This window comes from Corynebacterium sp. HMSC074A01 (assembly GCF_001831515.1).
Lineage (GTDB): Bacteria > Actinomycetota > Actinomycetes > Mycobacteriales > Mycobacteriaceae > Corynebacterium.
Window position 1 is genome coordinate 135,610 of the sequence record NZ_KV825598.1, and the last position, 53,985, is coordinate 189,594.

Annotated in this window: 54 protein-coding genes and 1 pseudogene (1 of these 55 only partly in view); 25 read left to right on the forward strand and 30 right to left on the reverse strand. The window is 65.9% G+C overall.

What is annotated here, in order from left to right:
• Positions 1–97 precede the first annotated feature (97 nt).
• Positions 98–1,156 (forward strand): HNH endonuclease signature motif containing protein, encoded by a 1,059-nt coding sequence (locus tag HMPREF2550_RS00835; protein ID WP_070789107.1) that lies wholly within the window; start codon positions 98–100, stop codon positions 1,154–1,156.
• Here HMPREF2550_RS00835 and HMPREF2550_RS00840 read toward each other — a convergent pair.
• Together HMPREF2550_RS00840 and HMPREF2550_RS00845 are read right to left on the reverse strand one after the other, a co-directional pair.
• Complete coding sequence (locus tag HMPREF2550_RS00840; protein ID WP_070789108.1) at positions 1,101–2,270, reverse strand: multicopper oxidase domain-containing protein; 1,170 nt, start codon at positions 2,268–2,270, stop codon at positions 1,101–1,103. The two genes, HMPREF2550_RS00835 and HMPREF2550_RS00840, sit on opposite strands and share 56 nt — an antisense overlap.
• On the reverse strand, positions 2,267–3,328 hold the full coding sequence (locus tag HMPREF2550_RS00845; protein WP_141760478.1) for a beta-carotene 15,15'-monooxygenase: 1,062 nt from the start codon (positions 3,326–3,328) through the stop codon (positions 2,267–2,269). The genes HMPREF2550_RS00840 and HMPREF2550_RS00845 overlap by 4 nt, the downstream gene beginning before the upstream one ends.
• 117 nt (positions 3,329–3,445) lie before the next feature.
• Here HMPREF2550_RS00845 and HMPREF2550_RS00850 point away from each other — a divergent pair, with 117 nt between their 5' ends.
• On the forward strand, positions 3,446–4,123 hold the full coding sequence (locus HMPREF2550_RS00850) for a helix-turn-helix transcriptional regulator (RefSeq protein WP_070789112.1): 678 nt from the start codon (positions 3,446–3,448) through the stop codon (positions 4,121–4,123).
• Here HMPREF2550_RS00850 and HMPREF2550_RS00855 read toward each other — a convergent pair.
• From HMPREF2550_RS00855 to HMPREF2550_RS00865, 3 genes are read right to left on the reverse strand one after another with little or no spacing between them, the layout of a single operon-like run.
• Positions 4,120–5,280, reverse strand: a complete 1,161-nt coding sequence (locus tag HMPREF2550_RS00855; RefSeq protein ID WP_070789113.1) for a globin domain-containing protein — start codon at positions 5,278–5,280, stop codon at positions 4,120–4,122. The two genes, HMPREF2550_RS00850 and HMPREF2550_RS00855, sit on opposite strands and share 4 nt — an antisense overlap.
• Before the next feature lie 51 nt (positions 5,281–5,331).
• Entirely contained in the window at positions 5,332–5,814 is a 483-nt protein-coding gene (locus tag HMPREF2550_RS00860; RefSeq protein ID WP_070789114.1) for a hypothetical protein, read from the reverse strand.
• 4 nt (positions 5,815–5,818) lie between these two features.
• On the reverse strand, positions 5,819–6,031 hold the full coding sequence (locus HMPREF2550_RS00865) for a helix-turn-helix transcriptional regulator (protein WP_070789116.1): 213 nt from the start codon (positions 6,029–6,031) through the stop codon (positions 5,819–5,821).
• 128 nt (positions 6,032–6,159) lie between these two features.
• Here HMPREF2550_RS00865 and HMPREF2550_RS00870 point away from each other — a divergent pair.
• Together HMPREF2550_RS00870 and HMPREF2550_RS12415 are read left to right on the forward strand one after the other, a co-directional pair.
• Positions 6,160–7,401 (forward strand): annotated as a pseudogene (locus HMPREF2550_RS00870) (glutaminase); the annotation flags it as partial.
• Positions 7,402–7,419: 18 nt separating this feature from the next.
• On the forward strand, positions 7,420–7,818 hold the full coding sequence (locus tag HMPREF2550_RS12415; RefSeq protein WP_256380806.1) for an SRPBCC domain-containing protein: 399 nt from the start codon (positions 7,420–7,422) through the stop codon (positions 7,816–7,818).
• On the opposite strand, the gene HMPREF2550_RS00875 is transcribed toward HMPREF2550_RS12415, so the two are convergent.
• Positions 7,815–8,339 (reverse strand): TetR/AcrR family transcriptional regulator, encoded by a 525-nt coding sequence (locus tag HMPREF2550_RS00875; protein WP_070789122.1) that lies wholly within the window; start codon positions 8,337–8,339, stop codon positions 7,815–7,817. The genes HMPREF2550_RS12415 and HMPREF2550_RS00875 overlap by 4 nt on opposite strands.
• A gap of 39 nt (positions 8,340–8,378) precedes the next feature.
• On the opposite strand from HMPREF2550_RS00875, the gene HMPREF2550_RS00880 reads away from it, so the two are divergent.
• Entirely contained in the window at positions 8,379–9,560 is a 1,182-nt protein-coding gene (locus tag HMPREF2550_RS00880; protein ID WP_070789124.1) for an alpha-amylase family protein, read from the forward strand.
• Here HMPREF2550_RS00880 and HMPREF2550_RS00885 read toward each other — a convergent pair.
• Both HMPREF2550_RS00885 and HMPREF2550_RS00890 read right to left on the reverse strand, forming a co-directional pair.
• Positions 9,557–10,096, reverse strand: coding sequence for a hypothetical protein (locus HMPREF2550_RS00885; RefSeq protein ID WP_070789125.1), 540 nt, complete (start codon positions 10,094–10,096; stop codon positions 9,557–9,559). The genes HMPREF2550_RS00880 and HMPREF2550_RS00885 overlap by 4 nt on opposite strands.
• A 62-nt stretch (positions 10,097–10,158) precedes the next feature.
• Positions 10,159–11,493, reverse strand: coding sequence for a M20/M25/M40 family metallo-hydrolase (locus HMPREF2550_RS00890; RefSeq protein WP_070789127.1), 1,335 nt, complete (start codon positions 11,491–11,493; stop codon positions 10,159–10,161).
• Positions 11,494–11,615: 122 nt separating this feature from the next.
• On the opposite strand from HMPREF2550_RS00890, the gene HMPREF2550_RS00895 reads away from it, so the two are divergent.
• Both HMPREF2550_RS00895 and HMPREF2550_RS00900 read left to right on the forward strand, forming a co-directional pair.
• On the forward strand, positions 11,616–12,191 hold the full coding sequence (locus tag HMPREF2550_RS00895) for a TetR/AcrR family transcriptional regulator (protein ID WP_083319704.1): 576 nt from the start codon (positions 11,616–11,618) through the stop codon (positions 12,189–12,191).
• Positions 12,192–12,785: a TetR/AcrR family transcriptional regulator gene (locus HMPREF2550_RS00900; protein ID WP_070789131.1), complete on the forward strand. Its 594-nt coding sequence runs from the start codon at positions 12,192–12,194 to the stop codon at positions 12,783–12,785. It abuts the gene before it with no gap.
• Here HMPREF2550_RS00900 and HMPREF2550_RS00905 read toward each other — a convergent pair.
• Entirely contained in the window at positions 12,782–13,579 is a 798-nt protein-coding gene (locus HMPREF2550_RS00905) for a hypothetical protein (protein ID WP_070762838.1), read from the reverse strand. The genes HMPREF2550_RS00900 and HMPREF2550_RS00905 overlap by 4 nt on opposite strands.
• Complete coding sequence (locus tag HMPREF2550_RS00910) at positions 13,576–14,568, reverse strand: App1 family protein (RefSeq protein ID WP_070789132.1); 993 nt, start codon at positions 14,566–14,568, stop codon at positions 13,576–13,578. The genes HMPREF2550_RS00905 and HMPREF2550_RS00910 overlap by 4 nt, the downstream gene beginning before the upstream one ends.
• Before the next feature lie 20 nt (positions 14,569–14,588).
• Between HMPREF2550_RS00910 and amn the strand changes: the two genes are divergently transcribed.
• A complete protein-coding gene (gene amn, locus HMPREF2550_RS00915; RefSeq protein WP_070789134.1) occupies positions 14,589–15,929 on the forward strand; it encodes an AMP nucleosidase in 1,341 nt (446 codons plus the stop codon).
• 26 nt (positions 15,930–15,955) lie between these two features.
• Positions 15,956–16,861, forward strand: a complete 906-nt coding sequence (locus tag HMPREF2550_RS00920; protein ID WP_070762835.1) for a Sir2 family NAD-dependent protein deacetylase — start codon at positions 15,956–15,958, stop codon at positions 16,859–16,861.
• Here HMPREF2550_RS00920 and HMPREF2550_RS00925 read toward each other — a convergent pair.
• Positions 16,858–18,111 carry a dicarboxylate/amino acid:cation symporter gene (locus HMPREF2550_RS00925; RefSeq protein ID WP_070762834.1) on the reverse strand — a complete coding sequence of 418 codons (1,254 nt, stop codon included), beginning with the start codon at positions 18,109–18,111 and terminating at the stop codon, positions 16,858–16,860. The genes HMPREF2550_RS00920 and HMPREF2550_RS00925 overlap by 4 nt on opposite strands.
• 137 nt (positions 18,112–18,248) lie before the next feature.
• Between HMPREF2550_RS00925 and HMPREF2550_RS00930 the strand changes: the two genes are divergently transcribed.
• Complete coding sequence (locus tag HMPREF2550_RS00930) at positions 18,249–18,779, forward strand: gamma carbonic anhydrase family protein (RefSeq protein WP_070762833.1); 531 nt, start codon at positions 18,249–18,251, stop codon at positions 18,777–18,779.
• Here the strand turns inward: HMPREF2550_RS00930 and HMPREF2550_RS00935 are convergent.
• Positions 18,735–19,805 (reverse strand): ROK family protein, encoded by a 1,071-nt coding sequence (locus tag HMPREF2550_RS00935; protein WP_070762832.1) that lies wholly within the window; start codon positions 19,803–19,805, stop codon positions 18,735–18,737. The genes HMPREF2550_RS00930 and HMPREF2550_RS00935 overlap by 45 nt on opposite strands.
• 157 nt (positions 19,806–19,962) lie before the next feature.
• Between HMPREF2550_RS00935 and HMPREF2550_RS00940 the strand changes: the two genes are divergently transcribed.
• Positions 19,963–21,612, forward strand: coding sequence for a DUF885 domain-containing protein (locus tag HMPREF2550_RS00940; protein ID WP_070789136.1), 1,650 nt, complete (start codon positions 19,963–19,965; stop codon positions 21,610–21,612).
• Here HMPREF2550_RS00940 and HMPREF2550_RS00945 read toward each other — a convergent pair.
• Positions 21,609–22,616, reverse strand: a complete 1,008-nt coding sequence (locus HMPREF2550_RS00945; RefSeq protein WP_070762830.1) for an AbrB family transcriptional regulator — start codon at positions 22,614–22,616, stop codon at positions 21,609–21,611. The genes HMPREF2550_RS00940 and HMPREF2550_RS00945 overlap by 4 nt on opposite strands.
• 25 nt (positions 22,617–22,641) lie before the next feature.
• Here HMPREF2550_RS00945 and HMPREF2550_RS00950 point away from each other — a divergent pair, with 25 nt between their 5' ends.
• Entirely contained in the window at positions 22,642–23,403 is a 762-nt protein-coding gene (locus HMPREF2550_RS00950; RefSeq protein WP_070789138.1) for a TSUP family transporter, read from the forward strand.
• Positions 23,404–23,422: 19 nt separating this feature from the next.
• The gene (locus tag HMPREF2550_RS00955) at positions 23,423–24,022 is read left to right on the forward strand and encodes a TetR/AcrR family transcriptional regulator (RefSeq protein ID WP_070789140.1); all 600 of its coding nucleotides are present in this window, start codon (positions 23,423–23,425) and stop codon (positions 24,020–24,022) included.
• On the opposite strand, the gene HMPREF2550_RS00960 is transcribed toward HMPREF2550_RS00955, so the two are convergent.
• Together HMPREF2550_RS00960 and HMPREF2550_RS00965 are read right to left on the reverse strand one after the other, a co-directional pair.
• The gene (locus HMPREF2550_RS00960; RefSeq protein WP_070762827.1) at positions 24,015–25,478 is read right to left on the reverse strand and encodes a basic amino acid/polyamine antiporter; all 1,464 of its coding nucleotides are present in this window, start codon (positions 25,476–25,478) and stop codon (positions 24,015–24,017) included. The two genes, HMPREF2550_RS00955 and HMPREF2550_RS00960, sit on opposite strands and share 8 nt — an antisense overlap.
• A gap of 34 nt (positions 25,479–25,512) precedes the next feature.
• On the reverse strand, positions 25,513–27,684 hold the full coding sequence (locus tag HMPREF2550_RS00965; RefSeq protein ID WP_070789141.1) for an ATP-dependent RNA helicase: 2,172 nt from the start codon (positions 27,682–27,684) through the stop codon (positions 25,513–25,515).
• Positions 27,685–27,709: 25 nt separating this feature from the next.
• Between HMPREF2550_RS00965 and thpR the strand changes: the two genes are divergently transcribed.
• The gene (thpR, locus tag HMPREF2550_RS00970) at positions 27,710–28,252 is read left to right on the forward strand and encodes an RNA 2',3'-cyclic phosphodiesterase (protein ID WP_070762825.1); all 543 of its coding nucleotides are present in this window, start codon (positions 27,710–27,712) and stop codon (positions 28,250–28,252) included.
• On the opposite strand, the gene HMPREF2550_RS00975 is transcribed toward thpR, so the two are convergent.
• Complete coding sequence (locus HMPREF2550_RS00975) at positions 28,249–29,670, reverse strand: HNH endonuclease signature motif containing protein (RefSeq protein WP_141760479.1); 1,422 nt, start codon at positions 29,668–29,670, stop codon at positions 28,249–28,251. The two genes, thpR and HMPREF2550_RS00975, sit on opposite strands and share 4 nt — an antisense overlap.
• Positions 29,671–29,771: 101 nt before the next feature.
• Positions 29,772–30,305, reverse strand: coding sequence for a sugar O-acetyltransferase (locus tag HMPREF2550_RS00980; RefSeq protein WP_070762823.1), 534 nt, complete (start codon positions 30,303–30,305; stop codon positions 29,772–29,774).
• A 17-nt stretch (positions 30,306–30,322) separates the two neighbouring features.
• Between HMPREF2550_RS00980 and HMPREF2550_RS00985 the strand changes: the two genes are divergently transcribed.
• Genes HMPREF2550_RS00985 through HMPREF2550_RS01005 form a run of 5 tightly spaced genes read left to right on the forward strand, consistent with a single transcriptional unit; the run spans position 30,323 to position 32,999 of the window.
• Positions 30,323–30,901, forward strand: coding sequence for a LysE family translocator (locus HMPREF2550_RS00985; RefSeq protein WP_070762822.1), 579 nt, complete (start codon positions 30,323–30,325; stop codon positions 30,899–30,901).
• A 4-nt stretch (positions 30,902–30,905) separates the two neighbouring features.
• The gene (locus HMPREF2550_RS00990) at positions 30,906–31,619 is read left to right on the forward strand and encodes an SDR family oxidoreductase (protein WP_070762821.1); all 714 of its coding nucleotides are present in this window, start codon (positions 30,906–30,908) and stop codon (positions 31,617–31,619) included.
• 17 nt (positions 31,620–31,636) lie between these two features.
• A complete protein-coding gene (locus tag HMPREF2550_RS00995; protein WP_070762820.1) occupies positions 31,637–31,933 on the forward strand; it encodes a heavy metal-binding domain-containing protein in 297 nt (98 codons plus the stop codon).
• Positions 31,934–32,227, forward strand: a complete 294-nt coding sequence (locus HMPREF2550_RS01000) for an RNA-binding S4 domain-containing protein (RefSeq protein ID WP_038587651.1) — start codon at positions 31,934–31,936, stop codon at positions 32,225–32,227.
• A 46-nt stretch (positions 32,228–32,273) separates the two neighbouring features.
• A complete protein-coding gene (locus tag HMPREF2550_RS01005; RefSeq protein ID WP_070762818.1) occupies positions 32,274–32,999 on the forward strand; it encodes a VOC family protein in 726 nt (241 codons plus the stop codon).
• Here HMPREF2550_RS01005 and HMPREF2550_RS01010 read toward each other — a convergent pair.
• Genes HMPREF2550_RS01010 through HMPREF2550_RS01040 form a run of 7 tightly spaced genes read right to left on the reverse strand, consistent with a single transcriptional unit; the run spans position 32,996 to position 43,056 of the window.
• Entirely contained in the window at positions 32,996–33,724 is a 729-nt protein-coding gene (locus tag HMPREF2550_RS01010) for an alpha/beta hydrolase (protein WP_246819712.1), read from the reverse strand. The two genes, HMPREF2550_RS01005 and HMPREF2550_RS01010, sit on opposite strands and share 4 nt — an antisense overlap.
• On the reverse strand, positions 33,688–35,583 hold the full coding sequence (locus tag HMPREF2550_RS01015) for a M13 family metallopeptidase (protein WP_070789147.1): 1,896 nt from the start codon (positions 35,581–35,583) through the stop codon (positions 33,688–33,690). Before HMPREF2550_RS01015 ends, HMPREF2550_RS01010 begins: the two co-directional genes overlap by 37 nt.
• 18 nt (positions 35,584–35,601) lie before the next feature.
• Positions 35,602–36,456: a cutinase family protein gene (locus HMPREF2550_RS01020; protein WP_070762815.1), complete on the reverse strand. Its 855-nt coding sequence runs from the start codon at positions 36,454–36,456 to the stop codon at positions 35,602–35,604.
• Positions 36,457–36,464: 8 nt separating this feature from the next.
• Positions 36,465–39,767 carry an arabinosyltransferase domain-containing protein gene (locus tag HMPREF2550_RS01025; protein WP_070789149.1) on the reverse strand — a complete coding sequence of 1,101 codons (3,303 nt, stop codon included), beginning with the start codon at positions 39,765–39,767 and terminating at the stop codon, positions 36,465–36,467.
• A 28-nt stretch (positions 39,768–39,795) separates the two neighbouring features.
• A complete protein-coding gene (locus tag HMPREF2550_RS01030) occupies positions 39,796–41,730 on the reverse strand; it encodes a galactan 5-O-arabinofuranosyltransferase (RefSeq protein WP_070789152.1) in 1,935 nt (644 codons plus the stop codon).
• 31 nt (positions 41,731–41,761) lie between these two features.
• Positions 41,762–42,415, reverse strand: a complete 654-nt coding sequence (locus HMPREF2550_RS01035) for a response regulator transcription factor (RefSeq protein ID WP_070762812.1) — start codon at positions 42,413–42,415, stop codon at positions 41,762–41,764.
• Positions 42,412–43,056 carry a sensor histidine kinase gene (locus tag HMPREF2550_RS01040; RefSeq protein ID WP_371441157.1) on the reverse strand — a complete coding sequence of 215 codons (645 nt, stop codon included), beginning with the start codon at positions 43,054–43,056 and terminating at the stop codon, positions 42,412–42,414. The genes HMPREF2550_RS01035 and HMPREF2550_RS01040 overlap by 4 nt, the downstream gene beginning before the upstream one ends.
• 140 nt (positions 43,057–43,196) lie before the next feature.
• On the opposite strand from HMPREF2550_RS01040, the gene HMPREF2550_RS01045 reads away from it, so the two are divergent.
• Entirely contained in the window at positions 43,197–43,862 is a 666-nt protein-coding gene (locus HMPREF2550_RS01045) for an ABC transporter ATP-binding protein (protein ID WP_246819713.1), read from the forward strand.
• Positions 43,859–45,232 carry an FtsX-like permease family protein gene (locus HMPREF2550_RS01050; RefSeq protein WP_083319706.1) on the forward strand — a complete coding sequence of 458 codons (1,374 nt, stop codon included), beginning with the start codon at positions 43,859–43,861 and terminating at the stop codon, positions 45,230–45,232. Before HMPREF2550_RS01045 ends, HMPREF2550_RS01050 begins: the two co-directional genes overlap by 4 nt.
• Here HMPREF2550_RS01050 and HMPREF2550_RS01055 read toward each other — a convergent pair.
• From HMPREF2550_RS01055 to HMPREF2550_RS01065, 3 genes are all read right to left on the reverse strand, one after another.
• On the reverse strand, positions 45,229–45,993 hold the full coding sequence (locus tag HMPREF2550_RS01055) for a decaprenylphospho-beta-D-erythro-pentofuranosid-2-ulose 2-reductase (RefSeq protein ID WP_070762808.1): 765 nt from the start codon (positions 45,991–45,993) through the stop codon (positions 45,229–45,231). The two genes, HMPREF2550_RS01050 and HMPREF2550_RS01055, sit on opposite strands and share 4 nt — an antisense overlap.
• Positions 45,994–46,005: 12 nt before the next feature.
• Positions 46,006–47,385, reverse strand: coding sequence for a decaprenylphosphoryl-beta-D-ribose oxidase (locus HMPREF2550_RS01060; RefSeq protein WP_070762807.1), 1,380 nt, complete (start codon positions 47,383–47,385; stop codon positions 46,006–46,008).
• Positions 47,386–47,491: 106 nt separating this feature from the next.
• Entirely contained in the window at positions 47,492–47,728 is a 237-nt protein-coding gene (locus tag HMPREF2550_RS01065) for a hypothetical protein (RefSeq protein WP_038587685.1), read from the reverse strand.
• A 44-nt stretch (positions 47,729–47,772) separates the two neighbouring features.
• Here HMPREF2550_RS01065 and HMPREF2550_RS01070 point away from each other — a divergent pair, with 44 nt between their 5' ends.
• Together HMPREF2550_RS01070 and HMPREF2550_RS01075 are read left to right on the forward strand one after the other, a co-directional pair.
• Positions 47,773–48,519 (forward strand): hypothetical protein, encoded by a 747-nt coding sequence (locus HMPREF2550_RS01070; protein WP_051904676.1) that lies wholly within the window; start codon positions 47,773–47,775, stop codon positions 48,517–48,519.
• Between the two features lie 11 nt (positions 48,520–48,530).
• Complete coding sequence (locus HMPREF2550_RS01075; RefSeq protein ID WP_038587687.1) at positions 48,531–48,974, forward strand: GtrA family protein; 444 nt, start codon at positions 48,531–48,533, stop codon at positions 48,972–48,974.
• Here HMPREF2550_RS01075 and HMPREF2550_RS01080 read toward each other — a convergent pair.
• Positions 48,971–49,882 (reverse strand): galactofuranosyltransferase GlfT1, encoded by a 912-nt coding sequence (locus tag HMPREF2550_RS01080; protein WP_070789161.1) that lies wholly within the window; start codon positions 49,880–49,882, stop codon positions 48,971–48,973. The two genes, HMPREF2550_RS01075 and HMPREF2550_RS01080, sit on opposite strands and share 4 nt — an antisense overlap.
• A 78-nt stretch (positions 49,883–49,960) precedes the next feature.
• Here HMPREF2550_RS01080 and HMPREF2550_RS01085 point away from each other — a divergent pair, with 78 nt between their 5' ends.
• Positions 49,961–50,926, forward strand: a complete 966-nt coding sequence (locus HMPREF2550_RS01085) for a hypothetical protein (protein ID WP_141760480.1) — start codon at positions 49,961–49,963, stop codon at positions 50,924–50,926.
• 65 nt (positions 50,927–50,991) lie between these two features.
• Here the strand turns inward: HMPREF2550_RS01085 and HMPREF2550_RS01090 are convergent, their stop codons facing one another.
• Together HMPREF2550_RS01090 and HMPREF2550_RS01095 are read right to left on the reverse strand one after the other, a co-directional pair.
• Positions 50,992–51,786 carry a galactan export ABC transporter ATP-binding subunit Wzt/RfbE gene (locus tag HMPREF2550_RS01090; RefSeq protein WP_038587698.1) on the reverse strand — a complete coding sequence of 265 codons (795 nt, stop codon included), beginning with the start codon at positions 51,784–51,786 and terminating at the stop codon, positions 50,992–50,994.
• A 26-nt stretch (positions 51,787–51,812) separates the two neighbouring features.
• Positions 51,813–52,661 (reverse strand): galactan export ABC transporter permease subunit Wzm/RfbD, encoded by an 849-nt coding sequence (locus tag HMPREF2550_RS01095; RefSeq protein WP_070762882.1) that lies wholly within the window; start codon positions 52,659–52,661, stop codon positions 51,813–51,815.
• 169 nt (positions 52,662–52,830) lie between these two features.
• Between HMPREF2550_RS01095 and HMPREF2550_RS01100 the strand changes: the two genes are divergently transcribed.
• A protein-coding gene (locus tag HMPREF2550_RS01100) for an aminotransferase class V-fold PLP-dependent enzyme (RefSeq protein WP_070789163.1) crosses the window boundary here: on the forward strand, positions 52,831–53,985 show its 5' portion. It continues 57 nt past the right edge of the window; the window shows 1,155 of its 1,212 coding nt (coding positions 1–1,155); its start codon is at positions 52,831–52,833; its stop codon lies off the right edge, out of view.

A 53,985-nucleotide genomic window follows, 5' to 3' on the forward strand; every position in this document is an offset into this window, starting at 1 on the left:
GACGCAAAAACTCGCCCGCCGGTTCCGTGATCCGGGCAAAGTGGGAGACTTCTCACAAACCTCCATTTGCGCTGGTCAACCGGGTATTGTGGCGGGCATGAACGCACTCGCCTCACTTGCCCAGTTCGACCGGAGCGGTTTCGACTTTGTCGCCGCTGCGGCGGGCAAGTCTGCTCGCGAGGTGCAGGCCGAGGGCGTGCAGTACGACCGCGCGAAGCAGTTGGTCGCGGCGGCGCGGACGCTGTGCGCGGCGACTTCGCACTCGCGCTACCAGCAGCGCGCGCACGAGGGGGCGCGCGAAAACGGGCACCGGATCGAGACGCTCGCCTACATCGCGCGCACGGCGAACTCGATCAAGGACGCGACGAAGCGCTGGCACTACATCGACACGCTGTGCAACACTGCCGGGGACTTGTCGCGGATTCGGAAGCGGGCGGCGGCGCTGAAGGAAGAGTTGCAGCCGCCCGCGCCGCGCACCGCCTGCGCTCGCGTCAAGCACCATGGCGATGGCTTAGCGACGCTACGCGTCACCGGCCCCGCGCTCGACGTCCAAGCCGCCTACGACGCGGCCAAAAACGACGTCACCACCTGGCTGACCCAGGACTGCCCGCGGGCCGACTACCTGGTCAAGCTCAGCGTGAACCTGGATCTGGGCGACTACGAGAAGATTCTCTCCGGCGCGGGCAAGGACGTCACGGTCCGCTTCGCCAACGGGGTCGTCATGCCCGGCGAGGAGTTCGTGCGCATGAAGTTCTCACAGTTCGGCCACATCATCCTCATCGGCGCGATGGACGGCCCCGTTAACGCCTACGACATGCGCCTGGCCACGGAGAAGCACCGCACGATGATGCTCGCCGACTCCGCCACCTGCACGTGGAAAGATTGCGACGTGCCGGCCTCGCGCTGCGACGCCCACCACATGACCGAGCATCGCTTTGGTGGCGAAACGGTGGTGAGCAACCTCGGCTGGCTGTGCCGCTACCACAACCACCAGGCGGGCCGCGTCACCCGCGGGCACACTGAGCGCCGCGGCGGGCAGATCGTCTACGTCTCGCCGTCGGGCCAGGTCACGCCCACCGGCACCGACCACGTGGCCCGGGCTAGTTCGCGCGAACCAGGAACTGGCCGCGCTGGCCCTGCTCCGCCTCGGTCATGAGGTGGTTGACAAAGGTGTAGGTGCCCGGCTCGTCGAAGGTGAGCTCGACAAACCCGCCCTGTGCGGCAAGCAGGTCGAGGGCCTGGGAGCCGGTGTCGTGGGCGTCGCGAAGCGAATAGGTCCCCTCTTTGTACACGGTGTCGAAGATTTCGCCGACGACGTGGAAGCTCAGCGCGGTGTCGGGGCCTGCGTTGAGTAGCCACACGCGGACGGTGTCGCCGACGTGCGCCTCGATGGGCCGCTCGACGTATTGCGCGGGGTGGTCGTTGAAGGCGGTCGCGGGCTCGTCGCCGTAGATTTCGCGCGCGACGAGGAGATATTCGCCGTCGACGGGCGCAAGGTCCGGCGGGTCGATCACGACGGCACCGACCATGCCCATCCCGATGTGCTGGCTCATCGGCATGGTGCCGCAGTGGTACATCCAGATCCCTGAGCGCCGCGCGGTGAATTCGTAGGTGAGGTGCTCGCCCGGCTGGATGTCGCGCATGGGTTCGTCGGGACTGATTTCGCCTGCGTGGAAGTCGATGGAGTGGGTCATGTGTCCGCGGTTTTCGATGGTGATGCGGAAGCGGTCGCCCACGCGTCCGCGCAGCGTCGGCCCGGGTGCTTGGCCGTCGAAGGTCCAGGTGTCGCCGTCGTCTTCGATGGTCCAGGTGTGCTCGTGCAGCTCGCCGCTGGCTTCCGGCAGTGTCGCGTCGCGCCCTTCGCCGCTTGTCGACGCCCCACCGCCCCCACTCGTGACCACATCAAAAGTCATCCCCATCGCCTTGTGTCCGGCGATTGTGCACCAGCCCTGCGTGTCCTCGTCGAAGACGCCGAAGTCGTGGGTGACGGTTTCGCCGGGGTCGATGCGGCCGGTGTGGCCGTCGCTAAGCTTGAGGTCGTGCTGCTGGGTATCGGAGTTGGTGATGGTGAGCACGACGTGGGTGCCGGGGGCGACGTTGATGGTGTCGGGGACGAACGACATGCCCTGAATGTCAATGTCGAAGACGGTGGCGTCCTCGCTGATCGGGGCCTGCGCGGTGTCGGTGGGGCTGAACGCGAGGGTGAGCCCCACGACAAGGGTGACGAAGAGGGCGATCAGCCCCCAGGCGAGGGATTCGGTTCGGTTCATGGGAAAGCGACCTTTCTTGCGTGCAGGACCAGCCCAACCACCAGGATAGGGAGGCCGATATGTGGGGTGATGAGCGTGATGATGGCACCGCCGTTGAGCAGGCCGACCTTGAGATATCCGGTGTCAGGCTTGGTGACGCGACGAGTGAGCACGGGCAGGAGATGGCCGAGGGCACCCACGACGATTTGTGCAAGCCCCGCGACCAAGATGAACGCCAGGAGGTGCTTTGGAAACCGCTCCGTACCGAGGAACTGCGTTGCGGCGTCGGCGTACATGGCACCGAGCAGCCAGAGCAGGCCAGCAGTGAGCTCGAGCGCGGATGCTGAGAACTCTGCGGTCACGAGCGTGCCGGCAAGGACAGGCTGCAGCGCGAATGACCAAGCGAGGGCGCACACGAGCAGTGCAAGTGCGGCGAAGGGTGTGCCTGGCAGGGCTGCTGCAAGGGGAAGGGCGAGGCAGTGGACGAGCAGCGTGCGAAAAAGTCGGTTGCGGGCCGTGGTGGAGGCACGCTGTTTCGTCATGGTGGGAAGCAGGGTGAGCACGGTGCCGGCGATGGTCGGCCAGGCGAAGCCCCAGACAGCGAGTCGGGCGTGGGCAGCAGTGTTCTGCTGGACAACGGCGGCGGCGACGGCGAGTACGAAGAATACGGCAGCCACGATGTAGCAGTAGACGGTCACGGCGAAAGGCCCAGGCAGTCCCTGGCGCAGCTTGCGGGCAATGGACGCCCCATGCCAGAGCAGCACGCACGCTGCGGTGGCGGCGGCGATGTCGGAGAGGGTGGAAAAACGGAGGCGGAGGGCGTCGATAAGCAGGGCGATGAGCGCGAGATTGAGCGCGGCGAGACGAACAGCAACGGCTAAAGGGCGGGAGGAGGTGCGCGTCAAGGCGTCAGTGAAGTGGGTGGAGTACGTGAGGATGGCGGTCGTGACCACGCCAAGGGTGAGCGGGTGGATGATGGCCCAGCGCGGCACCTCAAGAAGCGCGCTGATGAGCGCGACACTGGCCCAGAATGCAATGAGCCCACCCGTTGCGAGGTGTAGCCGACTCATTTTTTCCACGAAGAATATCGTACTAAAGTTGGAGATGGATGGCCAGACTAGGAGTTTTGCCTGCGCACTTTCTATACTTGATTCAAGCAACTGTCTAAGAAGTCCCGCCGTAGGAGGGTGTGAAACATGGTTCGCCGACGAGCGCCACGCCCTGCGTCTCAGCTCACCGCTGCCGCCGCCGAATTGAGCGCGAAGCAGCGGGAAGTCTTTCATGCCCTGCAGGCGTTTCCCGACGGGGCGCAGGTCGCCGAGCTCTCACACAAGCTCGGCATGCACATCAACACCGTGCGCGGCCACTTGGATGAGCTGATCGCGCAGGAGCTGGTCTCGCGCAGGCAGGCGCACACGGTGGGGCGGGGGCGTCCCTCGCATATCTTCACCGCGCGGGTGCCGCGTGGTAGCGAGGTGGCGAGCGAGTACATCGAACTCGTCGAGATGCTCACCGGCATGCTTGCCGACGGGGACCTGGAGCAAGCCCGCGAGATCGGACAGCAGTGGGCGGCGAAGTCCGGACACAAGGGGGATGTGCCGGAGGATTTGGACGAGGCCGCCGAAGGGCTCGTGCGGCTGCTGCGCGCGATGGGCTTTGACCCGGACATGCGGGAGGATTCCGTAGCCGAGACCTCGCGCGAGGTGGGCCTGCGCGCCTGCCCCTTCATCGGCCCGGACGGCACGCTGCCGGACCGGACGGTGGGCGCGCTCCACGCGGGTTACATCGACGGGCGGGCGGGCGAGCTCAAGGTCGAGCTCAAGCCCTTTGACCGGTTCAACGAGTGCGGGGCGCGCATCACTGACCCGCGCTAGTTGATCAGCCAGTCGTTCGGGCTGAACAGCTCGAAGTAGACGTTGGCGGGCGACTTTTCGGCCAGATCTTCGCGGATAGCCTGGAGGAAGTTTGCGCCGCCGCAGAGGTAGACATCAGCGCCGTCGACATCTGCCTCACTGATGGTGATGCGCTCGCCCTGACTGCGGAAGGCCGCGCGCACCTCGGCGTTGGGGAGCTTGTCCGCGAGCGCGCGGGTTTCCTCGCGCTGCGCCCACGATTCCTCGGAATCGTCGGCGTGCAGGTAGCACACCTTCCGGTCCGAGTTGGTGCGGGCGAGGTGGCCCAAGATGCCCACCATCGGGGTGGAGCCGATACCGCTGGAGATCAGCACGACCGGGTTGTCGCCGTCCTGGAGGACGAGGTCACCGGCGGCGAGGGTTGCGTCGACGGTGTCGCCGACTTCTACGCGTTCGCGCAGGAAGGTGGAGACCTCGCCGTCGCTTTCCACGGCGATGCGGTAGGAGTTCGCGTCGCCTTCGATGATGGAGTACTGGCGGAGCTGGCGCGCGCCGTCGTCAAGCGTGACGCCCACGGAGGTGTACTGGCCGGGCCGCGGGGTAGAAAAATCACCGGTGAGGGTGTAGGTGAACACCGTGTCGGTGAGCTGCTCCTTGGCGGTGACGGTCGCGCGGCGGAAGACGTCGCCGTCGGTGACGCCGTCGGAGGCGTAGAGCTTGGCCTCGTGCTGAATTAGCACATCGGCCATGAGCCAGTAGACGGCGTCCCAGGCCTCTGCGACCTCGGGGGTGACCGCGTCGCCGAGCACTTCGGCGATCGCGGCCATGAGGTTGTCGTGCACGATCTGGTACTGGTCCTTGCGGATGCCCAGCGAGACGTGCTTGTGGGCGATACGGTCGAGCATCATGACCGGGTCCGGCGCTGACGGGTCCACCAGCTGGGTGGCGAAAGTGGCGACGGAAGCGGCCAGAGCCTTCTGCTGCGCGCCCTGCTTCTGGTTGCCGCGGTTGAACGTGTTGGCGATGAGTTCCGGGTGGGCGGCGAACATCTTGGAATAGAACGTCGTGGTGATCGTCTCGATGTTTTCGCCCACCGGCGGGAGCGTCGCCTTGATGATTTCGGCGTGCTCATCGCTGAGGTAGTTGAGTTTCGGGTTCGGCTTTTCTGCGAGGTACATCGGCATCCTTCCTTGTCGTGAACGGAATACTGCCGATTATAACCGTGGTTATTAATCCTCGAGGTTTTGGTCCAGCCGTTCCTCGTCTTTGCGACGCTGCGAGCGCTGCAGGCGGGGTGCGAAGATCGCGGCCGCACCACCGCCAACGATCGCGCCGACAACTATGCCGACCGCGCCGCTCGGATCGCCGTCGTAGTCGTTGAAGGCAATGCCAGCGAAGGTGATCGCGAGGAAGATCCAGATGGGCAGTGTTGACAGTGTGAAAATCTTGGGCGGGCGGGGCCGCGGGGTGTAGTTCTGCATCCACAGTGCGCCGGCGGTCTGCGCAAGCGTGCCGGGCAGCAGGGCGAGCAGCGAGTAGATGGCCGCGCCGCTCGGCAGGACCCAGGCGAGGATCGCCATGATGAACGTGGTGGTGTACAGCAGCGTCTCCGAGGTCACCGTGCTGGACTGATGCAAGATCTGCTGCTGGTATTCGTCGTCGGTGCCCTGGTTCGCCAGGGCGATTTTGGTGTCGCCGTACTTCTTCAACATGGGATTATCCTTCCTGCTCGTCGCCGAAGAGGGCTTCGACGGTCTTGCCGAGCGTGCGTGCGATGTCGAGTGCGAGGTGGACGGAGGGGGAGTAGTTACCTTTTTCGATGTTGGCGATGGTCTGGCGGGAGACACCCACCTGTTGGGCGAGTTCGGCTTGGGAGAGTTCCTGCCACCGCCGCCACTTGCGGACCATGTTTTCGTGTGTGTCTGGCATCAGCGCTCCTTTCGGGTCTATGTAAGCGCCTACGACAAACAATAAAGAAAACGCGCCACGATGGCAAGGAAACTAGACAAAGAGGAAAGAGTGGGCGTCGCTAAGCATGAAGCTCTAGACTGGCGCGCATGCCTACGCCTGTACCTGAATACCTTGACCACCTGCTGGAACGAGTCCGCGACGACGACAGCGGCGAGCTCGCCGACTACATCGAGGAGCTCGCCGCCGCCGACCCCGACAAGCTCGGCGTGGCGCTGTGCACGACGTCGGGGAACCTCTACTCGGCGGGCGATGACGACTACGAGTTCACCATCCAGTCCATCTCCAAGCCGTTCGTTTACGCGCTCGCGCTGGAGGAGCTGGGCGCGGCGGAGGTGCACAAGTACGTGGGCGTGGAGCCGTCGGGCGATGCTTTCAACGCGATTTCGCTGGAGGAGGACACGCACCGGCCCGCGAACCCGATGATCAACGCGGGCGCGATCGCGGTGAACCAGCTGATCAACGGCGCTGAGTCCTCGGTTCAGGAGCGGGTGGAGAAGATCCGCGCGTTCTTTTCCAAGCTTGCGGGCCGCGAGCTGACTATCGACGAGTCGCTGGTGGAGTCCGAGATCGGCACCGCGCACCGCAACCTGGCGATTGCGCACCTGTTGCGCGAGTTCGGCATGGTGCAGGACCAGGCGCACGACGCGATCGAGTCCTACACGCAGCAGTGCGCGGTGCTGGTCACCGTGCGCGATCTGGCGACGATGGCGGCCACCCTGGCCAACGGCGGAGTCCAGCCGATCACCGGCGAGCGGGTCTGCTCCGCGGCCGCGGCGCGGATTACGCAGGCGGTGATGACTTCGGCGGGCATGTACGACGGCTCGGGGCGGTGGATGGTCAACGTGGGCATCCCCGCGAAGTCGGGTGTGGCCGGCGGGCTGATCGGCACGATGCCGGGGCAGCTGGGCTTGGCGTCGCTGAGTCCGCGGCTGAACGAGCAGGGTAACTCGGTGCGCGGGGTGAAGATCTTCCGCGAGATGTCCGCCTCGCTCGGGCTGAACCTGATGGGCGCGGATTACTACACGGCGCCGGGGATTCGGTCGGTGGAGCGCAGAGAAGATTGCACCGTGGTGGTGCTGCAGGGCATGATCAACTTCACCGCCGCGGAGAAGATCCTGCACGACCTGTCCGGCGAGCGCATCGTCGGCGGCACGCTGGTGCTCGACGTGTCGAATGTGACCAGCTTCAATAAGGCCGGCCGCCTGCTCATCAAGGAGGGGCTGCGCCAGCTTCGCGACGAGGGCTACGAGGTCAGCATCTACGACCCCGACTCCGCCATGCCGGACTACGAGTTTTCCGACGGCACCAAGGTCCGCGCCATCAAGGACTTCTCCACCACCTTCACCGTGCCCGCCTCGCGTACCGCGGTGTTCAAGGCGATCACCACGCCGAAGGACTGGTGGGACGACCACATCGAGGGCTCGGCGGCCGAGGCCGGCGGCGAGTTCCACTTCGACACGGACAGCCAATACGCCGAGTTCCGCGTCGAAGAGGCCGCAGAGGGCGACCGCCTGGTCTGGCATACCGAGACCACGGGCAAGGAGAAGGAGGACCGCGACTGGGACGACACCTCGCTCATCTTCGAGCTCAGCGACAGCGAGGAGGAGCAGGGCGAAACGCAGGTCACCTTCACCCACCGCGGCATGCACCCGCACGAGGAGGGCTACAAGGAGGCCGTCGAGGCGTGGCGCGAACGCCTGCAGGACCGCCTCGAGCCGCTGATCCGGCGGCGCGGGGAGGGCTAGAGGGCGGCTGTGAGGGCGGCGAGTGTGGCGTCGAGAAGCAATTGGCGACGCGCGGCGGGGCAGCCCTCGTCGACCCAGTCCAGCGCGATGGCGTCGAGAAAGCCGAGTGAGCCGGAGACCGCGACGCGGGCGCGCTCGTCGCTGCGGCCGAGGAGCTCGCACAGCGTGTGGACGGTGGCGTCGCGGTGCTCGATGCGCAGGTGGATCGCCTCGAGCGGTTCCTCCCCGCTGCGGCGGCCGGCCGCCCAGACGAAGGGGCGCGCGGCGATGTGGTCGAGGTAGGCGCGCACAAGCTCGGCGGGCTCGCGGAAGCGGGTGAAGTCGAACGCTGTTTCCTGCAGAAACGCCGCGTACAGGCCCGCTTTGGAGCCGAAGTAGTGGAAGATGAGGCCTTCCGACACCCCGCAGCGCTGGGCGATAAGCTGGGCAGAGACATCGCCATAAGGCAGGGAAGCGAAGGTCGTGGTGGCGGCGTCGAGGATTTCGGCGCGGCGTTCCTCGACACTCAAGCGGCGCGTCATGCCCTTGAGCCTACATCCGCGTGGAAGGAGCCCACCTACATGAAACCGCAACTCGCCGACGTGATCTGGTGGCACGTCTACCCGCTCGGCGCCACCGGCGCCCCCATCCGCGACCGCGCAGGCGACGATTCCGGGCACCGCCTCGGCCAGCTGGAGGCCTGGCTGGACTACCTCATCGAGCTCGGCTGCAACGGGCTGTTGCTCGGCCCCATCTTCGAGTCGGTCACCCACGGCTACGACACGCTCGATCATTACCGCATCGACGCCCGGCTTGGCGACGACGCCGATTTCGACCGCCTGATCACCGCCTGCCATTCCCGCGGCATCCAGGTCATGCTCGACGGCGTGTTCAACCACGTCGCCCGCACCCACCCCTGGGTCGCCGAGGGACTGGCCGGCGACACCGACTGGGAGGGCCACGCCGACCTGGCCACCCTGCACCACGAGGACCCGCGCATTGTCGACGCGGTGGTGGACATCATGTGCCACTGGCTGCGCCGCGGCATCCAGGGCTGGCGCCTGGACGTGGCCTACTCGGTGCCGCCCGAGTTCTGGCGCACCGTGCTTAAGCGCGTGCGCGAGGAGTTCCCCGACGTGCTCATCCTCGGCGAGGTCATCCACGGCGACTACGCCGCCATCACCGAGGCGGGCACCCTGGATGCGGTCACGCAGTACGAGCTGTGGAAGGGGTTGTGGTCGTCGATTGCGGACACGAACTTCTGGGAGCTCGACCACGCGATCGGCCGCCACGCCGAGACCGCTGCGCGCACCCTGCCGAACATCTTCATCGGCAACCACGACGTCGACCGCATCGCCTCCAAGGTGGGCCAGGACGGCGAGATCATCGCGCTCGCGCTGCTGATGAGCCTGCCCGGCATGCCGAGCATCTACTACGGCGACGAGCAGGGCTTCGAAGCGCTGCGCGGCGAGGGCTTCGCCGCCGACGACCCCGTACGCCCCCCACTGCCCGCCACCCCTGCGGAACTCTCTGAGCTGGGTGCCTGGGTGCTCGCCGAGCACAAGAAGCTCATCGGGGTGCGCCGCCGCAACCAGTGGCTCACGCACGCCGAGGTGGAGGTCCTGGACAAGCAAAACGCCACGATCTCCCTTCGGAGTCGTGGCGAGGGCGGCGAGGAAATCCAAACCGACGCGTGGTTAGAACCCACCTACGGGGTGCGCATCCGCGCCGGGGAAGAAGTCTTCTACGAGTGGCAGGCCTAGAACGGCAGCGAGGAGCCCGGTGCGTACTGGGCGAGCAGCTGCTGCGCGATGACCGCCAGGTCCGGTAGGCGCACCGTGGCCACGTTGGACACCGGGGCGTCGAAGGTCGGCACGCCCTGCGGCGCGAGCACGATCACCGGCTTCCCGGATTGAGCAGGTGCCGACTGTGCAGGTTTCGCGGGCGCGGGCTGAGCCTGCTGGGCCGGAGCAGGTTTCGCCGGGGCCTGCTGCGCCGGAGCCTGCTGGCCCCCGCCGTTGGTGCCCTTGAGTCCGCAGCGGTTGGCCGCGCTTTCGACGCGTGCGAGTGCGTCGAGAATCTGCGGGCCGCGGCTGTCGAAGCGCGCGATGGTGCGCGCCTGGCGCACCTTGGCGTTGTAGTCGGCGTCGTTGGTCCAGTACTTTTCTGCCTGCTCGCAGGAGATTTCGCCGGCGGGGAGTTTCGCCAGGGCGTCGTCAATCGCGTCGGCGTGGGCGGGCTGGGCGGCAAAGAGGGTGCCCGCGGCGGCCGCGGACAGGGCAATAGCGCGAATCTTCATGCGGCCCAGTATGGCACGGATGTGACAGATGTGAAAGGGGTGCGAAAGGGGTGCGAAAGGTTTTACGCCTTCACCATCCGCCGCACCAGGCTCCGATAGGCCTTGACGGTCAGCTCCATGTCCTCTACTTCCACGTACTCGTCGTGGCTGTGCAAAAGGTCAAGCACCTGGCCGAGTGTGCGCTCGCGCTGGTGCAGGGCGAAGCCGTAGCCGACCCCGCCCTTGCGGCGCGCAAAGCGCAGATCGGAGCCGCCGGCGGCCAGTGTCGGCACCACGGCGGCGTCGGGGAAGAACTCGGCAAAGGTGTCCACGATCGCCTCGTACAACGGGCCTTCGGTCGGCGAGACCGTGGCGTCCTCGGTGATCAGGTGAGTGATCTCCACCTCGTCGGCCATGTCGCCCAGCGCCTCGCGCAGCAGCTCGTCGATCTCCTCCTGGGTCTGGCCGGGCAGCTGGCGGATGTCTAAATCCAGCGAGGCCTCAGAGGGCAGCACGTTGATCGCCCCGCCCGCGCGCAGCACCGTCGGCGCGACGGTGAGGTGGCTCATCGCGTGCGAGTAGCGCTCAAGCTGGCCGAAGGCCTCGTAGCCCTCGCCGGCAAGCAGGGCCGCCTCGGTCGCCTCGTCGAACTTCCACGCCCGCACGTAGCCGGGCCACGGCTCGTCCGTGGTCACCGGGGGTGTAAGCGCCGCGACGCGCTCCGCCACCTTCCCGATCTTCGCAATGGTCAGCTCCCGCCCGTGCGGGGTAGAGCCGTGGCCGGCGTCCCCGTGCACCGTCAGCCGGCGCTGCGCGGCACCCTTCTCGCCCACGACGACGACCAGCGCGTCCGAGCCGTCCTGTACGGGCAGGTGCGAGCCGCCCTCCTCGGACAGGCAGTTCTTCCAGGAAAAGGCGTCCGGGTGGTGCTCGGCCAGCCAGCCGACCCCGAGCCCGCCGCGGGCTTCCTCGTCGGCGCAGCCGACAAAGGTCAGGGTGCCGGCGGGCTGGGTGCCGCTTAAGGCGACGTCGCGCACCACGGCGGCCATGGCGGCGGTGATGTAGAGCATGTCGGTGGCGCCGCGGCCGTACACGCGGCCGTCGATAAGCTGGGCCCCGAAGGGCTCCTTCGTCCACTTCGCCGCATCGACCGGTACCACGTCGGTGTGGCCGAGCAGAGTCAGCGGCTCGGCGTCCGGGTCCGAGCCCTCCAGCGTGAAGGCGATGGAGGTGCGACCCGGGTGCGACTCGAAGCGCTCGACGCGCACGTTGGGGCAATCCGCGAAGAAGCGTTCGAGCGCATCCGCGGCCTTGTGCTCCTGCCCAGAATCGGGGGTGAGATCGTTGACGCACGCGAGCTGAATTAACTCTTGCAGCAGCGCAACTGTGGTATCTGCGAGAGAAGAAGCAGTAGACACTGCAACCCACTTTCTTAAATTTGACTAATAGGGTAATTTACGGGTGTTGAAATGATGGAAGCGATCACCGTTTCCAAGAATAACGTGCATCCGGTAGATGGAGCGGAGGTAGAGGAGCGACAATGGCCCGTCGAGAGGGCAGTATGGACCCCCGCGCAGTACGGACCCGCGGGGCATTCCTGAATGCCACAAGGGAACTCCAGCTGGAAAATAAGACCGAGGACATTACGGTCTCCGCAATCGTGAAGCGCGCCGGCATGAGCCGCCAGGTCTTCTACGAGCACTACGACGGCCGTGACGCCGTGGTCGGCGCGCTCATCGAGCACACCTTCCGCCCCGTCATCGACGCATATATCAAGGAATACATCGAAAGCGACAGCCCGCGCGCCGCCATCGACGTGCTCGTCGGCGGCATGTACGAGGAGCGCGACCTTTTGCTCAACGTGGTCGGCGGCCCGGCTTTGCCCGCTGTGCTGGGGGTCTTTACCACCCCGGAGCAGCCGATGCTGCGCAACGCGGTCGACTCCTTGCAAGAGCGCCTGGGCAAGATCGACCAGCAGTACCAGGAGGACCTCGGCGATCTGTTGCGTGCTGGTGCCTTCCGCTTGATGGTCAAGTCCGTACGGGAAGCAGGCAGCGCCGCCGAAGCCGCCGACCGCGTCGCTGAGGTGCTCGGTATCCTGCGCAAGGCGTTTTAAATGACCCAGGCGAAGAACGTGGCACGGAGACAGGGCAGTGTTGACCCGCGGGCGGTCCGCACCCGCGAGGCGCTCGTGAGCGCCACAATCGAGTTGCTCGCCACCAAGCGGGTGGACCAGCTTTCCGTCTCTGGCATTGTGAAGGCGGCGCAGGTGAGCCGCCAGGTCTTCTACGAGCATTTCCAGGACCGCGACGGCGTGGTGCTCGCGGCCGGGGAGGCCGTGCTCGCGCCTGCCTACGAGGAGTTCGCCGCCAACTTCGTCGGCGATGAAAGCTACCCGGAGCAGGTGCGCCAGCTCGCCCGCGCGATCGAACCGTACCGGCCGATGGTGTGCCACCTCATCGACTCCCCGGTGCACGCGAAGCTCAACCAGGTGCTGTGCGACCTGCTGTTTACGCCGATCCGCGACGGGCTCAGGGCGATGCTCGATGAGCAGGGTAAAAAGGCCTCGGGGCAGCTTCTCGACGATACGGCCATGTTCATGATCGCCGGCACCCAACACCTGTTCATCCGGGCCTATCGCGACCAGCTCGGGGCAGACCCGACCGCCGAGCGCATCGAGCAGGTGCGCCTCCTCCTCGGCGGCATCTAGACGGTGCCGAGCGCTGCGGCCAGCTTGTCGAGGGCGTCGGTGGTGTCGGAAAAGGACCCGATCTCGCTGGTTGCGGCCACGGCGATGCCGTAGCGCTTCTCACCCAGCGTGGCGTAGCCGAACTGGCGCGACTCCCACGTCCCCTCGGGGGTATCGCTCCAGCCGCCCTTGAAAGGGATGCCCAGGCTGCCCAGGCCCCAGGCCTGTGACTCGTCCACGTGCTCCATGAGGTCGAGCACGAAGGCGGCGTTTTCGTCCGGCTCCGAATCGGCAAGTTGCGCAAGGTAATGGGCGTACTTCGCCTGCGACTCGAGAGGCCACTCGGTCACGCCCCAGGTCGGGGAGGGTACCACGTCCGCCTCCGCCTTTGCGATCTCCTCGCCAACAAACTTCTCCGCCCCGCCGGAGGCCTCCAGGCACCACCAGAGCTGGTCGGTCGAGGCGTTGTCGGAGACCTCGATCATTGAGGTCATCAGCGCTTCGCGCGTCGCCTTATCGACGTCGCAGTGCTCCAGCGCGGCGAACGCCACCGGCACCTTGATGGTGGACCAGGAACGCAGCATGCTGGTGTCGCCGGCGCGGGTGGCGGAGAAGTCGTCGTCGATAAGCACGATGCCCAGCGCGGTGTCAGTTTCGCGCGAAATCTTTGACACCTCGTCTTCGAGCCACTGCGGGTCCACGCCGAGGCGTTCGTCCTGCTCGGTGAGCACGGGTGCCAGCTCCTCTGCCGGCGGCTCCTGGCAGGCGGAAAGCACGCCGATTGTGCAGAGCAGCGCGGCGAGAGTCCGTTTCACAGCTTCTTGAACTCCCTCGCCAAGTCGAAGCCGGTGTGCCCGTGGATCGCCTTGATCGTGCGGTAGTTGCCGGGCTGCGAAATGGTGGCGGTGGTGCCGTGGGCGAGCATGTGCTCGGAGCGGCTGAGCTCGCGGATCGCCACCAGGCGCACCCGGTCGGGGTGCTCCTGGACGAGGTCCGAGTAGAGCATGGGGTCGTGCTGGCCGTCGTCGCCAACCAGCGTCCAGCGGATGTTGGGGAAGTCCACGATGAGGTTGCGCAGCGCGACCCGCTTGTGCTCCTGGCCGCTGCGGAACAGCCCGGTCGGGGTCGGGCCCCAGTCGGTGAGCAGCAGGGGGCCGGGCGGCAGCTTCTCGCGCGCGATGAAGTCCGTGAGCGTGTCGAAGGTGTTCCACGCGCCGGTGGAGACGTAGAACGTCGGCTCGCCGGGCGCGAGGAGTTCCGCGTACAGGTCGCGCATGCCGGGCACGGGCTGGCGCGTATTCGTTTTCTTCACCCAGGAGTTCCATGCGGCGAGCATGGCGCGCGGCAGCATGGTCACCATGATCGTGTCGTCCACATCCGAGATCAGGCCGTGCGTGACGTCGTCGGCGATGATCTGCACCCGCGCCTCGGTGGCCTCGGCGCTCAAGGGGGTGCGCACGGTGGCGGTGTGCCAGCCGGGTGGAAGCCCGTGGTCCAGAATCAGTACTTCGAGGTAGCCGTTGCGGTCGGTCTGGGCGGTGACGCGCTGGTCGCCCAGCTCGACGGTGACCGCGATGTTGGGGACCTGGGTGGTGAAGAATTGGCGGTAGCCGCGCTCCACTTCGGTCTTCGGCTCGCGCTCCGGGTCTGCCATGAGCACGCGGCCGAGGACGCGGGCGCGCTCGGCGTTGCCGTAGCCGGTAAAGCCGGTGACCTGCGGTACCCAGCCGCGGCGCGATTTCGCCTTCACGTCGACGCTGTTGATGCGGTGCTCCGCCCAGCGGACCACGTCTGAAAATCCCATAAGCCAGTAGTCTAGGCGCTATGGATGTTGTGGGAAGTGCGCACGTGGCCGTCGATACGCTCATTGAGCTCTATGAAGCGTCGTGCGAGTGTGCGCGCGACGCGATGAGCAGCGGGGACTACGCGCGCTACGAAGATGTCTACTACCCCAAGCTGTCCGTGACGATTGATAACTGGGTGCCGGTGGATCGCTCCGAGCCCTTCGGCTACGTCGATGAGGCCGGCGTCTACAGCGCCGAGCTCTCCCGCCCCGATCTGATGGCACCGTACCTGCGCGCGCAGCTCGAGGCGCTCACCACCAACTACGAGTGCGTCATCCGCGTCGGCTACTCGGACACCCGCATCCCGCCCGAGTACATCCGGGGCACCGCCGCCCGCGCCGGCAATTCGCCCCACGTGCCGCGGCCCGCGCTCGACGACGTGCACGACGCGATTATCGACGGCCACTGGGACGCCTTCCACGGGGCCGAAAAGCCCCTCTTCCACTTCGGGCCCCAGCGCTTCGACCTCGCGCTCGCCCGGCTCGAGCACTACACGGGCATCCAGGTCGAGTCGCTGCAGAAGTACATCCTGTTTACCAACTACGACATGCACGTCACCGAGTTCGTGAAGTTCGGGACCGCGGAGCTGGCGCGCGAAGGTTCTCGCTACACGCGCCTGGTCGTGCCGGAAGGCGACGCGAAGTACCAGATGCCGCGCTACGACCTGGTTACCGAGGACGGCGACGGCATCACCATGATCAACATCGGCGTCGGTCCCTCGAACGCGAAGACCATCACCGACTCGCTGGCGGTGCTGCGCCCGGAGGCGTGGATCATGATTGGGCACTGTGCAGGCATGGACGCGCGCATGCGCATCGGCGACCTCATCCTGGGCAACGCGTATGAGCGCAAGGACACCGTGCTGGACGAGCACATCCGCCCCGACTCGCCCATCCCGGCCGTACCCGAGATCCAGCGCACCCTGGAGAAGGCGGTCTCCAAGATCTATGGCGAGGACTCCGCGCTCATGCGCACCGGCACCGTGCTATCTACCGGCGACCGCAACTGGGAGTGGAAGACCCCGCAGGATTTGTGGGAGTGGCTGCGCGGCTCGACGGCGGCCGCGGTGGACATGGAGTCCTGCACCATCGCCGCGAATGGGTATCGCTACCGCGTCCCCTACGGCGCGCTGCTGGCCGTGTCCGACCTGCCGCTGCACGCGGTGCCGAAACTGCCCGCCGCCGCGCAGGCCTTCTACTCCAACTCGAAGGAGGCCCACGTGATGTGTGCGGTGCGCGCGATGGAGAAGCTGGCGAAGAACCCGCAGCGGCTGCGCACCCGCAAGCTGCGCCGCACGATTGGAGAGCTCCCATTCCGCTAAGTTCCTTCGACGACCCGGCCGTCCAGATGGCGCACGCGAGCGCGGTGCGCTCCATCGAGCGGGTCGTGCACGAAACCACCACGCCGACGGACCCGGAGCTTGCGATCCAGCGGGTAGTAGAGCAGCTGCGCGCTGGCCGCGTCCTGGTGATCACCGGCGCGGGCGTGTCCACCGACTCCGGCATCCCCGACTACCGCTCCGCAGGCGGCCGCCTGACCAAGGGTCGGCCGATGACGTACCAGGAGTTCGCGCACTCGCCGGAGCAGGTGCGCCGCTATTGGGCGCGTGCGTTCGTCGGTATGCAGTTCATGCGCGCAGCCTCACCGAACCGCACCCACTTCGCGCTGGTCGAGCTGGAGCGCGCCGGGCTGCTCACCGGGATTGTCACGCAAAACGTCGACGGGCTGCATGTGGCCGCCGGCTCGCGCAAGGTCATCGCGCTGCACGGGGATATGGAAGAAGTCGTCTGCCTCGATTGCGGCGCGCGCCATGCCCGCTCGCTTATCGACGCTCTGCTCACCCAAGCCAACCCCAACTATTTCGATTCCGTCGAGGTCACAGGAAGCATGATCAACCCCGACGGCGACGTGGAGCTGCGCGCAGAAGATGTGGAGCGCTTCCGCATGATCGACTGCCCGGCGTGCGGCGGGCAGCGGCTAAAGCCGTCGGTGGTTTACTTTGGGGAGAACGTGCCGAGGGGGCGTCGAGAAGCGGCGCGCGAATGGCTGGATGAGTCGAATTCTGTGCTCGCCCTGGGGACGTCGCTTGCGGTGATGAGCGGCTACCGCTTCGTCATCGACGCCCGCAAGCAGGGCAAACCCGTCTCGGTGGTCAACGGCGGGCCGGGCCGCGGCGACCCGAAGGCGACGACGCTGTGGCGCACCGGGGTCGCCGAGGCGATGGACGCGATCCTCGACGGGCTGGAGCTTTAGGAAGTTTTGGCCGAAAAGTTGTCCCAGACCTGCTTGTCCAGGATCTTTTCGCGCGTGGCCACCACGGCGGCGACGACGGCCTGGCCGGTGACGTTGACGGCGGTGCGCCCCATGTCGATGATCGGCTCGACAGCCAGCAGCAGGCCGACGCCGGACAGTGGCAGGCCCAGTGTGGACAGCGTCAGCGTGAGCATGACGGTCGCGCCGGTGGTGCCGGCGGTGGCGGCCGAGCCCAGCACGGACACGATCACGATGAGCAGGTAGTCGGTCGCGCCCAGGTCAATGCCGTAGAACTGCGCGACGAACAGGGCGGCGATGGCGGGGTAGATGGAGGCGCAGCCGTCCATCTTGGTGGTCGCGCCGAGCGGCATGGCGAATGAGGCGTACTCGGTGGGCACGCCCATCGACTGCTCGACGGTGCGCTGGTTCACCGGCATGACACCCATGGAGGAGCGGGTAACAAAGCCGAGCATGGTTACCGGCCAGACGCGGCGGGCGAACTCTACGACGTTGATCTTGTTCGCAGCGAGTACCAGCGGGTAGAGCACGAAGATGACCAGGGCGAGGCCGATGTAGATGGCCAGGACGAACTGGCCGAGGCTGCTCATAGCCGACCAGCCGTAGGTGGCGACCGCATTACCGATCAGTGCCGCGGTGCCGATCGGGGCGAGGCGGATGACCCACCACAGGACGACCTGGATGACGGAGAGCAGCGACTCGGAGAACTGGATAAACGGCTCGGCCGACTTGCCCGCCTTCACGGCGGCGATGCCGATGAGCAGGGAGACGACCAAGATCTGCAGGACGTTGAAGCTCACGGACTCGCCGTTCGTGCCAAGGCCTAGGAAGTTGGAGGGCACGACGGAGTCCAAAAAGCCCATCCAGGAGCCGGTGGTCGACGGTTCGGCGGCGTCGGCGGCATCGACGGTGGAGTTCGCGCCGGGCTTGAGGATCGCGCCGACGGCGATGCCGATCAGCACGGAGAAGAACGCGGTAATGGCGAACCAGATCAGGGTCTGGGCGGCGAGTCGGGCCGCGTTGGTCACCTCGCGGAGCTTGGCAATCGAGGTCACCACCGCGGTGAACACCAGCGGTGGGATGAGCAGCTTGAGCAGCTGGACGTAGGTGCCGCCGACCCACTCGAGGAGTCCGGCGAGCCAGTCGTCGGCAATGAGCCCGAGCACAAGGCCGATGATCAGGCCGTAGATGACTTGGGCACCGAACCCGGTGGCCCACTTGGGGAGAGACATGTGCGCTCCAATGCGAAATAATGAACAGGTCAGTTTTTACTTGCCGAACACTAGCAGGTCGGAAAGAAATTACTAATCCGACACATCTAGACCGAGTAGTATGGAACGGAACCTCTCACACGTGTAAGGAGCACACCATGGCAGGCATTTATGCATTCGAGGGCAAGGCCCCGCAGATCCACCCGAGCGCGTACATCGCGCCGGGTGCGACCGTGATTGGCGACGTCACCATCGGCGAAGACGTCAACATCTGGCCAGGCGCGGTCCTGCGCGGCGACGTGGGCGCGATCGTCATCGGCGCGCGCTGCAATGTGCAGGACGGCGCCGTTATCCACGTCGAGACTGGCCACACGACGGTGCTGGAGGAGGACGTCACGGTCGGCCACCTCGCGCTCGTGCACGGCTGCCACGTGGAGTCGGCGTGCCTCATCGGGATGAGCTCGACCGTGCTTTCCGGCGCGCGCGTGGGCGAGGGCAGCATTGTCGGCGGCGGGGGAGTGGTCCTGGAGGGCCAGGAGATCCCGCCGTTTTCCGTGGCTGCGGGCGTGCCGGCGAAGGTGCGCAAGTCCTTGGATCCAGCAACCCGCGAGCAGCGGGTGAAGCACGCGGCCGGCTACGTGGAGCTAGCCCGCCGCCACCGCGAGGGGCTCGCGGAGTACGAAGTCTAGGGCGACCGCGCGCGAGATGTCGCGCACGATCTCCTTGTGCGTGGGGATCATCCGTAGTGCGGGCGGGGTGGTGCTCTTCTTCCGGACGGTGCGGACGAACGGCGCGGTGGACCGCGGGTCTTCGTTAAAGGCGCTGCCGGCGACGACCACGGTGTCGGGCGAGTATTCGCCGCTCAGCTCCGCGACGAGGCTGCCCAGGCCGCGGGCGCGCTCGTCGAGTGCGGCGCGGGTTCCGGCGGAGCTGTCCTCGACGGCGTCGGCAAGCGAGCGGATTTTTGGCGAGCCGATGTTATCGATCAGGCCGCTGGTGGTCAGCTCGCGCCGTTGCACGCGGATCGGGTGCACCCCGTCGGCGGTGGAGATGGCGCAGCCGATCGAGTCGTCGGCGAACAGCGCCATGATGGAGGACGGGGTCAGGTCGCGGCTCGACTGCATCTCGGAGCCAATGATCGCCGCGCTAATCGACGTCACCGTCACCGGCACCGAGAACTGCTCCTGCATCTGCCCAGCGAGGTCCACCCCGTCCCAGCCGAGGTTGACCGCGATGACGGTGCCGTCCTCGGACACGGTGCCGGAGGCGGTTACGCCGACGGTGGCCAGCGGGCGGTTGAGGCCGGCGGTGAGCCGGTTGAGCCCCGCCATGAGGTGCTGCACCACGTCGTCCTGGCTTAGGTGCGCGACCGGCAGGTCGAGGTCGGCGCAGCGCAGCATGCGTCCGCGGATGTCGAAGACGGCGATGTAGGCGAATCCGGTACCCACCGCGATGCCGGCGTGGATGGGCTCGCGATCGTTGAGCTCGATCGGGATGGTCGGGCGGCCGCGGCCGTTGGCGCGGGCGAGGTCGGTGCGCTCGTTGACGAATCCAGCCTGGGTGAGCGCGGCGATGGCGCGCGTGACGGTGGGCTGGGAGAGTCCGGTGGCCTCGACGAGCTCGCTGCGGGAGGTTAGTTCCTGCAGGCGGATCAGGTGGAGGCACTTCGCCGCAGGTGTGCTCGGTCGGGTAAACGGCGCAGTTGAGGAACTCATGTGAATATATTTACTCACTGGCAGACCGCTTTGTCCAGTTGGGGGTCATTGAGGTGCCGAAAAATCGCTGTCACCACCTAAAACATCGTTTTAGACAGCTTGGTTTGTTTTTCGGTGTGTGGTCATCAAAAGCCCAGTTGGGATAGACTGGCCTGCCATGACCGAACCGCAGAAAGAGCGCGAGCCCTCGCTTCTCGACGCCACGTGTGAGGACTTCGTCTACGACTACGCCGAACTCACCCCCACCATGGGCACCCAGATCGGGCTCGATGGCTTCGACGCTGAGCTGGAGGACTTCAGTCCCGAGTACTGGAGTGCCGTGGCCGACCGCGTCCGCGACCTCATCGCTGACGTGGATGCGCTCAACGACTGCACCGACGCCTCGGACGACGAGGACGACTTCGACGACGTCGATAGGCTCACCGCCGCGATCCTGCGCGACCGGCTTGCCTTCCAGCTGGAGCTGCACCACCGGGGCGAGTTCCTGCGCCGCCTGAACAATATCGACTCCCCGGTCCAGACGATCCGCGACGCCTTCCTGCTCATGCCGAAGGTCACCGAGGAGGACTTCGAGCACATCACTGCGCGCATGGCGAAGGTCCCGGCGGCGCTGCGCGGGTACAAGGAGTCGCTCACGGAGGCGGCCAACAGCGGCGACGTCGCCTCGCACCGCCAGATCGACGCGGTGATTAACCAGTGCGAGAGCCTCGGCGAGTCCGGCTCCACCCTGGACTACCTGGGCATCCCCGCGGGTTCCAAGGTGGTCGAGGATGCGAAGGAGGCGTTCGCCGCGTTCGCCGACTGGCTGTCCACCGACCTCTCGCCGCAGGCGAAGCACGAGGACGGGGTGGGCCGCGACCGCTACGAGCTGTTCTCCGAATTCTTCCTCGGCCGCGATGTGGACTTGGATGAAGCGTACTGCTGGGCGCGGGAGGAGCTGGCGGAGACCGTCGAGAAGCAAGCGGCGCTGGCGAAGTCGCTGTACGGCGCGGACACCACGGTGGCGGGCGCGTACCGGCGGCTCAACCGCGAGGAGCGCTACACGCTGCACGGCACTGACGCCCTGCTGGCCTGGATGGACGAGGTCAACGAGCGCGTCCAAGACAGCTTCCCGCTTCCCGACGGCCTGCCGCCGGTCGCAACCGCGATCGACCACGCCGGCTCCGGCGGCATCTTCTACACCCCGCCGAGCGACGACCTCATGCGGCCCGGCACCATGTGGTGGTCCGTGCCGGAGGGCCAGGAGACCTTCCACACCTGGCGGGAGCTGGCCACCGTCTTCCACGAGGGCATCCCCGGCCACCACCTGCAGCAGGGTAGCGCGCTGCTCAACCGCAGCGAGCTCAACCTGTGGCGCCGCTCCATGTGCTTCAACTCCGCGCACATGGAGGGCTGGGCGCTCTACGCCGAGCACCTCATGGAGCAGTACGGCTGGTTCGAGGAGCCCGGCTACCGCATGGGCCTTCTAGATTCCCGCCGCCTGCGCCTGGCGCGCGTGATGGTGGACATCGGTGTCCACCTGAAGAAGACCACGCCGGACGGCAGCGGCACCTGGGACGCCCAGTACGCCAAGGCCTTCCTGCGCGACAACTGCGCCATGCCCGAGTCCCACCTCACCTTCGAGCTGGACCGCTACATGGGCTGGCCGGGCCAGGCACCCTCCTACGCCATCGGCTACCGGGACTGGTGCAACCTGCGCGAGCAGGCGCTGGCCCAAGGTATGGAGGTGAGCGAGTTCCACCGCAAGGCGCTCTCACTCGGCTCCATGCCGATGGACATGCTCGCCCACGCGGTGCTCAGCCACTAAAGTTTCCGCAAAATCTTTGGTAGGTAGCCTGCGAAAATCAGGATGCAGATGAGCCGGATAATCTGCAGCGAGACCACCGCAGGCCCCGCACCACCTTCCGCCGAGAGTGCCAGCGCGGTTTCCAACGCGCCCGGGGTGGTGGCGAGGTAGCCCTCGTAGAAGCTAATGCCCAGCCACTTCGCCACCGCCCAGCCGGAAGCGGCACATGCACCCATAAGCAGCGCAATGTAGGCAAGCGTGGCGGGCAGGAGTGTGCTGAAGTGCCGCAGCGCTGGCACCGACAGCCCGCCCCCGCAGATCCAGCCGAGGCACAGGAAGGCCCCGATCATCAGTGGCTCCGGCGGCACGATCTCGAAGGGGACCACCGCGCCGCACGCGACCGTCGCAAGCATCGGGCCGAACACGCTGGAGTTTGGGAGCTTCAGGAGCTTCCCCACCGGTTGGCCCACAAGCACGAGCGCCGGGACAAGCAGCCACATCCACCAATAGGGCTCGAGTGCGCTCGGCGCGTGGGTCTGCGGCGCGTCCAAAAGCCCCGCGACCAAAGGCAGCGTCATCGAGACCACCAGCAGGCGCAGGTACTGGGTGAGCGCGACGTAGCGCACGTCCGCGCCCACTTCCTTTGCGATCGCCGGCATCACCGACGCCCCGCCCGCAAGCAACGAGAGCACACCCGTCTCCCGCGAGACCCCACGATCCGCCAGCAGGATGCCGCCGACGAAGGCGAGCATGATCACAAACGCCGCCGCGAGCAGACCCGGCACGATAAAGGGAAGCAAGTCCCGCGGCGGGATGCCTACCAGCGGCAGCGCCGCCATCACGCCGATCGCGCCGCGGGCGAGCTTAAACACCTGCTCGTTGACCCGCAGCTCTTCGCCAGTAGTCAACGCGCACGTGCCGGCGGCGAGAAGCGCGCCGAGGATCCATGCCGCGGGCACGTGCAGCGCGGAGAGTATCCAGCCCAACAGCACGGAGGCCGGGGCGACAAATATCCAACGCTGCATAGGCCCCGATAGTAGCGTGAGCGATATGTCTACTCTCGTGCTGCTCGCTGCCGCGTCTCTTGCCGCCGGGTGGATCGACGCGGTGATCGGCGGCGGGGGCCTCGTGCTCATCCCGGTGCTCATGTCCGCCACCGGGCTCCCCGCCGCGAGTGTCTTGGCCACGAACAAGGTCGCGGCGGTCACTGGTACCGCCTCGGCGTCGGTAACTTTTGTGCGAAAAGTTGGGGTGCCCAAGCTGACCTGGGGCTACGCGCTCGCCGCTGGATGTGCTTCCGCCGGGGGCGCGCTCGCGGTGGCGTTGATTAGCGACTCGGTTGTGCGCCCCATCATCATCGCACTGCTGCTCGCCGTCGGCATCTTCGTCACCTGCAAGCCGGAGTTTGGCACGAAAAACCAGCAGCTGTTTACCCGCCGCCGCGCGATCGCGGGGCTTGCGCTCGCCGGGGCAGTCGGGTTTTACGACGGTATCTTCGGGCCCGGCACCGGCATGTTTCTCATCATGGGCTTTACCGCTGTGTTCTCGCAAGCGTTTCTGCAGTCGGCGGCGATGGCGAAGGTGATCAACACCGCGACTAATCTCGGCGCGCTCGCCGTCTTCATCGCGGGCGGTTACGTGCAGTGGAAGCTCGCGCTCGTGCTCGCCGTGGCGAACGTGGTGGGTGCCCAATTGGGGGCAAGAACGGTGCTCAAGGGCGGCTCGAAACTCGTGCGTGTCGCACTACTTGTGCTGGTAGTCGTCCTTTGTGCCCGACTTGGGTGGCAGGAATATCTGACTCGGGCGGGCTAGTATGCCAGAATACGTAGCTATGAGCCGTGTAGATAGTCAATCAAAAACATCTGGTGCGAAGAAGCCTACGACGGAGGAGCGCATCTACGACTCTGTGCTGCGCATCGCCCAGCAGGAGGGGTTCGGTGCCACGTCCATCGACGCCGTCGTGGCCGATTCCGGCGTGGCGAAGACGACCATCTACCGGCGCTACGCAGACCGGAAGGAAATGCTGGTCGACGCGCTGGACCACATTGCGATCTCCATCCCGAAGCCCGTCGACTATTGCGAGGCCGGAAAACCGCTGACCAAGGATGCGTTCCGCGACTACATTGCTGAGCTCGGTGCCTTCGTCGAGGACAATGTGGGCACGAGAGTGTTCGGCTCGCTCATCGCCACCGCCGATCCGCTCGTCGTGGCGTGGCGTGACCGCTTCGAGGAGTCCTTCTACGACCAGTTCATCGAGGACATCGAGGACGCGCAGAGCAACGGCACCCTGCGCGCAGGTGTCGATCCGGGCGTGGTGGGCGCGATGGTCGTCGGCGCGGTGATCCTGCGCTCGACCTTCAACGTGGGCAGCGCGAAGCTTTTGGCCAAGCGCATCACTGAGGTGCTGTGGCCGGTGATTGGCGTTAACTGAGGGTGAGGGTGCCGTCGAGAAGCTTGAGCACGGCGACGACGGCACCGAGCACCACAATGCCGACGACGACCCACTCGAAGGCGTTGAACAGGCGCTCCTTGTTGCTGATGCGCGTCCACACATACGGGATGATGCCCGGGACCACCGCGAGCGCGCCGAGCAGCACGTAGACCGGGTCCGCCGCGTAAATCAGCCACAGGGAGTACACGAACCCGACCGCGCCGATGAGCATGTGGCGCTGGTTCTCCGCGCGGGTGGTTTCCGGGCCCGAGTCGTCGAAGCGCGTGCCCGCGTGCGGGTGGCTCAAGCCCTTGCCACGCAAGCTGAGCAGCACGAGGTAGAGCGCCGAGAAGATGTACGGCAGCAGGTACATGATGGTGGCCAGCTGCACCATCGCGTTATACGACGCCTCGTTAGCGAAGAAGATGATCACGAACAGCTGGATGACCAGCGTGGACACCAGCTGCGCGCGGAACGGTGCACCAGAGTTGGTGGTCTTGCCCAGGGCCTTGGGCAGCAGGCCGTCGTTAGCCATGAGCACGATCGGCTCCGCGCACAGCATCTGCCAGGACACGTACGCGCCCAGCACCGACAGGCACAGGCCGATGGAGATGAACACGCCGCCCCACGGGCCGACCACTGCCTCAAGGACTGCGCCCATCGAGTTCTCCGGCAGCGCCGCCAGCTCCGGCTGGGTCAGCACGCCGTAGGAGAGCGTTGACACCGCGACCAGCAGAAGCAGGACGGAGAGGAAGCCGATGATGGTGGCGCGGCCGACGTCGTTACGCGTGCGTGCCTGCTTAGAGTAGACGGATGCGCCCTCGATGCCGATGAACACCCACACCGTGTAGAGCATGATGCCCTGCAGCTGCTGGGAAAACGGAATCGCCGAATTATCGCCCCAAAAGTCGAGCGTGAACTTGTCCCAGGAAAAGCCGAGGAACGCCACCAGCACGATGAAGCACAGGATCGGCACCAGCTTGGCGATCGTCGTGATCACATTCATCACCGCCGCCTGCTTCACCCCGCGCGTGAGCATGGCAAAGATCGTCCACGTCAGGATAGTGACCGCGCCCGCGAGCACCCACGTGTTCTTGAACGCGGGCACGTAGTAGCCGATGGTGGAGAAGAACAGGGTGGCGTAGCCCACCTGCGCCATCACCGAGCCGAGCCAGTAGCCGAGACCGCTGGTGAACCCGATGAAGTCGCCAAGACCCGCGCGCACATACGAATACACGCCGGAGTCCAGGTGCGGCTTCCGACGCGCCAAGATCTGGAACACGAACGCGATCGAGAGCATGCCCACGCCGGCAATCACCCAGCCGATGAGCATCGCCCCGGGGCTCGCCACGGAGCCGATATTCTGCGGCAGGGCGAAGATGCCGGAGCCGATTGTGGAACCGATGATCAGGGAGACCAACGTCCACATAGTCACTGTGTGGGCACGGGTAGTCATGACGGATAAGTTACCTGGCACACCCAGGAAACTGTTAGTTTTGACGCTTTTTAGTCAGCGCGGTCGGCGTGGCGCTCCACGGGTCCTCCGGCCAGGGGTGCTTGGGGTAGCGCCCGCGCATCTCTTTGCGGACGTCTTGGTACGGCCCGTCCCAGAAACTGCGCAGGTCGTCGGTGACCGCGAGCTCGCGCCCGGCAGGAGAAAGCAGGTGGAACAAAAGCTTGCGTCCCGCGATCACCGGCGAGTCTGCGAGTCCAAACGCGAGCTGCAGCTTCACCCGCACGATCGGGCGCCCGGTGGAGTAGTCGATCTGGCCGATCGGCAGCCTTTCCGGCGCGAGCTCGTCAAGCTGTGATGCCTCCGGCCAGGGCAGTTGCCTCAAGAGCGCGTTGCGCATGTTGAGCTGGCTTATCGACGCCCCGTTCGCCAACTCCATGGCTTCCACCGAATAGTCGCCTTTCGCAACGTCCGGCCACGGGTCGCCGAGCTGCTCGTGCAGGAAGTCGAGGCGCGCTTTGAGGCGCTTTGCTCCGTCGTCGAGCTGGAAGTCGCGGAGGGAAAGGTCCTTCAGGGCCCGCTGCGCCTCCTCCGGCGACAGCTGCACCGGCGTGGAGCTCAACTCGATCGCGCCGACGGCCCGGACCTTGCGCCCGCGGACCTTGCCGCCCTGGAGGGCCGCTCGTATTTCTTCTGTAACCCGCTCCTCCGGCAGGTGGTAGGGCGCAGCCTCGCGGATGATCGCCCCGCGGGCGGTCCTTTGTACCTCGGCGGCGGCGATCCACTCATCTTTTCCGCCAAAAGTTGCCCGGGTGCCGCTGGCGAGCAGGTATTCGTCGCCGATGCGCTTCGCCACCCACTGCGGAAACGCGGTCGCGATCACGTCGCCGTCTGGGACCTTCGGAGTTGTTGGCACCAGGCGCGCGAGTCGTTTCGCGTCCATGTCGCCAAGCTTTGCGACGCACACCGCCGCCCCCGATCCGTACTTCAGCAACGCGGCACCAAGCCGGGGGTCCAGCGGCAGCGCAACAAGCTTTCGGCCAAAACTTGTGATCGCGTTGTTCTCGTCTAGGGCTCCGAGGTCGCGGAGGGTGGCGTGGGCGTCGGCAAGCGACTGCTCCGGCGGTGGGTCGAGCAGCGGCAGGTCGGGCGAGCCCCACGCCGCGATGGCGAGCGCCGCCGAGGTGAGGTCGCTGGTGGCAATTTCCGGAGAAATGTCGGGCGCGAACTTCTGGAACTCCTCGCGGGAAAACGCCCGGACAACTTCGCCCGGCCCGAGGCGACCCGCGCGGCCCGCCCGCTGCTCCGCGCTGGTGACCGCCTCTGAGACCGTGACCAGGCCCGTCATTCCGCGGTTGTCGCGCCGTGGGACTCGGGAAAGTCCCGCGTCCACGACCCGGCGCACGCCCGGCACGGTAATCGACGACTCAGCGACGCTGGTGGAAACAACCACCTGAGAGTCGCCATTGAGCGCCTCGTCCTGCTCGGCGGAGGAAAGGCGGCCGTGCAGGGGCTTTGCGTCTGTGCAGGTGCCGCACACCAGGTCAACCTCGCGCGCGCCGGGCACGAACACGAGGGTGCGGCGGTCACTGTTTTCCGCCAGGCGTGCGACGTGCTGGTAGAACGCGCGGGTGCCTTGGATGCGCTCTGGATGGGGTGCGTATTCAATCTCCAGCGGATGGGTGATTGCCTCCGTCGACAGGATCTGCGCGCGCATGTGGGTGGCAAAGGTTTTCGCATCCAGCGTCGCGGACATCGCGGCAAGGTAGAGGTCCTCGCGCAGCACCGCCACCTCCATGCACACGGCGAGTAGCAGGTCGGTGTCCAGCTGGCGTTCGTGGACCTCGTCGAGGATGACCGCGTTGACGCCGTGAAGATCCGGGTCCTTGAGCAGGCGATTCAGTAAGACTCCCGGCGTCACGAACTCGACGAGCGAGCCGTCCTTGTGCTCGCCGCGGATCGAATACCCAACTTTTTGGCCCAAAGTTGAACCGTCGAGGTGCGCGAGCCTCCTCGCCGCAGACCGGACCGCCACGCGGCGCGGAGCGGTCACGATAGTTTTGCCGACCTTGTTCGCGATCGCCGGCGGCAGCAGCGTTGTCTTACCGGTGCCGGGCGGTGCCTGCACCACGAGCGGCCCGGAATCCGGCAGTTGGTCCAGGGAATTCGCCACGGGCAGGCCCTGTCCGATTTTCGCAAGGTCAAACATGAGTTTCCAGGGTAGCGTGAGGGGCATGAGACGTCTCTTCGCAGCGATCGTCCCACCAGATGAGGTCCGCGAGCACCTCGTCACCGCCTTGCGCCCAATCAGGGACTTCTCCGGCACTGAAACGCGCTGGACCGACCCCGACAACTGGCACATCACCTGCGCCTTCTACGGCAGCCAGCCCAACGACGCCGCCGCCGTGAGCGACCACCTCTCGCAGGCGACTGCGTTTACTCGGCCTCTTCGCCTCCACCTGCGCGGCGCGGGCTGCTTTGACCGCCGCACCCTGTGGATCGGCGTCGGCGGGGACAAAGCGCCGCTCAAAGACCTGATGGCGGACTGCCAACTCGACCCAGAGCAGTGGCACCGCCAGCGCGCCCACCTGACCGTCGCCCGCAAAGGCACCAGGACACGGGACATGCTGCTTCTCGACGACCACGCCCACGCCCTCTCCGTCTACTCCGGCCCCGACTTCACCGTGGATGAAGTCCACCTCATGGAGTCCCACCTCGGCCGGGGCCGCAGCGGCGGGCCGAAGTACGAGGTGGTGGACACGTTCTACCTGCGCTAGGCGGGGAGGAGCTCCGCGAGCGCTCGCTCGACGTAGCTGGAGGGGTCGTAGTCGGGGAGTACGTCTTTGGGCTGGAAGGTCATGCCGTACTCGTCTTCCAGCGCCGCGATGCGTGCCTTGGCCTCCGTGAGGTCCTGGTCGCGGTCGAAGTCGTCGAGGATGGCGTGGCCCTTGGCGTTGAACTCCGCCGTCCGTGCCCGGTTCGCGCGCACGCTGGCGAGGCTGGAGCGCCACCGGGGGTTGGTCGGGGTGACCTGTCGGCCAAGGAGCCCGTCCGGCTCGTTGATCTCGTAGGTGCCGTCGGAAAACAGCCAGATGATGTCGCCGGTGACCGGGTCGGGGACGTAGCTCGCCCGCTTATCCGTCTTCAGGTTGTGGTGGTGCTGGCACAGTGGGAACAGGTTGCCCGGGGTGGTCTCGCCGCCCTCGTCGAAGGGGATGCGGTGGTCTAGCTGGCACGAGTGTGCCGGCGCGGTACAGCCGGGGTAGACGCAGGTGCCGTCGCGAGCGGTGACGTAGTCGCGCATCTCGGCAGTCGGGCTGTAGCTGGGCGTGGAGGCGTTGGCAGCTTCGTCCATGTCCAGCACTTTCGCCCCGGTTTTGGCGATCCACTCATCGAGCGCTGCCGTTGCCTCAGGCCCCGTCCAGCCATGGCCGGGGAACTGCACTGGATCACCCGGCTCGCGGCCTTTCGGCGCGTAGCAGTGCAGGACTGGCGCATTCGTGGGGGTGACCTCGCCGGTGAGCAGCTTGATCATGGCTTCGGCCAGTGTCACCTTGTGCTCGCGCGCCGCCGCCATGATGCTCTTTCGGCACCGGGCGGCGCTGAGCTCGTTTGTGTTCAGCTGCACGATGGACTGCTCGACCCCGTCCAACAGGAAGGCATCGAAGCTGACCTGCTCCTGCGAGCGGGAGCGTTCGCGCTGTTTGCGCTGCTTCTGGTCGTAGGCGCGCTCCGGGTCGATCTGTCGGATCAGCTCCCGGATGCGGCGGGTCACCGTGTGGCGTTGGGGCATGTGCTGGTTGGTGCGGGGGGGGGTGAAGAGGGAGGTCAACGCATCGTCGATAAGCGAGAGCGCCTCGGGGTCGACCTTTTCCCCGAGCTCGGCGAGGACCCGCTCGATGGCGACGAGGTGCGACATGTCGAGCAGGCGGGAGGCGCGGTGGAGCGCTTGCAGGCGCGGGAGGAGGCCCAGCGTGGCGAAGGCGAGGATGCCGCGCTCGACGAAGCCTTTCGACCACGCGGTGGCCTGCTGGATTTGAGTCACACGCATGTCGAAGTCTTCGATTTCGGTGTCGATGTACGGGGAAAAGACGGCGAAGTGGGCGTCGCGGACGGCTTGGCCGGCGGAACTTATTGGGTCGTCGGGTCGTTGGGTACGGAAATGGGCTGGCGGGCTTTTGGTTGTAGTGGTCACGGTGTCACCCCTCGAAATGAACTTTCCTTCAAAGTAGCGCACGCATGTTCTATTCGCAAGGGTTATCGCAGAGGAGATTTGGAAATGGTGGCCTACCTGTGCTAATTCGCGTGCTTTGCGATGTTCCGTTTAACCACAGCGGGCACGCCTGCGGCGAGCGAGTCGTCGGGAAGGTCCTTCGTCACGACCGCCCCCGCAGCGATCACGCACCGGTCGCCGATGTGCACGCCCGGCATGACCATGGCGCCCGCGCCGAACCAGCAGTTTTCGCCGATCACGATGGGTTTCGCGCGCTCCCAGCCAGCGGCGCGATCGTCGGGGTCGAGCGGGTGCTCCACCGTAATGAGCTGGCAGCCGGGCCCGAAGAGGGTGCCCGCGCCGATGGCCACGTCCGCGATGTCGAGGATGGTGCAGTTGAAGTTCATGAAGCAGCCCGGCCCAAAGCGTGTGTTTGCCCCGTACTCCAGGTGGAGCGGCGCCCAGATCTCGGGGACCTCGCTCGATGGGAAGATTTCGGCCAAAAGTTCCCGGGCGCGTTGGGGGTCGGTGTTGTGGAGGGCGTTGAACTCGCGAAGCAGCGCCCAACCTGGCTGGTGGTCGGGCAAGGTCTCCGGCTTATACCAATCATTCGTCATGCGGTTAGGGTAAATGCATGTTTCTGCTTCTTGCCACGTGGATCGCGGCGATTGCGAGCCCGGGCCCGGACCTCTTCCAGCTCATCCGCGTGGGCACGAAGGATCGGCGCGCCGGGGTGTTGTGTGCGCTGGGGATCATGGTGGGCAACACGTGCTGGATTGTGGCGTCGATAGCTGGGCTGAGCGCGCTGGTGAATACGTTTCCGCAGGTCCTTGCGGTGCTGCAGCTGGTGGGCGGCGCGTACCTCGGCTGGATGGGGCTGAGCGCGATCCGCAACGCCAGTAACCCGGACGTGCCGGCGGCGTCGACGGTGCGCAAGCCCTTTCGCCTCGGCTTGGCCACGAACCTTTCCAACCCGAAGGCCATCCTCTTCTTCGGGGCGATCTTCGCGCAGTTTAATGCCGGGGTAATTGAAGCGCTGCTGCTGATCGTGACGGGCGTGGTCTGGTTCGTGGGGTTCGCACTTTTGGCCGCAAAGTTGGGCGGGGTCATCAAAACCTATGGTCACGTGGTGGACAAGGTCACCGGCGCGATCTTCGTGGCGCTCGCAGCGTGGATGATCTTCAGTGGGGCGCGCACAATTTTGTTACCCTAAACACATGACAGTACAAAAAGTAGCGGTAGTCACTGGCGGTTCTGCAGGTATTGGCGCGGCGGCAGCTCGTGCGTTGGCACAGGACGGCTGGCACGTTGTCGTCGCGGCGCGGCGTCTGGACAAGTGCGAGGCGATCGCCAAGGAGATTGGCGGGGTTGCGGCGGAGTTGGATGTGACGGATCAGGTGAGCGTCGATAAGCTTGCGGCCCAGCTCGAGCGGGTCGACCTGGTAGTCAACAACGCGGGCGGCGCGAAGGAACTCGACTTTCTGCGGGACGCGAACGATGCGGACTGGGAGTGGATGTTTGAGACGAATGTGATGGGTACGATGCGGGTCACCCGCGCGCTGTACCCGCAGCTCAAGGCGTCGGAGGGCCTGGTGATCAACGTCGGTTCGGTCGCGGGCACGGACGCGTACAAGGGCGGGTCCGGCTACAACGCGGCGAAGTACGGGCTGCGTGGTATCACCCGTGCATTTCGCCGCGAGGAGGCCGAGCAAAACATCCGCGTCACCGAGATCGACCCGGGCCGCGTGAAGACGGACTTCTCGCTCAACCGGTTCAAGGGCGACGAGGCGAAGGCGGCCGCCGTCTACGAGGGCAAGCTCAACCTCACCGCGGAAGACATCGCGGAGGCGATCCGCTGGGTGGCGAGCCTGCCACCACACGTGAACATCGACACCCTCAACATCATGCCGACTGACCAGGCCGAGCGTTAGCGACTATCGTTGGTCATATGATTCTGACTATGACCCCGAACGTCGAAGGCCGCCAGATCACCGAGTACATGCGCGTGATCGGCGGCGAAACCATCATCGGTCTCGCCATGTTCCGCGACTTCGCAGGTCGCGTCCAGTCGCAGGAGGGCGAGGTCATCCAGGCGCGCGACTCCGCACTCAACGAGCTGTGGAACCGCGCCCAGCAGATGGGCGCCGACGCCGTGGTCTCCGTCGACGTGCAGTACGACGCCCTCGGCGCGGACAACAGCCTGCTCATGGTTACCGCCACCGGCACGGCAGTGAAGTTGGCGTAAATGGACGTCGCAATTTCCGGAGACTCGATCCGGCTCGGCCAATTCCTCAAGCTCGCTAACCTCGTCGAGTCCGGCGGGCACGCAAAAGAAGTCATCGCGGCCGGCGAGGTGCAGGTCAACGGCGAGGTTGTCACCTCGCGGGGCTTCTCGCTTGTCGACGCCGACGTGGTCGACCTCGCCGGCACCTCCGCCACCGTCGTCACTGGCGCTGAAGACGCTGAAGACCAAGACTACTTCGACGAACGCACCGCCAACGACGACTTCGACCCCGAAAAGTGGCGCAACCTGCCCTAAACTACGATGGGCGTTTAACTTCGTCAGGTTGGAGGAGACCCTATTCATGCCCGCTTTCAGTGCCGAGCCCGGAATGCCCTACTGGCAGGACCTACTCACGCCGGATCAACAGAAGTCCACGTACTTCTACTCCAAGCTCCTCGGTTGGGAGACCACTGGCGAGACCTACCGGGTGGCTAAGAAGGAAGGCCTCCCAGTCGCCGGCATTGTCCCCGGGGAGCAGGCCGCGTGGGTGACATACTTCCTGGGTAACGCCGATGTGGAAAAGTTTGGCGGAAAAGTTGTCGCCTCCTCCGAGGTGTCGCTGGGCCGGATGCACGTGTGCCAGGATCCGGCTGGCGGCGTCTTCGGCCTGATCGAGCCCGCCGGCGAGGAACAGTTCGTCGCTGCCGGCGAGCCGGGGGTGCCGGTTTGGTACGAGTACAGCGCCCCGAACATGGAAGCAATCGACTTCTACGGCGACCTTTTCGACTGGGAAATCAAGGAGTCGGAGGGCTACTACCTCGCGATGGTGGAGGGTTCGCCTTTCCTCGGGATGCGCGTGGAGGAGAACCCGGCCGGCTGGCAGAGCTTTTTGGGAGTCCCGAATATTTCCGAGGCGCGCCAGCAGGTGGAGATGCTCGGCGGCAAGGTCCTCGCCGGCCCGGGGGACTCGCCCTTCGGCCCGATGCTCGCCATGCAGGACCCGACCGGCGCCCACGCCTTCCTCGTCGAGGCCCCCGAGCCCGCCCCGGAGGAGTTCAGCGAAGCGGACTCGGTCCTCGAGCTCTAGTTCCGGAAGAAGTCGGCGAGGTCGCGCACTTTTCGACGCGCCTCCGCCGGCGTCTGAATGTAGTGCGTCGAGTGGTAGGTCTCCGCGCCCTCGATTTTCGCGCCGATGGAATCTGCAGTTCCGACCTGGGTAAAGGTGGGCACATCCAGGGGCACAACTTTTGTGGGAAAAGTGAGGGCGACTTTGTCGGCACCATCCGGAATGTAGCCACACCCAGAGGAAAACGCCCATACGGCAACTGTTTCTGCGCCATTAGCGCGGGCGAAATCTACGGCTCGGGAAGCTGCACCAACGTCATCCACATCCAGCACCGCGCACCCGGAGAGCTGCGCGAGCGCCGCTGCTTCCGGGCGGAAGAAGTGCTCCTTGGCAACCTTCGGCCCGTCCCACAGGCTGATGATCCAGGACGTGGACTCTCCGAAGATCTCACCCAACTCGCAACTTTTCTGCGAAATGTTGTCCGTGTAGGCCACCCCGGGCATCGTGTGGTCGACCGCGGAGCCGAGCATGAGCATCGCCGCGTGTGTGATCCGGTCCGGTAGCAGGGCGAGGTACTGGGGAGACTCCGGATCGTAGGTGGACTCGATGTAGCTGCGTAGCTGCTCGAGTTGGAGGTCGTCGGGAAGCTGGCGGTCCACGCCGCCCACGTTGAAGTTCGGGTCGCCCTGGATGTTCTCCGGGTACTCGTCTACCAAATCCTCACCCGCTTCTCCGGGGCGATCCACATCTTGGAATCCGGCTCCACATCAAACGCCTCGTAGAACTCGGCGACGTTGGCTGCAATGACGTTGCAGCGGAACTCGTTCGGCGAGTGCGGGTCGATGGCCAGCAGCTGCGCAGCCATCTCCGGGCGGGTCTTCGAGCGCCAGACACGCGCCCAGGCGAGGAAGAGGCGCTGGAAGCCGGTGTACTCGCCGTCGAGGTCGCCGAAGGGGGCGAGTGGGCCGTCGTCAAGCGAACGCTCCTTGAGGTAACGCTCATAGGCCACGACGGCGATGCCGAGGCCGCCGAGGTCGCCGATGTTTTCGCCGAGGGTGAACTCGCCGTTGACACCGCGGGAGTCCTCGCCGAGCACGGACGGGACCAGGCCGTCGAACTGGTCGACGAGCTGCTTGGTCAGTGCCTCGAAGTTCGCGCGGTCCTCATCGGTCCACCAAGAGTTGAGGTTGCCCGCGCCGTCGTAGCGCGAGCCCTGGTCGTCGAAGCCGTGGCCGATCTCGTGGCCGATGACCGCGCCGATCGCGCCGAAGTTCTCGGCCGCGTCAGCTTCCGGGTCGAAGAACGGCGGCTGCAGGATCGCGGCGGGGAACGTGATGTCGTTGATCACCGGGTTGTAGAAGGCGTTGACCGTCTGCGGGGTGGTCACCCACTCGGAGCGATCCGCCGGCTTGCCGATCTTGGACAGCTGGTAGTCGTGCTCGAAGGCGCTGCCGCGGCGAACGTTGTCGACCAATTGCTCCGGGTCAAACTCCAAGCCTTCGAAGCTGCGCCAGCGGTCCGGGTAGCCGATCTTGGCCTGGAACTGGCCGAGCTTTTCCAGCGCGCGCTCGCGGGTGCCCTCGGTCATCCAATCCAGCGCGCTGATGCGCTCGCGGTAGGCGGCGAGCAGGTAGTCCACCAGCTCGAGCATGTGCTGCTTGCTCGAGGGCGGGAAGTGCTTCTCGACGTACACCTGCCCAATCTCCTCGCCCACCAAAGACTCCGCGAGGCCCACGGCGCGCTTCCACCGGTCGCGCTGCTCGGTCGCCCCGGAGAGCTTCGTGCCGTAGAACTCGAAATTCGCCTGCCCAATCTCCTCGGTGAGCACGCCGGCGCGGGCGCGCAGGATGTTCCACGCGGCCCACAGCTGCCAATCTGCCAGGGTTTCGGGGCGCAGCATGGCGTCCAAGTCTTCGATGTAGGAGGGCATCATGGCGATGACTTTGCCGTCGTTAAGCCCGGAGGCGCGCAGCAGCGCTTGGACGTTTGAGGGGAGCGCATCCAGCGTGGTCGGGTTGTAGGTGGCCATCGCGTCGCGGGAGCGGACCACGTCCCAGTGGCTGCCGGCGAGGCTGGACTCTAAGTTGACGATGCGCTCGGCGGCCGTCTTTGGATCCAGCCCCAGCAGGTACATCGGCGGCAGGAAACCAAGCATGCGCGCGACGTGTTCCTTGTACGCGGCGAGTGTTTCCGCGTGCTCCTCGGCGCGGTAGTAGGCCTCGTCCGGCAGGCCCAGACCCGATTGCACCAGGTAGGCGACGGCGTCCTCGGATTGCGAGTCCTTCTCCACCCAGTAGGTGAGCGGCGCACCGATGCCGACCCGTTCCAGATCCCCGAGCGCGCGGGCGAAGTCCTCCACACTTTTCACCGAAAGTTTGGTCAGGTCCGCATCCAGCGGAGATACACCGGCACCGTTGACGGTGTCGGTGTCCATGAAGGAGGCGTACAGGGTGGCGCCGAGACTGTCGCCTTGCTGCAGCAGGGCGCGGACGTCCTCCTCCGACTTGTCGCGCAGGGCGTAGAACGCCCCGTCGATACCGCGGTCGGCGGGAATCTCGTGCTCGCGCACCCAGTCGCCGTTGACTAGCTCAAATAAGTCATGCATGCCCCCACTCTAACGGGTTTAGGCGTGCGAGATAATCCAATCCGAGGCCTCGCGCTGGTCCCACAGCGTGTAGTGACCGTGCGCCCCCATCCCGCGGAACACGCCCAGGGAACCGAGCCCAAGAGAGCGGAACAGTTCGTTGAATTGCTGTGCTGGCAGCTGGCCGGCGCGCAGGTTCGTCTTCAGCGCGGGCGCAACCAGCGGGCGGTAGCTTTCCTGGGTGGAGCAGACGATGTCGGCGGAGTTGCAGATCTCAAGTACCCGCGGGCCGAGCTCGCCGTAGCCGCCCTTGAGCTCGCCGAGTGCGCCACGGGATGCAGGCGAGGTCACGCGGGAGAGCTCTGCCCCGTTGCCGCCCTGGTAGGGGTTGGCAAAGAGCGCTGCGGAGTCCACGTGATCCGGGTCAATCGGCCCGTGGCCGTGGGCAATATCGCGCAGCAGGCGCGCAGCGATGTCCGCGCCGAGCGAGTAGCCCGTGAAGCTGAAGGTGGCACCGGGGCAGGCATTCGACAGGCGGCGCACGGTGCGCACCGTCTCGTTGTAGCCGTCGGCAGACGAGGCATAGTAGTTGTTCGCTGCGAACGGGGTGGCGTGGTAGGACACCCACAGCGGCTGGACCTCCCCGCCCGTTCCCAGCTGGGTGAGGATGCCGGTGAGGAAGACGTTGCCGCCGTGCGGCATCGCGTTCGGGATACCGGGGGCGGTGTTCGCCCCGCCCGGCACAGCGATGAGGTACTTCTTGGTGCACCCCTGCTGCTCAACCAGCTGGTCCGCATTTTCGGAAGGTTGAATCGGGGCGGCGGTCGCTGCAGGTGCCGAGGTGAAGGCGAAAAGCGCAGCGGCGACCGCCGCTACCAGACGGGAACGGCGCATGGGTGTTTTTACTCTTCCGGATCGCGGATCTTCATCGGGCCCGGAGTCCACCAGCCCGATCGGACTACCTCATCGTAGTCTATCTCCGCGTTTTCCGGGATCTCACCGATGGAGTTGGTCCGGCGCTCGTACTTCGCAATCGAGCCCCAGTCGCGCTGCCAGTCGGTCTTGAGGTAGCCCGGGATCTCGTAGGAGTAGTTCACAGCCTCTGCGGTCGACAGCGCGCCGCCGCCCAGGAAGTCCATGAAGTCCGAGAGCTGCTGCTTGCCGGGGGCGTCCGGCATGATGCGGTACTCGGGGATCTCGGTCACGCCCGCGTAGTGGCTAAACGTGCGCTGGCAGGGGTACTGGAAGGCGACGGACCAGTCGAGCAGGCCGGGGGTCTCGGCGTCGAAGCGCTCGCCCAGCGGTGCCAGCTGCGGGTTGCGCAGCGGAGTGACCGCCAGCCAGTCCTTCTCTGCCAGCGAGGTGTCCTCGGCGGCCAGGCGGACCACGTCGGCCTCCTCCGGCAGGTCGGCGAGCGGGTAGCGCAGGTTGCGCCACAGCGGGGTCGGGCCCTGGTCGAGCATCTCTGCCTCGCCAAGTTTCTCCACACCGCCGTCGGTGCGCTTGCCGTACTCCAGCTTCAGCTCGGTGCCCTCCTGCTCCACGCCGTTGATGTCGTGGTGGGCGATGCGCCCGGCGACCGAGGTGACCAAAAGCGGCGCGTTGTCGTTGGCTTCCGGCAGCTCGTACCAGGTGGTGGTGAGCTTGGCTCCGGCGGAAGGCTCGTCCTCAAAGGTGCCGAGCACCGGCACGCGCGTGTAGTCGAGGTTGAACGGCAGCCGCACGGTCGAGCCGTTCACACCGCGCATGGACTCGGGGCGGTTGCCCTGCGTGTTCGTGGTCGTCGTCGACTGCTTCTCTTCGCTCAAGTCGGCCTGCGTCGGCGCGTCGTCAGTGTCAGTGGAGCCATCGCTTGTCGACGCCTCCGTGTCCGCCAAATCCGAAGCGTTCGCATTCTCGCTCACGATGAAGGCAGGCACGCCGTCCGGGGTGAACCCGCGGGACTCGCTGCCTGCGTCGAGGGAGCGGCCGAGCGGGACGCCGTCGATAGGCGTGAGGAAGGAATCGTTCGTGTCCTCCTCCAGCAGGACCTCGTTGGCCAGGGCGCAGTGGTCGCCGGCAAAGCTCCGCACGTTGCCCATGCCCACCGAATACGCCGGTGCCTGGGAAGCAAACGCCTTGACGAAGGTGAGGCAGGAAAACGCGACCATGGCGATCGCCATCACCGCGATCGGCGCCGACATGACGCCGACCCACTTGCCGCCCACCTTGTACTCGGTCTGGTCCTTGCGGAAGGACTGGAACACACCCACCAGCGCGATGAGCAGGGAGATGGCGAGCATGATCGTGTTCGCCTCCACGCCCTTGAGCTGGACGGTCTTGTCCCACCACGGCACACCGAAGGAGGAGACGTACCACCAGGCGTTCCACCCGGCCAGGGTCATGGCCATGAGGAAGCACACCGCCGCAATGGCGAGGGTGCGGTTGCGCTTGGACTGTAGCGCGATGTGCGAGAGCACTACCGCACCCAGAGCCGCGACCGCGCCGCCCAGACCGGCGTAGATGCCGAAGTGGTGCGTCCACTTCGTGGGCGTGAACATGAGGAAGAAGGTGGCCAGGCCCACGATGTAGAGCATGCGGCCGGTGACGTCCTTGGTCACGCCCGGCACCTTGCCGAAGCGGGTGACCGCCCACCCGATGAGGATGAGGCAGAAGAGGAAGACGAACATGGGGAAGCGGCGCGTCATCGAGCCGTCGACAGACTGCTGGAACAGGGTGCCGTAGCGCACCCACTCCGAGTACCACTCGAGCGCCGGGCCGACCTCGGAGCGCACCGCGGTCGCCTCCAGCACGGTCGCCAGCGTCTGGTCCTTGAACACCGGCACGAACACGGCCAGCCCCGCGCCCAGGAAGACGGCGACGTACGCCAGGCCGGGCGCGATGTGGCGACGCGCGTTCATGATGCGGAAGACCTGCGGCAGACACACGAGGAACACGCCGACCGCGGCGAGGCCGGTCGGGCCGCACGCGAGCGTGATCGCCGCGGTGACCGTGCCCCACGCGGCGGGCGCGAGGCGATCAGTGGCGATGGTGCGCTCAAACAGTGCCCACGTGGCGATGATGCCGAGCGCGATGATCGGCTCCGGGCGCGTGCCGTTGTTGTAGGGCAGCCAGAAGGCCAGGAAGACGAAGGCGGCCGTCCAGTGCGCCATGCGGCGATCCGCCACCGCGGTGCCCAGACGCGGCAGGATCTCGCGCGAGAGGATCCACCAGGTCAGCAGGGCGGCGACAAGCGTTGGCAGGCGCATCCACATCGACGCGGTGGTCACGTACGAGAGCAGTGAGAGGATGTCGTAGAACGGAGAGCCGAAGGGGGCCTCCGGCACGCCGTACCAGCGGTAGTAGTTCGCCATGTAGTCCGACTCGGTGGCCACGCGCGCCATGGTGAGCAGGAAGCCGTCGTCGGAGGTGTTCGCGCCGAAGACGTGCCAGAAGCCGAGGATGGCGATAACGACGCCGTCGAGCGCGGTGAAGGTGCGCCAGCGGGAACCAAAGGCGGGCAGGTTGCGCCCGTCGTAGCGGTCCAGGCGGCGCAGCGACCACAGGCCGATCAGCGCGGCGATGAGCCCGCCGCACATCGCAAGCAGCTTGACCAGGGTGGGCGATGACGTGAATCGGGAGTTGATGTCGACGGAGGCGTTGAGGCCGGCGTCGATAAGCATGCCCGAGGCCTCGGGCTTGAGCTCGGTGTATAGGCCGGTGAACTGCGGGCGGTAGTCATCCTCGGACTCCTCCACGAAGGTGGTGCCCGGGATGGCGACGGTCATGCCCTCGTCGGTCTGGCGGACCTCAAGCACGGCCTCGCGCGGCAGGGCGCGGACCTCCTCGGCGCTGAGCTCGAAGACCACGTCATCCAGCGCGGAGACCACCAGGCCGCCGTCGGGGGAGGTGACAAAGAGGCCGCGGTAGGTCGCGTCCTCGGAGGATTCCGGCAGCGTCGACAGGATGGTCGACTGGCCGTCGCGCAGCTCATCGACGGCGCTGATCGGGATCGTCAGCGACACGTCCTGCGGGGCCAGCGAGATCAGCGGCGCGTTTACCGACGCCACCGTGTCATTCTGCGGCCAGGACACCTTGGACTGGACCTGGTTGACCGGCAGGAAAGGGGTGAGGACGAGCAGCGCGAAGGCGAGGATGCCCGACACAATCGCCGTGTTAATCAGCGACTGTGGAGCCTTGGATTGCACATCAGTAACAGTTGCCACGTGAAGTCACCTTACTGTGACTGGCCCGTTATGTACGCACCACTACCGCAAACGGGCCGATCTGTTCCACGTCCCACTCGTCGTTATCGAAGGCTTCCGCGTTGAAGAACAGGCCCTCGTAGCGCACGTTCGGCTCGTTGGGGAAAATGTCGTGCGCCACGTGCGTCTTGAACCCGTCGTCGGGCTCCTCGACGTCGCCGCGGAAGATGAAGGCGACGGGCGGGGCCCACTTGGACTCGTCGATGGCTTCCGTGAGCGCCTCCGGGTCGTCCCAGGACAGCTGCGACCAGGCGATGAGTTCTTCGTTGCGTAGCTCGAACTCGCCAAGCGGGTTGGCGTAGTGGCTGGTAAAGGCGTTGAAGCCGAAGTAGGGGTTATACGCCATGTAGTTGATCTCGTCGGTGTAGATCACCGCCTCGTTCGGCTCGTAGCCGTGGGATGTGAGCAGCTCGGTGATCTCGCCGTAGTACTGGGCGGCGTCGGGCGGGAAGCGGTCGGCGCGCTCGCCGTAGCCGTCCGTGTCGGCGTAGGCCTGGTCGATGTGGGACTCGTTTTCCGACGGGATCTGCTGCACGTAATGCAGGCAAGCGGACGTCACCACAATCGCGATGATCGCGATGATCGTCTGGTTCGCCGCCAGGTTGAAGCGGGAAGGGAAGAAGTAGTCGATGCCCACCAGGATGATGTCGGACACCGCGAGGATGCCGGCGGTGATAAACAGCAAGATGATCAGCACCTCGACACGGAAGCCCAGCAGCGAGGTGCCGAGCAGCGTCGCCGCCATCGAGGCGAGGCACCACACGTAGCAGACGATCGCGCCCACGCCTAGCGACGCCACCTCACGCTCTCCGGCGCGCACCACGATAAAGATCAGGCCAAGCAGCGACAGCAGGCCGATGATGGAAAACGAGAAGAAGGGCAGCGGGTAGATGGTGCCCTCCTCCGGCAGGAAGTGGTTCGCTGTGGACTGGACCTCGTAGTTGCCGGAAAGCACCGCGAAAATATAGCGCCACCAGGTCAGCGCGGCAATGGCCAAAGAAGACACGCCGATGATCAGCAGGCGGACGATGGGGAGCGCATCGCTGGTGACCAGGAGAGCAACCAGGAACGCCATCGTCACCACAAACAGCGCCGCGATCGCGGTAAACAGCGTGTAGAAGCTGGCGGAGATGCCCAGGTAGAGCGCCATGAAGATGATCGCGTTGCGCGAGCCGAGCATCGCGCGGTACGTGATCACGGTGGCCGCAGGGAAGAACATGGCGACGATCGCCGCGTAGGGCTCATCCGGCGTCTCGGTCAGCACGACCGCGGTGGTGAAGGTGGCGATCGCGCAGGCGATCGGCAGCGAGCCCACAATCTTCTGCCACACCGGCACCAGCATCGCCGCGCCCGCCGCCAGCGTAATCAGCGCCCAGGGTTGGAAGACCTCCCAGCCCGGTACGCCGAGCACATCCGCCACGCGCCCGCCCAGCCAGAACCAGCCAATGGGGTAGAAGGACGGCAGGTCCACGTAGTTCATGTCCGCGTTGGCGGCAGTTTCCGTCATCCGCGACAGGAACTGGGTGCGGAAGCCCTGGTCCACCTGGATACCGTCGAGCCACAGGCGGGTCGCTGACAGCGGGATCCCCAGCGCGGTGACCACCAGGGCCGGGGCCGTGAGGTGCATGATGATGCCGTTGACCCATTTTCGGGTGCCCCGCAGCCAGAGGACCACGCAGATCAGGCTCACGATGAGCACGATCAGCGAGCCGGCAGAGGACAGCGCCCGGATCGCCATGGAGGTGTTGTAAGCGGGCAGGGAGACCGAGTGCAGCACGAACCAGACGAGCGTGGTGATAAGCGCACCGAGCCCGCCAGCAAGCAGCGTGCGAATGAGGGTCTGCTGCGCGGAAAGCGGATCCGGGGCGTAGCCGGTTGTGCGCAGACCCTCCTGGGTCTCCTCAACGGTTGCTGTCGTGGTCATGCCCTCTAGTTTCGCATAACTCAGTGCGTAACTAGTCCACACCTCGCTCGGAAAGGAACATCAGGATCGCGCGGACTCTCCGGTTGTCCTCGTCCGGGGTGAGCCCCAGCTTGGAGAAAATGCTAGAGACGTGCTTGGCCACCGCCGCCGACGAGAGGAAAAGTTTGGCCGAAATGTCGGCGTTGGATAAGCCTTCCGCCATCAGTTCGAGAACCTCGAGCTCCCGCGGGGAAAGTTCCCGCAGCCACGGGGCGCTCGTGTGCATGAGTGAGCTGGCCACCTCCGGGTCGATTACCACCCCGCCGCCGGCGACGTTCTCGCAGGTGGCGATGAAGTCGGCGACCTCGGCGACCCGGTCCTTGAGCAGGTAGCCGGTGCCCCCGCCAAAGTTTTGGCCGAAAAGTTCGCGAGCATAGGGCGCTGCCACGTATTGCGACAGGACCAGCACGTTTAAGCCCGGGTGGCGGGTGCGGAGCTCTAAAGCGGCCGTAAGTCCGTCGTCGCGCATGTGCGGGGGCATGCGGACATCGGTGATGAGGAGGTCGGGCAGCGGTGCGGCGTCGATAAGCGAGATGAGCTCATCGGCGCTTGAAGCCTCACCGACGATGTCGTGGCCGCGCCGCGTGAGCAGGCCGGCCACTCCCTCCCGCAGCAGGGCGGAATCGTCTGCAACCACGATCTTCACGCGCCCACCCCGCTTTCGCCGCGGAACAGCAGCAGTGGGATGCGCGCGGCAACCGTGGTCGGGCCGCCGGCCGGCGAGTTCAACTCGAGGGTGCCGCCGAACGCGGCGACGCGCTCGCGCATCCCGTCGAGCCCGCGGCCGGGGGTAAACTCCGCGCCTCCGTCGCCCTGGTCCGTGACCACCACGTTGAGCGTGTCGTCGCAGGTGATCAGGACGTGTACGGGGCAGCCTTCCGCATACTTCGCGGCGTTGGTGAGCGCCTCGGTGGTGAAGAAGTAGGCGGCGGCGAGCACGGACGCGTCGATCGCGGGCAGCGGGTGCGGCGCGCGCACGCGCACGTGCGGGCCGTATTGGGCGGCAGCAGTTTCCACCGCGGCGACGAGTCCCCGGTCGGTCAGCTCGGAAGGGTGGATGCCGTGGACGGTGCGGCGCAGGGTTTCGAGGCCGCGCTTGAGGTCGGTGGCGGCGGCGTCGAGAAGCGCGCGCGTGCTCCCCTGAGCATCAAGCTTTGCCTCGCCCACCTTCATCGCGGCGGCGACGAAGTGCTGCTGCGCGCCGTCGTGCAGGTCGCGCTCGATGCGCAGCCGCTCCACCTCGTAGGCCTCGGCAATCTTGCGACGCGACGCTGTGAGCTGGTGCACGCGTTTCGCTGCACTCTCCTCGTGGTTGGCTCGTTTTCTCCACCTCATAGATGCATAGACTAGCGAGGTAGTGCTAGCACTACCCGTTTTCGGGCGCGAGCACCATGGTGAAACTTTTCGGCCAAAAGTTGAATGGAAGCATGCTCGAACTGCAAGACATCACGAAATCATTCACCCAACAACGCGTGCTCGAAGGCGTGAGCCTGAGCGTGCCCGCCGGCGAATCGCTCGCCGTGATGGGGCCGTCGGGTTCCGGCAAGTCGACGCTGCTGCACTGCATGTCCGGCGTGCTCACCCCAGATTCTGGGCAGGTACTTTTCGAGGGGCAAAACATCGCAGCGCTTGACGACGCCGCGCGTTCCTCACTCCGCCTCAACCACTTCGGCTTCATCTTTCAGGACGGACAGCTTTTGCCCGAGCTCACAGCCACCGAAAACGTCGCGCTGCCCCAGATCATGCGCGGCACCCCCAGGAAGGATGCCCACGAGCAGGCGAACGAGATGCTTACGAGGCTCGGCTTGGGGAACTTTGTCTCGAGGTTTCCAGGCCAGCTTTCGGGCGGGCAGGTGCAGAGGGTCGCGATTGCACGAGCCTTGGCAGGACCGCCGAAAGTAGTCTTCGCCGACGAGCCGACCGCGGCGCTTGACCAGGCGACAGGGCACGAGGTGATGCAGGAGATCGTCGCGGTGGCGCAAAAGTTCGGCGTCACCCTGGTCTTGGTCACGCACGACCCGAAGATCGCGGCCTGGTGCAACCGGCGCATCGAGATCCGCGACGGCCTGATCCACTCGGAGGTGGCAGCATGAGCGCGACCACACTGATGACGGCAACGAGGGTGCGCTCCAAAGAGGCCTCTTCTCAAAGAGGGTCCGGCGAGCGCTGGGTGCGAAAGCTCTCCGTGGCCGCGCTAGCGGTGGCGACGTGGATGCTGTGCACACTCGCCGGCGGGACCTGGATGTTTGTTCAGCGCGACAGGCACTACCCGAACCTCGGCGGCGACATCGACATCCCGCTGCTCTACATCGGGCTCGCACTCTTCGCGTGCGCGCTGCTCATCCCCACCCTGCTCACCCTGCTCACACAGGCGGCGCGGGCGGACCTGAGCGGGCGCGAGCAACAGCTCGCGGTGCTAAGGCTCATCGGCGCGACCGCAGGCGAGGTGCGCGGCATGATGATCCTGCAGGCGCTACGCAGGGCCTTCGTCGGGTTGAGCATCGGCACGGCGGCGTACGTAGCGAGCGTGCCCGCCTGGTCAGCCCTTTCCTTTCAAGGGACGAAGATCGGCACCTGGGAAATGTTCACCTGGTGGGTCGTGCCGATCGCGTGGGCGGCCGTCGCGCTGCTCGCTGCGGGCTCCGTGTGGCGCGCGCTGCAGCAGGTGGCGGTCACACCGCTCGGCGTGACCAAGCGAGTGCCGCACCCCGGGCAGAAAGCAATCACGACTGTGTGCGCCGTCGCCGCAGCAATCGGTCTGTACATCTGGCTTGCTAGGCACCCGATCGCGCCGGAGGCCGATATCGCGGACGTCCTGGTTGCGCTCGTCGCCTTCACCGGGTTCTTGGTGGTGAATACGCTGATCGCCGTCGGGGTGATCCAGGTTGTGGCGCGCTTCAGCTACCGAATCCCGGGCGCGTACAACTACGTAGCGACGCGCCGGGTGAGCCGCGGCGCGAAGAACACGTGGCGCAGGTGCAGCGCGCTGTTCTTCGTCGCGTTCACCGCCGGGCTGGCGGGGGCATTCCAGAGCATCGCGGAAAGTGAGGTGGCTCCCGAGGAGGCGCTCATCGTGCAAGATCTGCCCAAGGGCATCGCCATCACGGTGCTCTTCGGCGCGGTACTGCTGGTGCTGTTCACCCTGCTGACGCAGACGCTTGCGGTGGTGGAGCAGAAGCAGCTGACCAAGTCGCTCCACTTCATCGGTGCGGCACCAACTTTTCACACAAAGGTTGCGGTGCGCGAAATTGGGGTGCCGATGGTGGTCGCAGCGCTGCTGGGATTTGGTCAAGGCGCGCTCGTCGGCCTGGCCATGGTCGGGGCAACGCCCGACGGGATCGCAACCGTACTGTTCTTCGGCGCACTCATCGCACTCGCCCTGGTCGGCTGTCTGGCCGCCGTTGTCGCCACCGGCCGGCTCCGCGAGAAAGTACTCGCGGAAACCGGCCGGGCAAACGACTAGAAGCTCAGCTTCCGCATGATCGGCGCCGGGATCGCCTTGAGTACCAGCGAGATCGGGCCGAAGAGCTTGTGGACGAAGACGTTGGACTTGCCGCCCAGCGCGGCGTCCACCGCGGCCTGCGCGACCTCTTCCTTGTCCACGGTCAGCGGTGCCTCGTCGAGGCCCTCGGTCATCTTGGTGCGCACCTGGCCCGGGCGGACCACGGTGACGTTGACACCATAATCCCGGAGCGCCTCGCCGAGCTGGAGATAGAAGCCGTCCATGCCGGCCTTGGAGGCACCGTAGACGAAGTTGGAGCGGCGCACCTTCTGGCCGGCCACCGAGCTCATCGCGATAATGGTGCCGTGACCTTGTGCTTTAAACTTTTGGCCCAAAAGTACGCCCACCGAGATCGGGGCCGTGTAGTTGGTCTGGGCGGAGGCGACGGCGGCGGCCTGGTCCTGCCAGAGCTGCTCCTGGTCGCCAAGCGTGCCGAAGGCTACGATCGCGACGTCGACGTCGCCGTCCTCGAAGGCGGCGTCGATCACGCCGGGGTGGGAATCGAAGTCGGTGGCGTCAAAGTCGATAAGACGCACCTTGGAGGCACCGGCGGCGGAGACTTCCTGCACCGCGGCGTCGATACGCGGCGAGCCCTGGCGCGCGGCGAGGGTGACGGTGGGGTTGCCGCCGCGGGAGGCGAGCTCGGAGACGATGGCGAGGCCGATCTCCGAGGTGCCGCCGAGCAGCAAGATGTTCTGGGCTTGGCCAACTGCATTCAGCATTGGGGTTCCTTTCTAGTGCAGCTCGAGGCGGCGGGACATGTCGGAGGCGAAAACGCCGGTCGGGTCGATCTCGTTGCGGGTCTTCAGCCAGCCGGGGAGCTCCGGGTACATCTTGTGGAACTTCTCGGCGCTGGTGCGGGACTCCTTGGCCAGGTAGAGGCGGCCGCCGAACTCCATGACCTGGTCGTCGAGGCGGTCGAGGAAGGTGTTGAGCCCGTCGCGGATCGGGAAGTCCACGCACACGTTCCAGCCCTTCATCGGGTAGGACAGCGGCGCGCGGTTGCCCTCGCCGAACAGCTTGAACACGTTCAGCGCCGTGTAGTGGCCCGAGGACTGGATCTGGTAGATGATGTCCTTGAACGGCTCCACCGCGTTCGTGGGCACCACGAACTGGTACTGCAGGAAGCCGGCAGAACCGTAGCCGCGGTTCCACTCGCCGATCAGGTCGAGCGGCTGGTAGAACTGCGTGAGGTTCAGGATGTCGTTCTTCGAAGGCGAGCCCATCATGTAGTACGCCTCGCCGATGGCGGACAGCGTCAGCTTGTTCATGGTCCAGGACGGGAAGATGTCCGGCACCGTCATCAGCTGCGGGGCCTTGAACTTCAGCGGGTCCTTCGCCAGCTTCGGCGCGTACTCCTTGAGCTGGTCCAGGGTGGCCAGCGAGCCGCGGGAAATGGTGGAGCGACCCGTCTTCGGCGGCGCGGAGATCGCGTCGAACCACGCGGAAGAGTAGGTGTAGCCCTCCTCCTGGCCGTGGGAGTGCTCCTCGATCGTCTCGTCGAGCGTGCTGGTGCGCACGGTATCGGAGATGAAGTAGGCGGTCTCCGTGAACGTCATCTGGATGCGGGCGCGCAGGATGATGCCGGTCAGGCCCATTCCGCCAACGGTGGCCCAGAACAGCTCAGAGGTTTCGCCCTCTGGCTCGAGGTGGAGCACGCGCCCGTCGGCAACCAAAAGCTCCATGGAGAGCACATGGTCGCCGAAGGAGCCGGCGGAGTGGTGGTTCTTGCCGTGGATATCGGGGCCGATCGCGCCGCCGATGGTGACCTGGCGCGTGCCGGGCAGGACGGGGACCCACAGCCCGTAGGGCAGCGCGGCCTTCATCAGCTGGTCCAGGGTCACGCCCGCGTCCACGTCCACGATGCCGGTGTCCGGGTCGATGGAGTGGATCTGGTTGAGCGGCTGCATGTCGACGACCAGCCCGCCGCCGTTCTGCGCCGGGTCGCCGTAGGAGCGGCCCATGCCGCGGGCGATGACGCCGCGGCCGCTCTCGGCCGCGACCTGCACGGCCTTCGCGATGGTGTCCACGTCCGGGGTGGAGACGACGTGCGCCGTCGACGGGGCGGTGCGGCCCCAGCCGTAGAGGGATTTCAGTTCGGTGTGAAGTTCCATATCTCCGCTTCTGATCAAACTAAAGGTGGAAAAGCTTCTTCGTGTTCGAGCCTACCCACAACGCGTGGAACTTCCGGTATTGAAAGGTGTGATCTTAGACAGATTCTTACAGGTCCATGATCTGCCTGATCTCCTCCGGCAGCTCTTCTTGCGAGGTGATGACGGGTTTACCTGCCTCTTTGTGCTCGCGCAGCAGCTCGTAGATGCGCCCGCGGCCCACCGAATCCACGAACGGCAGCTCTTCGACGAACAGCCGCACCATGAAGTCGGACAGCGGCGCGTCGACGCGCTGAGCTGCCTCGTGGATTGCGTCCGGGTCGTCGCCTTTGTAGTGCTTCCTCATGCGACTCACCATAGCGCGCACGAAAAACCTCTATTGTGGGCGCCATGGGCAGCACGCTATACACGGAGCACCTGGCGCCGGTGATTCAACTTTCACCCGGCGCCACGCTCATGGTGCGTATTGCGCTCACCTCCGACGAGGAGGTCTACCGCTGGGTCGGCCTCGACTCGTCCACCACGATCGAGCAGTGCCGCGAGCTCGTCGCCGCCCTCTTCGGCATCACGGAGACGGTTGGTTCGCCAAGCCAGGGCCTGCTTGTCGACGTCCTTACGTCCCCCGGCGACACCGCCACCTTCACCTGGGGCCTGTGGCAGTTCACCATGCTGCTTGCCGACGTCTACCCCGGCGGCAGCGACGGCCCCGTCTGCGTCGCCGGCGACGGCTCCTTCGCTGGCAACGAGGTGGACCTAGACCTGACAGGAAGCACGGTGAGACCCGAGGTGCGCGACGTCATCAGGCGCGCCGAGTCCTTCGACTTCGTGCCGCTCCTGCAGGTGCTCGCAGACGGGGAGCGCACCTTGCCTGCGGGGGAGCGGGCGCGGCTGGCGGGGCTCGTTCCGGCGTCGAGAAGCAAAACGAGCGATGCTTTCTGGGTCCACGTGCTGGCGATGGCGTGCTTCGAGGATTGCCCGACGACGCGACGCTTGGTGCTCAGCCTCATGCGGGCCCTGGGCTGGGAGGACACGGACGCCGACGAGGTGTTCACGCTGAGCCGCGCGGGCGAGGCGTTCGTGGGAGATTTGTCGGCGGTGGATCGGCTGGAAATTCTGCGCGAGCTGCTCCACGGGTAGACTAAGCGGCCGTGTCTTCCTCTTCCGCAGTATTCAAGCAGCTCGTGCCGTTTTTGATCATCGGTATCGGCTGCGCGGTCATTGACTTTGGCATCACGTATTCGCTCACCGAGCTTGTCGGCACCCAGCGCGATATGGCCAAAGCCGTCGGCTGGGTCTTCGGCACGCTGACCGCCTACCTGCTCAACTCCAAGTTCGCCTTCCAGGCCGAGGTCAACGCCAAGAAGGCGGGCGCGGTTTTCTTCCTCTACGCGGTGACCTTTGTGGTGCAGCTCCTCCTCTACCGCTGGACGGAGGGCCCGCTGATCGCCATGGGCATCGACACGAATCCGTGGAAGGACGGCGTGTCCTTCGTCATCGCGCAGGGCGTGGCCACCGTGACGAACTTCGTGCTGCAGCGCCGCGTGATTTTTAAGGAAGAAACCAAGATCATCGCCGAGCAGGACCCGCGCTAGGGACGTCGGAAGTCCTCGCGTGCCCCGCGGCGCAGCAGCTTCAGCCACTGGAAGAATTCCCGCGGGTTTTTGCGCTCGATGAGGAAGAACCAGCCGAAGCGGACTACCTCCTGCAGCTGCATCTTCTTCATCCCGCGCTGGTTGATGATGTAGCCGCGGTTGCGGTAGGTGAAGTAACGCTTCGTGGGGTTATCCGGCCACTGCGCGTGCGCGCGCCCGCCCATGATCGGGTGGAACTCGCCGGAGCCGTCCGGGTGCAGGTAGCTGGTGGTCAGCGCCGTGCCGTACTTCAGCCCCGACTGTGCGAGGCGGCGGTGGTACTCCACCTCGTCGCCGCGGATAAACAGGCGGTAGTCCGGCACGCCGATGCGCTCCATGGCTTTCGCGCTGATCAGTGCGCCGTTAAACAGCGAGGCGTACTGGGGGAGGAAGTCGCCCTCCAGCTCGTCGACGCGCCGGTGCCACACCGTGCCTTGGCGCAGCGGGAAGGCGAGCTTCTCGGGGGCGTCGATATTCGCCACGATCGGGCTGACCTCGTGCAGTTCGTGTGCTTCGGCGACTCGGTAGAGCTCGGCGAGGACGTGCTCGTCGGCTGGGCGGCCGTCGTCATCCGCGCACCAGATCGCGTCCGCGCCGAGCGCGAGCGCGTGGAGGAAGCCGTAGGCGAAACCGCCCGCGCCGCCCAAGTTCGTGTGGCTGGGCAGGTAGACCCCGTTGTCCAGGGCAGTGACCATCTCCCTGACATGGTCTTCTGCGCCGTTATCCACCACGATTACCCAGTCAACCGGGTGCGTCTGCCCCGCCACCTGGTTGAGGGAGTGCCGCAACAACTCGGCCCGCTGATGCGTCACGATTACCGCCGCGGTCGTGCCATTCGGATCCAACAGTGCATTGTGCGCGTGCTTCATGCTGTGTATTGTGCCCTGTCTTTCCCGCAGCGAGGGAACCGGCGCGGGGTGCGCAACGTCTAACAAGGTATGAGGCGTTTGCACGATGGCATGGAGGTCGAGGTCAAAAGCGGTCTTCTGGGCGACATCAACCTGCCCTTGGCACAGATCACCGACCGCTTTGGCGTTCTCCTACGCGACGTTCTGCCGCCAGAGGAAGTGCGAGCCAACGCCGCCCGCCACCCCGAAAGGGTTGCCTACCCGGTCAGGGCGGTGCACCGCGCGCTGGCCTTCGCCATCGACCGCCCCGGCACCGTGGTGGTGGGGTTTGGGGCGCTCGCGTTGTACGGTTTGCCGTTCTTTGTCGAGGGGCAGGACACCGTGCTCATGGACAAAAACTGCCGCGAGCATCAGGCGGCGGGGGCGCACCGGCCGTCGATAGTTCGGCAAACTGGCGCGGTGGGCGAAGTCTGGGACCTGAGGCACAGCGGCTGGAAACTTCGCGCGAGTGAGCCGCATGCTGCGCTGGTGCAGTCGCTCAGGCTGTTGTGGCGGGAGGAGGTGGCGTGGCACGTGCAGGCTATCGAAGGACTCGACCGGCGCACGGTACGGGCTATCCAGCTTGTTGACGCCTCCCGGCGCCACCTGGGCCTCGACCCCGCAAGAGTCCTCCGTGCCGCAAGGAGCCAACTCAATCAACGCTGGATCTGCGATGTCCTGGCGCATTCGAGTCCCTACGCGGACTCGCCGAAGGAAACGGAACTCCGGTTGCTGCTCGGCGACGTCATCCAAAAATATGGCCTTACCCTGCAGGAACAGGTGGTTGTTCGGCGTGGGAAGGAGATCGTCACCACGTTGGACCTCGCCATCAAAGAACCCCGGATCGGCGTGATGTACGACGGCGCCCACCACGGTGAAGACCGCCAATGGAAGAAAGACGCCTACATCAACTCCATGCTCGTTGCCGAACAGTGGGCGCCCCTGAGGTTCACGAGCGTCTCATTGGCAACTGCGGCAGCGGTGGTTGAAGAAGTCGTCGTCAAGCGGCTCGGAATAACTTTGTAACGATTCCACCCGCTCCTGGGGAAACGCCACAAAATGGAATGATGTCGTCATAGATTGCCGGCAGCTTATCGACGGTCCCCGTGGAAACGCTCCACCAGCTCCGCGACGTACTCGCCGGTTTCCGGCCCCTCGTAGGCGCCCACTACGTCCGAGACCAGGCCCGCCTGCCGGATCTCGCCCTTGTCCACCCACAGGGCGGTGTTGCATAGCTGGGCGAGGAAGTCGTTGGAGTGCGAGGCGAACACCAGGATGCCGGAGCGCTCCACCATCTCTGCCAGCCGGACGCGTGCTTTGGCCATGAAGGCGGCGTCGACGGCGCCGATGCCCTCGTCGAGAAGCAAAATCTCGGGCTCGATGGAGGTGACCACGCCGAGCGCGAGGCGCACGCGCATGCCGGTGGAGTAGGTGCGCAGCGGCATGCTGAGGTAGTCGCCGAGCTCGGAAAACTCGGCGATCTCGTCCATCTTTGCCTTCATTTGTTTGCGGGTCTGGCCGAGGAAGAGGCCGCGGATGATGATGTTCTCGTAGCCGGAGATCTCCGGGTCCATGCCGACGCCCAGGTCGAAGACGGGCGCGACGCGGCCGCGGACATCGGCGACGCCGCGGGTCGGCTCGTAGATGCCGGAGAGCAGGCGCAACAGCGTGGACTTGCCGGCGCCGTTGTGGCCGACGAGGCCGACGCGGTCGCCCTCGCGCAGGTGCAGGTTGATGTCTTTGAGCGCCTCGACGACCACGGTGTTGGAGGCGTTCTTGCCGATCTTGCCGCCGGCGGACGACATGACGGCCTTCTTCAGCGAGCGGGACTTGGCGTCGAAGATGGGGAAGTCGACGCAGGCGTTGTAGGTGTCGATAGAAACCATTGAGCAGACTCCTTCTTAGACCTGAATTAGACCCAGTACGGCACGCGGAAGCGCATCTGGCGCATCGCCAGCAGGGTGATGCCCAGGCCGATGACGGTGCAGATGCCGACGATGCCCCAGTGGTAGGCGGCCACCGGCTGGTCGATCATGGGGGCGCGCACGATCTCCAAGTAGTGGTAGAGCGGGTTGATCTCTGCGAGCAGGGCGCGCTGGGCCACCTCACCGCCCTGCTCCTTGAGCGTCTGGGTGGTCCACACGATCGGAGTGACGTAGAAGAGCAGCTGCACGAGCGCCTCGAGCAGGGGTGCGACGTCGCGGAAGCGGGTGGCGATGATGCCGAAGAGCATGGTCACCCACACGCCGTTGAGCACGAGCAGCAGCATCGCGGGCACCGCGAGCAGCGTCTGCCAGGTCAGCGGGATGCGGAAGATGATGACCAGCAGCACCCAGATGACAATGTTGTGGGCGAAGAACAGCAGCTGGCGCCACACCAGGCGGTAAACATGCACGGAGAGGGCGGAGGGTAGCTGCTTGATCAGCCCCTCGTTCTCAATGAATACGTTCGCGCCGTCCTTGATACACCCGGAGATGAAGCCCCAGACGATGAAGCCGACGGTGACGTGCGGGAGGAACTCGCGGACCTCGATCTGGAAGAGCATGGAATACAGCAGGCCGAGCGCGAGCGCCATCACGCCGGTGGCGATGGTGATCCACAGCGGCCCGAGCGTGGAGCGGCGGTAGCGCTGCTTGATGTCCTGCCAGCCCAGCTGCAGCCAGAGCTCGTATTGGCCCCAGCCGCGAACGAGGTCGTGGAAGGCCATGCCCACCGTCTTCGACTTTGACGGTGGGGTGTCGTGGTCTGCGTCGCTGGTCATGCGCGTGACGTCCGCGCGGAGATGTTGAAAGTCCTGCACCTTTCTCACCCTAGCGTCAACTGGCCGCTTTGCAGCTTTTCGCCCCGGAGCAGGCAGTGTGCGCGCCGGGGGACAACCGGGCATAATTGGGTGCGTTCTCATGCCGTCGATGCAAAGTGAGGGGTGTGGCATGGCGTTCGATGTAGCGAGTGTGCGCGGGCTGTACACCTCGCTGGGTGACGGTTGGACCTACCTCAACGCCCACGATGCGCCGCAGATCCCGGAGCGGGTGTCCGCAGCGGTGGCCCGCTCGTTCCGCCTGTCCGCGTCGGTCGCGCCGCCGGAGCCGGGTTCGGGTTCGCACTCGCGGGCCTCGCTGGGGCGTCCGGAGGGCGAGGCGTACGTGCAGCAGGCGCGGTCCGCGGTCGCGGACTTGGTGGGGGCGACCCCGAGGCGCGTCGTCCTCGGCCCGAGCCTTGAGGCGCTGTACATGTCGCTGGCGGTGGCGCTGAAACCGCTGTTCCGCCACGATTCGGCGCTCGTGTGCAACCGGGTGGACCGCCCGCAGCTGACCGAGGCGCTGCGCCGCATCGGCGCGCCGACGAAGTTCGCGCAGGCCGACCTGGCCACGGGTGATCTGCCCGCTTGGCAGTTCGCCGAGCTTGTCGACGGCGCGACGCGCCTGGTCTCCGTACCCGCAGCACACCCCGAGCTCGGCGCGATTATCGGCGTGCGCGACATCGTGGAGCGGGTGCGGGAGCGCTCGCGGGCCTGGGTGCTTGTCGACGTCACGTCGTACGCCCCCTACAAACCGATCACCTTCGACGCCTGGGGCGCGGACATCCTCGCGCTCGACCTCTCCGAGCTCGGCGGGCCGCAGCTGGGCGCGCTCGTCTTCCGCGACGAGGCGATGTTTGGGCGCCTCGATGCTGCTGCTTTAGACATGGAGGTCTCCGCCGGGCTTGCGGGCGGGGTGCCCGCGGTGGTGGAGCACTACGCCTCCCTGGTTGAGGGGGTGCAGGGAAGGCCCACGCGCCGCAACCGGCTGACCCACTCGATGGGGCAGACCGCTACCTACTTTGACCGGCTGCGCGAGGACCTGGATACGTTCTTGGGCACCCTGCCCGCAGTGCACATCGTCGGCGTGTCCGGCGAGGCGGCGGAGGGCGCGGCGATTGAGCGGATTCCGCGGTTGATGTTCGGGGTGCAGGGCGTGCCGTCGACAATGGTGCACCAGCGGCTCTTGGCCCACGGGATCGTCTCTACCTTGGCGCGGCCGAGCCAGCTGCTCACCGACATGGGCGTCGACGACATGGGCGGCGCGGTGACGATCGGCCTCGGGCCT

Excerpts from the sequence above, each read along its gene's own strand:
- HMPREF2550_RS00835 (WP_070789107.1), top strand. The coding sequence starts at position 98 with ATGAACGCACTCGCCTCACTTGCCCAGTTCGACCGGAGCGGTTTCGAC.
- HMPREF2550_RS00840 (WP_070789108.1), bottom strand. The coding sequence starts at position 2,270 with ATGAACCGAACCGAATCCCTCGCCTGGGGGCTGATCGCCCTCTTCGTC.
- HMPREF2550_RS00850 (WP_070789112.1), top strand. The coding sequence starts at position 3,446 with ATGGTTCGCCGACGAGCGCCACGCCCTGCGTCTCAGCTCACCGCTGCC.
- HMPREF2550_RS00855 (WP_070789113.1), bottom strand. The coding sequence starts at position 5,280 with ATGTACCTCGCAGAAAAGCCGAACCCGAAACTCAACTACCTCAGCGAT.
- HMPREF2550_RS00860 (WP_070789114.1), bottom strand. The coding sequence starts at position 5,814 with ATGTTGAAGAAGTACGGCGACACCAAAATCGCCCTGGCGAACCAGGGC.
- HMPREF2550_RS00865 (WP_070789116.1), bottom strand. The coding sequence starts at position 6,031 with ATGCCAGACACACACGAAAACATGGTCCGCAAGTGGCGGCGGTGGCAG.
- HMPREF2550_RS00875 (WP_070789122.1), bottom strand. The coding sequence starts at position 8,339 with ATGACGCGCCGCTTGAGTGTCGAGGAACGCCGCGCCGAAATCCTCGAC.
- HMPREF2550_RS00880 (WP_070789124.1), top strand. The coding sequence starts at position 8,379 with ATGAAACCGCAACTCGCCGACGTGATCTGGTGGCACGTCTACCCGCTC.
- HMPREF2550_RS00885 (WP_070789125.1), bottom strand. The coding sequence starts at position 10,096 with ATGAAGATTCGCGCTATTGCCCTGTCCGCGGCCGCCGCGGGCACCCTC.
- HMPREF2550_RS00895 (WP_083319704.1), top strand. The coding sequence starts at position 11,616 with ATGGCCCGTCGAGAGGGCAGTATGGACCCCCGCGCAGTACGGACCCGC.
- HMPREF2550_RS00900 (WP_070789131.1), top strand. The coding sequence starts at position 12,192 with ATGACCCAGGCGAAGAACGTGGCACGGAGACAGGGCAGTGTTGACCCG.
- HMPREF2550_RS00910 (WP_070789132.1), bottom strand. The coding sequence starts at position 14,568 with ATGGGATTTTCAGACGTGGTCCGCTGGGCGGAGCACCGCATCAACAGC.
- amn (WP_070789134.1), top strand. The coding sequence starts at position 14,589 with ATGGATGTTGTGGGAAGTGCGCACGTGGCCGTCGATACGCTCATTGAG.
- HMPREF2550_RS00920 (WP_070762835.1), top strand. The coding sequence starts at position 15,956 with ATGGCGCACGCGAGCGCGGTGCGCTCCATCGAGCGGGTCGTGCACGAA.
- HMPREF2550_RS00925 (WP_070762834.1), bottom strand. The coding sequence starts at position 18,111 with ATGTCTCTCCCCAAGTGGGCCACCGGGTTCGGTGCCCAAGTCATCTAC.
- HMPREF2550_RS00930 (WP_070762833.1), top strand. The coding sequence starts at position 18,249 with ATGGCAGGCATTTATGCATTCGAGGGCAAGGCCCCGCAGATCCACCCG.
- HMPREF2550_RS00935 (WP_070762832.1), bottom strand. The coding sequence starts at position 19,805 with ATGAGTTCCTCAACTGCGCCGTTTACCCGACCGAGCACACCTGCGGCG.
- HMPREF2550_RS00940 (WP_070789136.1), top strand. The coding sequence starts at position 19,963 with ATGACCGAACCGCAGAAAGAGCGCGAGCCCTCGCTTCTCGACGCCACG.
- HMPREF2550_RS00945 (WP_070762830.1), bottom strand. The coding sequence starts at position 22,616 with ATGCAGCGTTGGATATTTGTCGCCCCGGCCTCCGTGCTGTTGGGCTGG.
- HMPREF2550_RS00950 (WP_070789138.1), top strand. The coding sequence starts at position 22,642 with ATGTCTACTCTCGTGCTGCTCGCTGCCGCGTCTCTTGCCGCCGGGTGG.
- HMPREF2550_RS00955 (WP_070789140.1), top strand. The coding sequence starts at position 23,423 with ATGAGCCGTGTAGATAGTCAATCAAAAACATCTGGTGCGAAGAAGCCT.
- HMPREF2550_RS00960 (WP_070762827.1), bottom strand. The coding sequence starts at position 25,478 with ATGACTACCCGTGCCCACACAGTGACTATGTGGACGTTGGTCTCCCTG.
- HMPREF2550_RS00965 (WP_070789141.1), bottom strand. The coding sequence starts at position 27,684 with ATGTTTGACCTTGCGAAAATCGGACAGGGCCTGCCCGTGGCGAATTCC.
- thpR (WP_070762825.1), top strand. The coding sequence starts at position 27,710 with ATGAGACGTCTCTTCGCAGCGATCGTCCCACCAGATGAGGTCCGCGAG.
- HMPREF2550_RS00980 (WP_070762823.1), bottom strand. The coding sequence starts at position 30,305 with ATGACGAATGATTGGTATAAGCCGGAGACCTTGCCCGACCACCAGCCA.
- HMPREF2550_RS00985 (WP_070762822.1), top strand. The coding sequence starts at position 30,323 with ATGTTTCTGCTTCTTGCCACGTGGATCGCGGCGATTGCGAGCCCGGGC.
- HMPREF2550_RS00990 (WP_070762821.1), top strand. The coding sequence starts at position 30,906 with ATGACAGTACAAAAAGTAGCGGTAGTCACTGGCGGTTCTGCAGGTATT.
- HMPREF2550_RS00995 (WP_070762820.1), top strand. The coding sequence starts at position 31,637 with ATGATTCTGACTATGACCCCGAACGTCGAAGGCCGCCAGATCACCGAG.
- HMPREF2550_RS01000 (WP_038587651.1), top strand. The coding sequence starts at position 31,934 with ATGGACGTCGCAATTTCCGGAGACTCGATCCGGCTCGGCCAATTCCTC.
- HMPREF2550_RS01005 (WP_070762818.1), top strand. The coding sequence starts at position 32,274 with ATGCCCGCTTTCAGTGCCGAGCCCGGAATGCCCTACTGGCAGGACCTA.
- HMPREF2550_RS01015 (WP_070789147.1), bottom strand. The coding sequence starts at position 35,583 with ATGCATGACTTATTTGAGCTAGTCAACGGCGACTGGGTGCGCGAGCAC.
- HMPREF2550_RS01020 (WP_070762815.1), bottom strand. The coding sequence starts at position 36,456 with ATGCGCCGTTCCCGTCTGGTAGCGGCGGTCGCCGCTGCGCTTTTCGCC.
- HMPREF2550_RS01030 (WP_070789152.1), bottom strand. The coding sequence starts at position 41,730 with ATGACCACGACAGCAACCGTTGAGGAGACCCAGGAGGGTCTGCGCACA.
- HMPREF2550_RS01045 (WP_246819713.1), top strand. The coding sequence starts at position 43,197 with ATGCTCGAACTGCAAGACATCACGAAATCATTCACCCAACAACGCGTG.
- HMPREF2550_RS01050 (WP_083319706.1), top strand. The coding sequence starts at position 43,859 with ATGAGCGCGACCACACTGATGACGGCAACGAGGGTGCGCTCCAAAGAG.
- HMPREF2550_RS01055 (WP_070762808.1), bottom strand. The coding sequence starts at position 45,993 with ATGCTGAATGCAGTTGGCCAAGCCCAGAACATCTTGCTGCTCGGCGGC.
- HMPREF2550_RS01060 (WP_070762807.1), bottom strand. The coding sequence starts at position 47,385 with ATGGAACTTCACACCGAACTGAAATCCCTCTACGGCTGGGGCCGCACC.
- HMPREF2550_RS01065 (WP_038587685.1), bottom strand. The coding sequence starts at position 47,728 with ATGAGGAAGCACTACAAAGGCGACGACCCGGACGCAATCCACGAGGCA.
- HMPREF2550_RS01070 (WP_051904676.1), top strand. The coding sequence starts at position 47,773 with ATGGGCAGCACGCTATACACGGAGCACCTGGCGCCGGTGATTCAACTT.
- HMPREF2550_RS01080 (WP_070789161.1), bottom strand. The coding sequence starts at position 49,882 with ATGAAGCACGCGCACAATGCACTGTTGGATCCGAATGGCACGACCGCG.
- HMPREF2550_RS01090 (WP_038587698.1), bottom strand. The coding sequence starts at position 51,786 with ATGGTTTCTATCGACACCTACAACGCCTGCGTCGACTTCCCCATCTTC.
- HMPREF2550_RS01095 (WP_070762882.1), bottom strand. The coding sequence starts at position 52,661 with ATGACCAGCGACGCAGACCACGACACCCCACCGTCAAAGTCGAAGACG.